Below are 57,671 nucleotides of genomic sequence, written 5' to 3' on the forward strand. Positions count from 1 at the left end.
AATGATGATTCCGGTCAGTTCATACCCGGAAATCGCTGACGGCGGCTGGATCACCATCTCATCGCCCGACGCAAAAGACAGGCTGGGTGTATCCGGCGCACCTGTTACGGTTCCTCCTGTAGAGGTATCCCGGTAGGCAAAGCTTACGGTATATCCGTTGCGCTTTAAAACCGTATTCCCGGAATTCTTAAAGACAGGGGATCCGAAATTGTCAAAGACATCGGATCCAATGGTGGCATAGATTCCGGCCCCGTTTCCTCTATCCTCATCCGCAAAAAAGTTGTCTGCAAATGGACAGGAAGAAAAGCTTCCTGAATAATCCTCAGAAGGAACGGCTATAACAACTTCCTGACTTGCGGCTGTTGACTCTCCCACAGAAGCATCTGGAATCTGTGCTGAAGTCACACCAATCCGGGAAGTGCCAAGGTCCCCCTCTACAGTAATGTACTTTCCGGCACCCAGATAAACATTTGCTTTCTCTCCTGCCGTACTTTCATTATCCGTAATATGGATATTATTCAGCACCGTGAACTTTCCCGTGCTATTAAAATTAACAGCACCTGAACCATTTGATATATTGTTGGAAACCGTACCTGAGTTTATAATCAGGCTGGCACTTCCTATTACATTCAAGGCACTGCCTGATAAAGGTGCTGTTATCTTATTACCTGTAAAAGTAGTTCCTGCATTAATATGCAGTTCCCCTGCATTTGCTTCTACAAATGGATGAGCGCTTTCAACGCCATTGCCATTTATGATGATATTATTAAATCTTAATATACTGTTATTGGAACTAATACGAAACATGGGACCGGTGGGGCTGGTTCCACGCTCCAGTTCCACAATGTCTGAGATTGTTTCACCATTATCATCGAAATTACTGCTTAATATTGTAATATCGGTTCCAGATCCGACAGGAACATCTATCGATCCATCAATAGGACCATAATCCATGATATAAATGTATCCCCTCTTACCATTCAACTTTGACATCGCAAAGTCAATTGTTGCAAATGGTTGTGAATAGGAACCGTCACGAGATGTGCTGTCAATACCGCTTGATGAAACATAATAAGAAGTGGGCCTAACCGTGTATGCCACACGTCTATGGGCAATCTCATATGGACGGACCTCTACTTTCCATGAGTAGGCAAAAGCTGAATCCAGGTATGTACCTGCATCGCCCAATGCATTTGTCTTAATATCTTTACTTGAATTGAAATTATCCTTATTTTCTTTGAATACATAATTACTATAAAAAGTATCTGTGTAAGAAGACTCAAAATCATCCGGTGCTGTAATTAAACTATTGCAATTGTGATGACTGTATGCGCCGATCCATCGCTTCACGCCCCACTCATCCCCATAGATCCTTAAGGCAGGATCATTGGTAATACATTCAAAAGTGGCCATTGCATCAGCACCGGATCTTCCATTCACCATGTAAAAGCCTTCTCTGGTTCCAAAGGTTCTGCTGAGATTTGCACCATCATCATCGCCTATTTGAACATCTGCGGTAGTCCCAATATACATCGTCTTTGAAGTAATATTTTTATTATAGATATAGTAATCCACAAAAACATACTGCCCATCCGGGCTGCTGTTGGTTTTCACTGACACTTCCATATTGGGAAACTTGGCATGGTTAGAAGCAAATTCCATTACGCCGCCATTGTATGTACCAGAATTGGGTTGATAGGTGATTTTTCCGCTACTCAGCGTAGAATTATTCATGTAGGTGTGATATCCCTGAAAACCAAAAACCGTTTGTAGAATCTCGGTGTTATTGGCTGGATAAGTATATACACCGCTTTTTTTAATACCAGCCAAATCAAATCTGGCTCCGTTGCTTAAACTGGCCCAAATTGTATTATCATTATGCCCATTGTCAATTCGAGAATTATCTATCTCCGGCAAAGCATATGCAGTGATCCCCCCTGTAACGGGAATCCCTCCAAGCACAATACAGATGGCCAGCAGCCCAGCTAACATTCGCTTAATTCTTATTTTTATTCTCACTCTGACTTTCCTCCTTGCATTTAGTATTTATGTGGAAAACAAACAGGCCTGATGCTGTTTTTCCACATTCTGTAAGTGGTTTTTTCAATAAATACTTATGCTCAAAAATTAAGTCTTTCCTCTGAAGGCAATTCATCTGTTGAAGGATCCGTATCATAGCCGCCAATCAGGCCTTCTTCATATGGATTCTCCTTGTTATTTTTGTCATAATGATAGAATCCGGTTCCGTCTGCTCCTGTTCTCCATCTGGGCTTCTCATCATCTCCCACCCAGGCTGCGAACCTGTCATTTATGATAAGGAGATATCCGCCATCTTTATCCTTTACTGCCTTTTTATCGCCCTTTACAATCTTTCCGTTGATGTCAACTACCTGATAATAAGTCTCATCGTTTTTACGGACCTCTACCACACCGTAGCCAAATCCTTCATCTGCTTCCAGCTTAAGTCCGTTGATGTAATACCGGTCGTCTTTTCTCTGAAGCTGGTTCCGGTTCCCATATGCCTTTCCGTTACCGGAAAATCCAAATGTAAAGATCCCGTCCTCCAGTTCCACTTTGATTTCCTTTCCAATCTGCATGGAACCGTCATTTAATTCATCCGGTGCGAACAGATACAGATCGGATTTTTCAATTCCATACAGAGAGCCATTTATAAAGTGTTCCGAGCTCCAGGCATCCACATCGTACTGGGCCACAAAATCCGATTTTCCGTCAAACAATACAAAGCCTGTCTTCATTCTTCCGATTCCGTCGAAAGCATAATTTTTTCCGCTGATATTACGGATCCGGTTTCTATAAACTTCGCCGTTTTCATCCGTATGCCACCAGCTGCATTCCTGATCATTATAATCCGTCTCATCCAGATTCTCCGACGGATACATCCAGAACCACATATTTTTTATAAGCCCGCCTCCATCATACGCGGAATAATATCTTGCGGAGGTGGAGGTGGAAGGATTGCTTTTATCCGCATTGCTGATGGTTGCCACTTTGTTCCACCAAGGAGCCATAATTCCATTTTCATCAAAACCATAAGTATTTCCGCCGATATTTTTTTGCTTTAAAACCTCTCCTTTACTGCAGATCTTTTTGGAGTTGTCATCAAAATAAAGCCACATTTTTTCGTAATCTGAATAATAGCGGTCTGTATTGGCACTAAGGAGCTCAGAGCCTCCCACCCCATTGCCGATCTCACCATAATCCAGCCATCTCTCCGTAAATATAATTCCATCTTCCCCGGAATAATAAATTCCTTCCACAAACGGATCATCAGAATCATTAACGGAATTACCATTTTCATCAAACCAACCGGTCAGCATCTGTCCATCCTCATTGAAAATATAGGTATTTCCATTGATCTTCTTTTTGAAACTGTTATTCTTTCTCTGATACGCCTTGCCGTCTGCTCCAAAATAGTACCAGCCTTCTTCAAAATTCCCTTCCGGATCCTTGGATTCATTGATCCAGATCCAGGTGTTTTGAACCATCTTTCCATCTTCATCAACAAAATAACTGGTATTCCCAATACTGAACATACAGTTCTTAAGAATCGTTCCAGCCGATGACAGATAATACCAATCATCCTTTGACTTTTTCCATACATTGGTCATCGGACGATCATCCGAATCAAGGTATGACCATTCATTGTTCTCGATTTTCCAGCCTTCAGCCGCAAAGACATCTTCGGAAAAAGAAGACATTAAAAATCCCATTGAAATCACAAAAACCGTTAACACATATAATTTCTTTTTCATTCCTCATTACTACCTTCCTTTCTCATTAGTTGCATCATGTAGATGTTTTCTGCCATAGGAATTAATGGCAGTCTCCAGATTTATCTCCCCGCAATATACAACAGAATTCCTCTTTTGTTGTAAAAAAAAAAAAACCGGTTCTGACTTCACGTCCCGGTTGATCATTTCTAAATATAGACACGCCAAAAAAGGCCGGTTTAACAAAAACAATACAAACCGGTCTGCTTATTGTGCGTAAATTTTGTAAATGGGAGAATTAAAAGAAAAATACTGGATTTTATCTCCATTATGTAGTAGAATATTTTAAGATACTGTTCTGCTTTTACAACAAAAGAGGAATTCTGTTGTCAACACCAATCAGCAATCTGAGTTTTTCCAACTGCCTGATATGGTTATAGCCGCTTTCCATCGTATAAATACGGGTTGTATCAACGCTGCTATGTCCCAATATATCGGCAAGCCTGGATAAATCCTTTTCTGAATCATAATAGGACCTGGCAAATAAGTGGCGCAAATTATGGGGATAAATCTTTTCCCGAGCAACTCCCGCCTCCAATCCCAAGGCCTTCATATCTCTCCAGATATTGCTTCTGTCTAATGCGGCTCCATTCTTTGTTATAAAAATCATACCGCTTTCTATATGTTTTTCCTTCGCATACCTTATTAACATCTGGGATAACTGTCTTGTAAGAAAAACCGTTCTCACCTTTCCCTTACAATCCACTTCCGCCTTTCCTTTTACCGCAGCCTCTACCGTAATAAAAGGCAGCTCTGAAACACGGATACCTGTTGAACAGATCGTCTGTATCAGTAAAGCCAATCTTATATTGCCTTTGTTCAAAGCCGTCCTTACCAATCTCGTATACTCAATCTTTGACAATTCCTTGTTTGCCGAACAAAAAATATTACGGCTGATTTTAAGGAACTTCACTTTACAATCCCCCCAATTGCAATAATTGAAAAAGCCATTAAGGGCAGCCAAAGCTCCATTAACAGTCACAGGAGCCATTTTTTCCCTCAATACACCCTTCCACATAATTACAATTTCCTTTTCAGCAGATCTTCCATTGAGATAGTTCATAAATAAACAAAGATGATGCCTATATCTTATTATCGTTTCTTTGCTTTTTTCACATCCATGCAGCCACGTACAATATTCATCAATCAGTGCATCTGAAACGATTTTTTCTTTTCGTTTACAGTCCTTTTCCATGTTGTCCTCCTATTATGCTATACCATATATTTTAAATACGAATCATTCCCAATTCAGGGGAAAAATATTCTACATTTTCGAAAAGTCAAATCAAAAAACAGAAACCTCCCTGAAAAACAAGAAAATTTCTGTCTGGTATTGAAAAGAAAACCTATCAACTCAATCCGCTTTCCGTGTCATCGTTTTTTAACGAAGTTTCACCTCATATGCAATCTGACAAAGAACTAATTTATGAGCATATTTGAACTACGTGATTCTTGTTATAGTATGATAATGTTGGACATAAAATTCAAAATTTTTCTTCTTATCTTCACCAATTACTTTACTTTAACACAAATCAAATAAGTCATAATACGTTCTAAATATGAGGTTAGTCGTATCGAATAATAACAGTTATTATTCCTTCACTTTAACATGGACTTACGCTTACACTAAAAACTGGCTCATGACGTAATTACTGATGTCGATCCCCCTGGAGGTCAGGCGGTAATAGCCATTGTCATATTCCATAAGACCATCTTTTCCCATGGAATCCAACACCGGACCGTAAACATTCCGGATATTGTGGCCGAAGCTGCTGACGAACCCCTGGGCTGAAATGCCCTGGGTCAGGCGCAGCCCCAAAAACATGTACTCTTCCATCTTTTCCTCTATGGTAAGCCGTTCAAGCTCCTGCCTCAGCACTTCCTGAAATACTTCCTCCTGGTCAAGACGGGCGCTGCAATACTCATTGTAAGCAGAGGTATTGTGAAAACGGCATCCATTCAAATAGGAAGACGCCCCAAGGCCTAAGCCCAGATACTCCATTCCTGTCCAATAACCGATGTTGTGCCTGCACTCGTAACCCTTTTTGGAGTAATTGGATATTTCATACCTTTCATACCCCTGCTCTTTTAGAAAATCCCTGGTCATATAATACATTTCCCGCTCCGCATCCTCATCTGGCAAATCCGGCAGGGACTTAAGACAATGGCGCTCTTCCTGTGTCAGGGAATAATTTTCCATTTTACCATGCTCCCCATACCGGTCAAAATAAGGGGTTCCCTCTTCCACGATCAGGCTGTAGGAAGATATGTGTTCCGGCTTCAGCATGGTCACTTTTTTTAAAGTATTCTTCCATGATTCCACTGTCTGTCCAGGAATTGCCGAGATCAAATCCACATTCACGTTGTCAAATCCAGCCATACGGACTCTCTGATAGCTTTTTAAGAATTCATCGTAGGTATGGATTCTGCCTAAATAGCCCAGTTCTTTGTCATCTGCGGACTGCAGCCCCATGCTGATCCGGTTTACCCCTGCCTCCCTGTAACAGACAAGGGATTCGGCCGTAACCGTACCGGGATTAACCTCCATGGTGATTTCTGCATCGGCCAGGATCTCAAACCCATTGGCAAGAGCATGAAGAACTGCTGTCATGTCCTCTATACTTAATATAGAAGGAGTGCCTCCCCCTATGAATACGCTGATCACCTGGTATTCTTTGACTTCGGCACTCTGGAATTTGATCTCTTCTACTAATTTTTCTGTATACTCCCGCTGCATCTGCCGGTTTCCGGGAAATGAAAGGAAATCGCAGTAAGCACATTTACGTGCGCAGAACGGGACATGCACGTAAATCTCCAGATTCTTTTTATTCATCATCTAATTTTAATACGCTCATAAATGCCTTTTGCGGTATCTCTACGTTACCGACCTGGCGCATGCGTTTTTTACCTTCCTTCTGCTTTTCAAGGAGTTTTTTCTTACGGGAAATATCACCGCCATAGCATTTGGCAAGTACATCTTTTCTCATGGCCTTTACTGTTTCTCTGGCAATGATCTTGCCTCCGATGGCTGCCTGGATGGGGATCTCAAAAAGCTGTCTTGGAATCTCATCCTTAAGCTTTTCGCACATTCTCCGTCCTCTGTCATAGGCGGATAAGGCATGAACAATAAAGGAAAGGGCATCCACTTCTTCCTTGTTCACCAGGATGTCCAGCTTTACAAGCTCTGACCGCTGGTAGCCCTTCAGTTCATAGTCAAAGGACGCATATCCCTTGGAACGGGATTTTAAGGCATCAAAGAAATCGTAAATGATCTCGTTTAAAGGAAGCTCATATTTTAAAAGTGCTCTGGTAGCTTCCATGTACTCCATTCCCAGATACACCCCCCGCCGTTCCTGGCACAGGGTCATGATGGCGCCTACAAATTCCGTGGTCACCATGATCTCCGCACTGACGATTGGCTCTTCCATATATTCAATTTCCATTGGATCAGGCAGATTGGAAGGGTTGGTCAGTTCCAGCTTCTCCCCGTTCTTTTTATAAACACGGTAAATAACTCCCGGGGCCGTTGTTACCAGATCCAGATTGTATTCCCGTTCCAGACGCTCCTGAATGACCTCCAGATGAAGAAGGCCCAAAAATCCGCAGCGGAAACCAAAGCCAAGGGCCAGAGAAGTCTCAGGCTCAAAGAACAGGGACGCATCGTTAAGCTGAAGCTTTTCTAAGGCATCCCGCAGATCATTGTAACGGGCTCCGTCCGCAGGATACAGGCCGCAGTAAACCATGGAGGTCACCTTCTTATAGCCTGGAAGGGGCGTCTTACAGGGACGGTTGGCAAGGGTAATGGTATCGCCCACCGCAGTGTCCTTTACATTCTTTATGCTGGCTGCCAGATATCCTACCATACCGGCGCTTAAGGCTTCGCAGGGAAGGAACTGGCCTGCGCCGAAATAACCTACTTCCACTACCTCTTCCACTGCTCCCGTAGCCATCATGAGCACCTTGTCGCCTTTTCTTACGGTTCCTTCCTTCACCCGGAAGAAAACGATGACGCCTTTATAGGAATCATAAAAAGAGTCAAAAATCAGGGCCTGAAGGGGTGCCTCAGGATCTCCCTCGGGAGCCGGGATCTTTTCTACAATGGCTTCTAAGACTTCCTCCACATTTTCTCCTGTCTTAGCGGATATCCTGGGAGCCTCCCGGGCTTCGATCCCTATGACATCCTCGATCTCCTCTACCACACGCTCCGGCTCCGCGCTTGGAAGATCGATTTTATTCAAAACCGGAAATACATCAAGGTTGTGATCAAGAGCCATGTATACATTGGCCAGTGTCTGAGCCTCGATCCCCTGGGAAGCATCCACCACCAGGATGGCTCCGTCGCAGGCTGCAAGGCTTCGGGAAACTTCATAGTTAAAGTCCACATGGCCCGGCGTATCAATCATGTTAAAAACGTACTCTTCGCCATTCTTTGCCTTGTAAACGGTCCTGACCGCCTGGGCCTTGATGGTAATTCCCCGTTCCCGTTCCAAATCCATATTATCAAGCACCTGAGACTGCATTTCCCTGCTGGTCAACAGCCCTGTTTTCTCTATAATCCTGTCCGCAAGGGTTGATTTTCCGTGGTCGATATGAGCGATAATGCAAAAATTACGTATCTTATTCTGCTGGGCAGCTGCCATATAATTAATTCCTCTTTTCTGATGTTTCTGGTGTTTTCCGGCAAGCACCCATCGAAAGGGCAAAATCCGCCAGATTACTATGATATCTTTAAAATATACCATTTTTTTAATTTCCTTGCAACACCATATCTAAAACTTCTGCCAGAGGTTCCATGGCGTTTAACGCTTCCTGGTATGTATTGGTCTGTGCACCCACTTCAATCAGGGCCGATCTTGCTCTTAAATGCTGGTTATACCGAAGTCCTTTTATGTATATTTTCCGGGTCAGATTAGGAAAATAGGCCGCTGCGTCAAGCTGCATCTGAAAGCTGAATGCAAGGTTCTGCTCCCTATAAGGGTTGGGAAGATATTCAATCGGCCCTTTTGGTGTCTGGCTGACTCCGTTAAAAAACATAATGGGAGCTGTGGGTTTTCCATTGACCTGGTTTACCATGTGCAGATGCTCATTTACTCCATCCCGGTGGACATCCAGTATCACCTCAATGGAGGGATTGTTCTGAAGGATGCCGGTAATGCCATCCAAGGCAAAAGTATATGCCTTGTTTCTGTCCAGTTTTCCGTTCTGTAAATCATAAACCGAGGTATCATGGATCACATTGTAACCCTTAGCAGTCAAAAGCTCCGTAAGATAGCTTCCGATTCCCACCACAGTCGCATTGGGATTATCCGGCCCGTGATCTGCAAATTCCTCCTGGGAATGGGTATGATAAATAAGGATCTGGGGTTTGTCATTGCCCTCTTCCAGGGTGAAATTCTGGGAAAGGAAGTCATCTGCCTTCATTAAATCCCTGCCAACCGTTGTGGAGGTATGGACGTTGTAAAAATGTTTTATGAGAAAATCGTAATCAGCCAACTGCTCCTTGCGGTATAGGTTCCCTGCTATAGGCCATACGCTGCTCACTGCGCAGGTCATGGCAGGGTCCTTATCCCTGGTCTGAGTATTTCCTTTTTCAGCCGATGCTGTCTGGTTGGTCTCTGCCGCCTGATTCTGCCCCGGTGCCGGGTTAGCTGCCGTATCCCCTCCAACCGATGGCTGCGCCTTATGGGTCCCGGCATTAACGCTTCCATCCTCTCCGCTTTCCTCTCCCCCGTCATATAAAAGGAAGCTGTGTTCCTCATAAAATTTTCCGCTTTCCAGATATCCTTCATAGGCCGGATCAATATCCCCATAATCTGTTTCTGTCTTTCCGCTGCTGCCGGCATACCGGTAAAGAGGGGACTGGCTGAAAAGGAAATCACAGAGAACATTTATAAAAGATTTTTCATTGCTCCCGGATAAAATGCCGTTCTGGCCATTCTCTTCCCATGCTGCGGCCGGATACTGGTGCCGCCAGATATAGGAAGCCCCAAGGCCGGCTCCTTCTTTGGCCCAATTTTCCGCCTTGCGAAAGTCCGCCTTTTTCCCGGCCTCTGAAACTTCCTTTACACTGAGAAGAACGGCCAGAACCAGGCTTACTGCAATCATCATTTTTCTTATAAACCAGTTAATTCCCTTGTTTCTCTGCTTCATGGCCGCCTTCCTGCATAGATTATTCATAATATCCTATGCAGAATGACTGTCATTTACTACGAATCTTCCTGTCCCAAAAATGCCAGATGGATTCCTTCTGAAATGGTAAAGCTCAGTTCCTTTACTGTTTCATCAATATCCGGAGGAGTCACATACATGGGTCCGAACTCCGGCTCCAGCAATTCCCGAATGAGATCATACTGTTCATCTGAGTTCAGATTTCCCATAAAGTCCCCCATTCCCTTTGTTTCCATGCTTTCTGAAAGTGCGCCTATCATGGCGGAAACCGTATCATGGACAATGGCCGCAGCCCCTACAACCGTAGGCACTCCAATGGCCATGACCGGAATTCCAAGGCTTTCCAGAGTAAGGCTGTGTCTGTGGTTGCCCACTCCTGATCCTGGATGGATTCCTGTATCCGTAAGCTGAATGGTTGTCCCAAGGCGCTTTACGCTTCTGGCCGCTAAAGCATCAATGGCAATAATAAGATCCGGCTGTGTTTCTTTTATGATTCCCTTTAAAATCTCGGCGCTTTCCATTCCTGTCTGGGCCATGACTCCCGGAACGATACCGCTGATAACAGGCATGCTTCTTCCCTTCCAGAAATCCTCACCGTACTGGACTTTTAAATGCCTTGTCACCTGCAGGTTGTTAAGGACCCTTGGTCCAAGGGAATCCGGGGTTACGGAAGAATTGCCAAGTCCTGCCACCAGCACATGAAAATCCGGTGTCCGATAATCTTTTCCTTCAAGGAGATGCTCGATCTGGCTTGCCAGCTCTTCTGAAACCTCCCTGTGATAATCCTCGTCTTTCAGGGAAAGTTCATCGGCTTCCAGGGTAATATAGGTTCCAATGGGTTTTCCCATGGCCTTTTCGCCTTTTTTGTCAAGAATCTTTACCTCGGTCATTTTTATATGGCTGTCTGCCCGATGCCACTCCCGCAAGGACACTCCTGATATTTCGCCGCCGTCGCCCGGGAAGCTTTCTCTTTCTTCTACTGCAAGGTCTGTACGAACTGTAAACGTGTTTTCCATTTTTTCCACCTTTCCTCTTTAATTGCCCATGCTTTTGGGGCATAAAGGTATGCCAGTAAAGCTTTCCAGCATTTCTAAGGTATTTTCTGCAAAAATACGGGAATTATGTATTGACATATGCGTCGAAATTCGTTAGAATACAAAGGTATGTTTACATTGAACTGTCCGTGTCCAGACTTTGATGCAAAACAAAAAAATTATTATATATCATTTTATTGGAGGTGTACCGATTGGCTAACATTAAATCTGCAAAAAAGAGAATTTTAGTAAACGAAACAAAAGCTGCTAGAAACAAAGCGATCAGATCCAAAGTGAAAACATCTATCAAGAAGGTAGAAACTGCTATCGTTGCCGGTGACAAGGCTGCTGCACAGGCAAATTTAGCAAACGCTATCGCAGAGATCGATAAGGCTACTACTAAGGGCGTATATCATAAGAATACCGCTTCCAGAAAAGTATCCAGAATCTCCAGAGCTGTAAACACATTGGCTTAATTTATAGAACAGAATTTTATCCCGTTCGGAATAACCCGCTGAATGGGATTTTTTGTATAGTTTTAAGGCTTTTGCAAAATAGGTTCGTACAGAACTACTTTGCAAAAGCCTTTTTAACTGCCCAGAAATATGATACTATTGATAAATCACCAATGCTTCATAAGGTTTCAGTTCTCCGCTTTTTCTCTCCTTGGCCTCATAATTGCTGATCAAAACCGTTCCTGATTCAAATTCTTTAGGTACGCTGTAGTTTACCGTCTGGCTGCAGAAGCTGCATACCACCAAAAGTTTCCGTTCTCCCAAGGTCCTCACGTAGGCGTAGATCTGGGGATCATCGGGAAGCAGCAGCTCATAACTGCCGTAAACCATGATCTCATGCTCATGGCGAAGAGCGATCAATTTTTTATAATAATGGAATACGGAAGTCTCCCGTCCCATCTGTTCTCTGGCATTGATCCTTTCATAATTGGGGTTTACCATGATCCATGGGGAGGCCTCTGAAAATCCGGCATAGGCGCTTGTATCCCACTGCATCGGTGTCCTGGCGTTGTCCCGGCTCTTGTACCTTATGTACTTCATCATTTTCTCTTGGGTGAAAATTCCTTTTCCAGTCAGCTCATAGTAGGCATTTATGCTGTCTAAATCCCTAAAATCATGGATGGTTTCAAAGGGGACATTGGTCATGCCCAGCTCCTCTCCCTGATACACATAAGGAGTTCCCTGCATCATGTGAAGGCAGGTGGCAAGCATTTTGGCGGAACGTTCCCTGTATTCCTCACTGTCACTGCCAAAACGGGAAACAACTCTGGGCTGGTCGTGATTTTCCCAGAACAGGCTGTTCCAGGCAATTCCCTCAAGCCCATTCTGCCATTTTGTCATAATCGCCTTAAGGTCCGGAAGATGCATCTTCTTATCCGTCCATTTGTTGTCAGGATCCCCATCCACATCCATATGCTCGAACTGGAATACCATGTTAAGCTCATTTCCGTCGGAAGAAGCGTATTTGGCAGCCTCCTCAACGGTCACTCCGGAACATTCTCCTACCGTCATAATATCGTAGCCGGATAAAACCTCCCGGTTCATTTCCTGTAAATATTCGTGGACCCTGGGACCGTTGGCTGAAACATTAAAGCTGGCATACCCATTGATCATGGCAGGACCGTCAGGAAGTCCTTCCTGTTTGGAGATCAGGCTGATCACATCCATGCGGAATCCGTCAATGCCCTTATCCAGCCACCATTTCATCATATCATATACCTCTGTCCGGACCGTCTCATTATCCCAGTTTAGGTCAGGCTGCTTTTCGGAAAAAAGGTGAAGGAAATACTGGCCTGCTTCCTCATCATATTTCCATGCCGGACCGGAAAAGCAGGATCCCCAGTTATTGGGCTCTTTTCCGTCTTTTCCATCTCTCCATATGTAATAATCACGGTAGGGATTATCCTTTGATTTTTTGCTTTCCACAAACCAGGAATGCTCATCTGAGGTATGGTTTACCACAAGATCCATGACCAGTCTGATTTCCCGTTTATGAAGCTCTTCCAGAAGCCGGTCAAACTCCTCCATGGTTCCAAATTCCTTCATGATTTTACGGTAATCACGGATATCGTAGCCATTGTCATCGTTTGGAGAATCATATACAGGAGACAGCCAGACCACATCAATTCCCAGTTCCTTTAAATAGTCCAGCTTGCTGATGATCCCTCCGATGTCACCGATCCCGTCTCCATTGCTGTCACAGAAGCTTCTGGGATAAATTTGATATACTACGGATTCTTTCCACCAATTTTTCATCGTCTTTCCCTCTCTAATCCATTAAATAATCGCGAAGCAAAATAAGAAACACACTGGCCGTCCAGGTAAAACCGTGATCCCGCAGGCCCCGCCCGTCAAGTGCACTGTAATTTTCATAAAATCCTTTTTCTGCGCAAAGCCTGGAGAATCGTTCCGCGTAAAAACGTGCCTCTTCCCCTCTGCCGCATTGTCTCAGTGCATCTACCAGAATCATGGTGACAGGAGGCCAGACCGCTCCCCGCCAGTAGCCGTCTTCCTCAAACAGCATACTGTCCAAAGGCTCTGACGCAAATCCCCAGGAACCGGCCAGATGGCCTTTCTTTAAAAGTCCTAAAATCAGACTTTCCCGAAGCTTCTCCGGCAGCCGCTTCCCAAGGATCAAAGGAAGATACAGAATCAGGGAATCAGAGGGCACCACTTCCATCTCAGGGATCTTCACCGCTTCAAAGCGGCCATCCCTTACAAAATAGGCCAGCAGCTTAGAGAGCAGATCCTCTCCCTGTTCCTTCCATTTTTCAGCTTCCTGAAGCCGCCCAAGGTCCCTTGCCGTATGTTCCAGAAACTCCATCTGCAAGACAAGCCAGGCCGACAGATCCGGTGACTGGACCGGCAGGCCCATCCGGAAAACGGTGGCATTGTCCCAGCCGGAATCATTGCCATGGTGGTAGGTAGGGATGCCGTTTTCCTCCATCCGGTAGTTCAGCCACCAGAGGGTAAAGGCATCGGTGGAACGGTACAGCTTCTCTTTCACCTCTCTGCCTGGATCGTGGATCTGAAACATTTTCTCCAGGATAAATCCCTGAACCGGAGGCTTTACAAAGGAACGTATGATCTTCCTTGCCTGGTAGGCATCGGGATATGCGCCATACTCATCCTGCTGGTCTGCCATGGCTAAAAACTGGCCGTATGCCAGGTCCGGATGGGATGAAACCAGAGCAAGGGCGTTAAAGGCATAATCCCAGCTCCATACCAGATTCATCCAGTTTTTTGTCATGACCATTACCGGTCTTTTGATGTACCCGGACGGATGGAGCACGGAATGCCATAAAATATAAGCAGCCTCCCTTCCGGCTTTTTCATAAGCCGGATCCGCCTTTTTTAAGCTTTTCATGATCTTTGCCTCAAACTCCTCATATTCCTCTTTTACCGCCTGACGGCACAGATCATAACTTTCATATTCCTTTTTTTGAGGACTTAAACCGATAAGGGCTACCTGGACCAACAGCTCTCCCTCCACCGGGCTTAGAAGAAGCCCGGTTCTGCTGCTTCCATAACCATTGTCCGGACAGGCCCATTGATTCCTTGCGTTTCCTTTTTGTACGGACACCTGCAGTGCCATATCATCTCCTGCAATTTCAAAGCTTCCATCCATGTGTTCCATCACTCTGTCATAGGATCCCGCTTTTGTCTTGGTAATCAAAACGGGACTATTTGCTTTCAGGAGAAACGTGTCCTCATCACCAAAACATATGGAGTATCCACCTGTTTTAGAAGTTACGTTCAATTCCCATGGCGACATGGAAACTGAAATTTTTTCTTCCGGTTTTCCCTCATTATCTATCAGTATAATGGGATAGGTCTCCTGCTGGGAAAATGCGCCGTAAAGTACCCGCACCCCAATGTGGCTGTCAAACTCCTTCGTGCCATCCTGAGGATAGGAAAATGCCAGATAAGAGCCGTATCTGCTGAAAGGTACGGAACGAATATCCAGTTCCATGCTGCATTCCTCCATCTACATACCTCCTATCCAACGATTTCCAGCAACTGGCTGAAAGCTGACAGTTTATAATCAGTCAATGAAGACTTCACCGCATCTCCCACTGCTGCACAATCCATGTTTCCTGATCTTGCGGCCTCAAGCCCTGCCTCGGCATCTTCTACTACAAGACAGCTTTCCGCCTTGCAGTTCAGCATGGAGGCAGCCTTTTGAAATACTTCCGGATGAGGCTTGGAATGGGTGATTGTATTTCCATCGGAAACCGCATCAAAGAAGTGTTCCAATCCCAACTGTTTTAAGATCATCCCCGCATTTTTGCTGGAAGAGCCAATGGCCAGCTTTATTCCCCGCTTTCTCAATTCAAGTAACGTATCCTTTGTTTCTTCTGACAAATCGGAAGAGGTCATGCTTTCCAGCAGCTTTTTATAGATCTCATTTTTTTTCGTAAGGTATATTTCCTTATCTTCTTCTCTCATGACCTTATCATATTGTTCCAGTATGATATCAAAGCTTTCCTTTCTGCTGACTCCACGCAGACGGTGATTGATGATTTCATCAAAATAAATCCCCAGCTCATCTGCCACCTCTTTCCATGCAAGATAGTGGTAATGATCCGTATGGCAGATCACTCCGTCCAAGTCAAAAATAACCGCTTCATAGGTCTTCTTTTCCACATATATGGAGGTACCGGGTTCCACCCTGCTGCTTCTGCCAAATGCCGAAAGAGACACAGGGATGCTTCCTTTGTTTTCGATTCTGACGCCTTTCTTTTCCGCTGTAACCGTCAGCTTCTGGCCCTTCCATACCAGGGGAAACCGAAGCTCCTCCCAGGCCTTTGGGAGCTTTGGATTAAGATCCAGGCTGCCATGGCGGATCCTCACCCCTCCAAAGCCCATGACACAGCTTAACCAGATTCCTCCGACGGAGGCACTGTGGATCCCTTCCTCTGATGATTTCATGTTAGGCCCCAGATCAATGGCGCATGCCCCCTGATGCATCTGGCAGGCCATGTCCTCCATCCCGTAATCATTGGCTAAAATCGAATGAACGCAACGGCTTAAGGATGAATCATGAAGGGTTTTATCTTCATAAAACACAAAATTTTTTCTTTTTGTTTCCAGAGAAAACAGATCCGGAAGCACAAAATCCAGCATAACCGTATCAGCCTGTTTGGAAACCATCAGCTTTCCCATCTGTTCCAAATTATAATCCTGGTGGATTCCCAGGACCTTTCCGGAGGTCTTATAGGGTTCCAGATCAATGGGCTCTAAGCTCATATACTGGTCTGTCTGAGGAACAATGCCGCCTTTGCCGGGCACCGGAAGATAGAGCTTTGCCCTCTTTTCCTTAAGCCTTTGTTTTAACTGGCTGAAATGGAACTTCTGGTCCAGCCGGTCCGAAACCGCCTTATTGTCCTTTGGTAAAGCCTCCATTACATGCTCTGCCAGCTCCATATTATAATCAGCCATGTAATTGGTATAGGCGTTATTGTCCACATGCTCCTTATACTCATCAGGACCGATCACATCAAGAATCTCGTAACAGCCCTTTTTCTCATTCCATTCCAGGCGGCTGGCCCAGAAAAGAGCCGTATCCAGTATGATCTCATATCCGTACCGGTCCATATAGTCCTGATCTCCGGAGGCCTGATAATACTGCCATACCGCATAAGCCACATCCGCGCTGATATGGTGCTCAATTAAGCCTGTCAGGCATTTTTGCACCTTGCCCGTTACCACATCAGCACCCAGGTAAAGGGGCGTCACCTCGCCGTCATCAATCCAGGCGCACTCCCACGGATACATGGCTCCTTCCCAGCCGTTTTCGGCTGCCTTATTACGGGCGCCATAGAGATTTCTGTAGCGGTATTCCAGAAGCGTTCTGGCAGTTTCCGGCTCCGTAAGGGTAAAATAGGGTAAGATAAACATTTCCGTATCCCAAAAGGAATGGCCCTTATAGCCTTCTCCTGTCAGGGCCTTTGCGCCGATCCCCACACGGTTGTCGTCCTTTTTCACCATAATATTCAAATGATACTGGGCAAACCGGATGGCAAGCTGATGGAAATCAGCATTTCCCCCTATGGTCACCTCATGGTTTTTCCAGAATTCTTCCCACACTGCTTCCGACTCCGCCAGCAGCCGTTCATACCCCTTTTCACATTCCATCCCCAGGCATTCCATGCCGTCTGCCTTCAGCCGCTTAAGAGTACCGGAAGGTTCTTCCCTTTCATAGGCCTGATCTCTGGAGGAATGAAAACAGGATACCTTTTCCAGACGGATCGTTTCACCGGCCCCTGCTGTTATGGACCACCGCAGATCCATATCTCTTCTTCCCATAACCGGAAGCGGCTTTTCCTCCCGGTTCAGCCGGCAGGCACTGTGGACCGCTGCCACCACCTGGGACTCCGTAGTTTCCGCCAGGAACTGCATGGTAACACCGTCATAAATCCTGCGCCTTAAATTCTCAAAATGCATGGCCCCATGGTTTGTCACCTCCCCGTGAATTCCCGTCTCAATGACCAACTGGGCGCTGCTGTCACAGGACAGCTCCAGACACTCCGCCGCAACATGTTCATTTTTCAGAGAAACAAACCGTTTAAACACAGCCGTTACCACAGTCTTAGAAGGGCATTCCCATACGACCGTTCTGGTGGTTTCTCCATTTTTTAAGTTCATGACTCTTGAATACGACCTGACCTGACCTGACTGCAGGTTCAGACGGTATCCGTCAACATAGATGTCCATTGCGGTTACATCCGGAATATTGGGAAGCTCTGTCACCTCTTCCTTCCCCGCTTTATTAAAGGTCCCGGTAATGAAGGTGTTTCTCACTTCTTCCACATACCGCTCCTCCAGGGCGTTCCGTATCCCTATGTAACCGTTTCCCTGGGCAAAAATCGCCTCGTATTTTCCCAAATTCCGGGCATCAAACTCTGTTTCCTCTATCAGCCAGTTTTTTAAATCTCCCTGACCCTTCAAAAAATTCATTGTGTTAAACATTCTGTCCTCCTATAATGTCAGCCTTTTACTCCTGATGCCGCAACACTGGCCTGTACCTGCTCCTGGGCCAATGCGTACAAAATGATGCCGGGAAGCACCACAAGGGTTAAAGCGGCAAACAGCTTTGTATAATCATAAGAAAATGATTCAGTGAAAAATTGCAGCGCCACCGGCAGAGTCCTGTTCTTATTGGAAGAGGTCAGCAGGGCAGCGTAAAAAAATTCATTCCAGTTATTTAAAAACATGAGAATCCCGGCCGTAGCCAGCCCGCCCTTTGCCAGAGGAAGGTTGATCTGGAAAAAGACCCGTAGAAAACCTGCTCCTTCCAGCCTGGCCGCCTCATCTAAGGATGATGGGATGGACATAAAGGTGGATTTTAAAATAAACATGGACATTGCCAGTCCCATGGAAAGGTAAACCACTGCCAGCCCCCAGATGTTGTCATAAAGCTTCATCTTCATGATCAGGGAAAAAATTGGCTGTGCCTTGGAATGGGATGGAACCAGCAACGTAATGGTAAACATGGCAAATAGCAGGGTCTTTCCGGGAAACCGGTACTTTCCGATCACATAAGCACCCATGGCAAAGAACAGCAGGGACAGGAGCGTTGAGGAAATACACACCAGAAAGGAATTGGCCGCGTACCGGAAAAAGTCGTATTTTTCAAATAAGTATACATACGGCTCAAAGCTTATGGCTGAAGGCAGTGTAAATGGATTCCCAAGGATCTGGGCATTTGTTTTAAAGGATGACATAATCACCCAGAGAATGGGAAATACCGATATGATCACAGTAAAGCCCATAGCAAGATACATTAAAAATACGGTGATTTTTTTCTTCATTTCAGCCCTCCTCCTAATATATACTGTCGTTCATGCGGAATATATAATTAACGACTGCCAGAATGATCAGTCCCAGAATAAACATGACCATACCGTTGGCATTGGCATACCCGTATTTCATATCGGATATGGAATTGACCAGGATCAGCGGAATATTCATGGTATCGTCTCCAGGTCCGCCTGCGGTGGTCAGCCTGATCTGCTCATACATGGCAATCCTGGAAGTGATAGAACAAATCACTCCGGTCCCGATGGCATTTCTGCAAAGGGGAACCATAATATGGCGGGTCAACTGCCACGGGGAAGCCCCGTCTACCCTTGCAGCTTCCACCACTTCCTCGGGGACTGCCATTAAATCATTTAATACGACCAGGGTTACAATTACCGCATAAAAAATCCAGGTACATGTAACCGCCCAAAATGCATATGGAGACTGGAAGAACCACTGGACATGAAAATCAGGATGAAACTTTCGGATTAAATTGTTTAAAATTCCCATATCGTCATTGAAAATGAATTTGTATATCATAGCCCATGCAGCCGCTGAGATCACGTTGGGCACCATAAAAATCACTCTGGTGAATTTCCATCCCTTAGGCTTTGCGTACAGGATAAATGCCATCAGCACCCCGAACCCCACATGGAGGGTAGCCGCAATCACGGACCAGGCAAGAAGGTTTTTCAAGGATATGAGAAAGGTTTTTGAGTGAAATAGATCGATGTAATTTTTAAATCCTATGAAAACCGGTTTGTTGAAGCCATCCCACTTGGTAAATGATGTGGCGATTACCGTAAGGATGGGTGATAAGTAAAACAACAAAAATATCAGGAGGGAGGGCAATAAAAATAAGTAGCACCACTTATAATTCCTTCTCTCCAATACAGTGGAATTGGATTTTCCTGCTTTCATTTTTTCCCCTCTTTCTAAAAAATACTGCTGCAATACACCTGTTTTCACAGGCTTTTTGCAACAGTATTTAACCGAATCAAGTAAGTCCCCCTCTTCAAATGCAAAAAGAACAGTGTGACCCAGTGTTCCCGCCCCTTATAAGCGGGAACGCGAGGTCATTAAGTGGAAATAGGGACTTGCTTGTGTCATGTGGAGTACAAACTCCACATGATAAGCAGCGAGAGCTGCTATTCGGTTATGCCCGGTGAAGCGGGGCACGCTGTGAGCAAGTAGCGAAGCGGATTGCGAATATCCGCTTGACTTCCCATGTTACTATGTTTAATTTTTTGCTTCCGCTGCCTTCTGGGTCAACTGGCTGCAAAATTCCTCCGGTGAAAGCGTTCCATCTGCCAGCTTGGGAAGCAGCTTTCCAAATTCCGTATCAGCAACAGAGGCAGGCATCACATCAAAAATTGAAGCAGTGTATCTGGTATTTCCATCCATGCTTTCGGCAAGCTGGGATAAAATGCGGTTTTCCGCCTGTTTCTTTAAGAATTCATCGCTGTAATCCAATTTGGGAGCCACTCCGCCTTCGGTCAGAACCAATTGCTCGATTTCTTCCTTGGAATCACGGAAGGCAAAGAAAGCTTCTGCCAGCTCCTTTTCCTCATCAGAAGCAGTATTGGCGATCCAGAATTCACCGTATACTCTTGGATTGGCAACGGCAAAATTTCCCGGATAAATATCTGAGGTCACTTCCTCACCGGTAAATCCGTTAGACCATTTGTCGGCCGCTTTCTCATCGAAATCAGAAGCCATCCAGGAGCCGTTGCATATAAGGCCAGCGCTTTTGCTCATAAATGCATTCGCTGCATCTGCGTAAGCTGCACCAATGGTATTGGCTGATGCATTTTTCTGGAGAAATTTCTGCAGAATGGTTGTTGCGGTAACGATTTTTTCATCGGTATAATCATACAGCTTATCATCCACAAACTGGGCCAGATACGTTTCTCCACCCTCCTGGTTGGCTATAAGGGCTGTGAGAAGAAGTCCTGTGGTCCAAGCATTTTCCGCTGTCTGGAAAGCGATCTTGTTGTCTCCGATGCTTTCTGTAAATTCGTCAAGGGTCATATCCTTAACGGCTTTTTCCGGCTGATACATGGTATTGTTATAATACATGCCCACAGGCTTTAATACAGAAAGGGGCTTGCAGATCAGCTTTCCGTCTACGGTGCAATATTCTATGGATTCATCGATCCAATTCTTCTTTATCTCCGGGTTGGACTCTGCAAACTTGGTCAGATCATATGCCATGCCATTGGCAAGAGCCACGCTCTTAAACCACTGAAGATCGATTCCTCCGGAACCGGGGGAGTGAACAATGGCCGGAAGCTTGTTCTGCTGGGCCAACTGCTTAATCTTTTCCGCATACTGGGCCTGGGGAACCTCTTCGATCACGATCTTATACTTGCCTGCATACTTCTGATTAAACCGTTCTACCTCAGGAAGGAAGAAAACCGCCCCTACATTTTCACCTGCCAGATAGGTTGGGAAAGTCATCTGAATTTCCTTGCCTGACCCATTTTCCGTCTTTCCTGTCCCTGATGCGGTTGTATTGCTGCTCCCGCCGGAGCATCCGCTGAGCACTGTTGCTGTTGCCATAACAGCCGCCATAAATCCCGCCAATTTTCTTTTCATAAAAATCCTCCTTAATATTCATTTACAATTGTTTCACACTCTTGCCATCCTCAAGAAAATATTTTGTCATATGAATCCTGGAATATTTTTCGTCATTTACCATCTTCATGAGAAGCTTTGCCGCATCATAACCTTTTTGCCACATGTTTTGGTTAATGCGGGTGATAAAAGGGTCAATGTATTTCATAAAGTAGTTGCCGTCGTAACCGGTGATGGAAAAGTCTTCCGGGCTCTCATATCCCAGCTCCTGTACCGCCCTTAGAACACCTATGGCCGTTAAGTCACTCATACAGACAAATGCGGTACCGGCCTCCCTCTTATATTCCATCAGCAGTTTTTTTGTTCCTTCATAAGCTTTCTGTTCCATAAAATCCGTATAGATTACTTTACAGCTTTTTGGATCAATGCCGTTCTTTTCAAGGGCATCTAAGTAACCTTGCTGACGTCTGATGGAAACATCAGACTTTTTCCGTCCATAGACAAGAATCAGCTTCTTATGCCCCCGGTCGATCACGTACTGGGTGATCCGCTCAAACGCTTTTCTGTCATCAGTCATGACAGCCGATGTGCATGTCCCGTCCAGTTGTATATCAATGGACACACAGGGCAGGGTCGAGTGAGGCAGTGTTTTTACCAAAGGATCGGTTATCCTCAGTCCCATGATCACGGCTCCTGACAATGAATATTCTCTGCAAAATGTATCAAAATCCTTTTTTTCCTGTTCTTCCTTCCCAATGGAATACATGGCCAGATTGATCTCATGCTTCATCATGTAAGAATAAGCTCCCTGGATCACATTCATCATGAACTCGTTTGACTGGGCCTCTTCCAAAAGTCCGCAAATGATCAATGCCACATTTTTTTTGTTCTTTGAAGACAGGTTTTTGGCACTGGTATTGGGAACATACCCAAGTCTTTCCGCCGCCTCCACCACGCGCGCCCTGGTTTTGGCCGACACATCGCTGTATCCGTTTAACGCTCTTGATACCGTACTTACCGATAATCCCGTTTCCTGTGCCACATCGTAAATTGATTTTGCCATTTTACACCTCATTTTCCAAAAACGTTTTTGGTTCTTAGTTTTTTTTAACACTTCCTTTTAGAAGTGTTGTACAAAAGACCCGTTTTCAAAAACGTTTTTGATAATATCAAAATAACACTTTCTTAGGTCTATGTCAATATATTTTATATTATTTATGATAAATATTGTGTTGTTACTATTAGTTTTATGCACTTTGTCCTCGGGGGTTTTGTTTTCGGGAGTCTGTCTTCGGAGGTTTGTCCCGGAGGCATTTGTTTCAGAATCATTTGTTTCAGATGATTTCTCTCGCTCCTCTGGATGCCGGCTGGAATTCTGTTTATGCTCTGTTTTCTGTTTTTACGCATATTTGCTTCGTTTATCTCGTATTCCTTTAGGGTTTTGCTGCAGGATGGCTATCACTTTTTTATGGATCAATTGCCGGAATTATCGGAATTGTTGAAATTATCGGTATTGTCGGAATTACAAATCGGACTTCAATGCAGGAACAATCAGGCGGTAGAACCGTTGAACCATTCTGCTACCGGTCATTTTGGAAGAGGGAAAGGATCAGCGATTCAGACGCCGGAAATTGAAATTAAACCAGCAGCAAGAAAATGACCGGCACCCGGCCCCGCCGGAAACCTCAGGAGCAGGATTTTCGTAAAGGGAGCAAAGGATTGTCCCGGATGGGATTCATTCCTTTTTTTTACGAAATATATAAAGGAAAAGCACAATGAAAAAAGAAAGAGTCTGGGCAATGGTGATGCGGACAGTCAGAAGTTCATCCACTCCGGAAGCAGTAACCACATGCAAAAGATTAACCGTGGTATTATTCATAAAATGAGCCGCCATTCCTGCCCACAGGGATCCTGTAAGCCGAAAAAGCATGCAGTACTGAACGCCCAGCAGAGTACTGGTGACCACCAGCACCAGGCCTGCCATGAATGCCCCTGTCATGGACTGACTGCCGTCTATGACATTTCTCAGGGGCTGCATAATATGCCAGATTCCAAAGAGAACGGAAGACAGCAGGCATGCGATAGGAAAGGAGTATTTTTCTTTTGACAACCGGACAAACAATCCGCGGAAAACTCCCTCTTCCATAACCACATTGATCATGTTTCCTGCTATGCAGATCAGAAGGAACAGGAGACCATTCTCCATCCCCCGGTTGCCTAAAACGGAATAGCTGGTCGCATAAAATTTAAGTCCTGAAAAATCACCTGCTGCCGACTGCATCAATATTTCGGTCCCATAGCCTGCTGTAAAAACAACAGCACCCAGCAAAGTTCCTAATAAAATATTGGAGATCACCTTTTTAGAGGAAAAACCGATTTCTGCCCATGAGTACCGGAAAAACGGCAGAGCCACCGCCAGCAGAAGGATTCCGGCAAGTTTATGTATAAATGCTTCTCCGATTACCGACTGGTCGGTGCGGAATAGGAAATATTCTATCACCCGGAATGCAAAGCAAATGGTATAAAATATCAAAATGATGGGGATTGGATTTCGTTTATAATTGGGCATGGGTGTCCCTCACTGACTGTTTTTTATGAAATCGGAAAAATTCCGCTGCTACTGAGCCATGGGATCATCTTCTGATGAATGACCTGAGATACACAGTAATCCGTTATATAGGTCATTTTAGCACAGGACGGGAATTATTTCCAGCATTTTGGGATTGCTTCCATTATTTAAGACGGGGCCGGATCACCGGACTCCCGTCTATTGTTCATACCGCGTGCAGGGCGCCTTTTTCATCTGTATCCAGATGCATTTTTCCTTCGAACATGCTGCCGTCTTCCGTAGCCCGGTATAATTCTCCTTTCCAGGTAACCCACTGGTTTTTTGCCATAGCACCATTGTCATTTAAATAATACCATTTGCTGTCTGATCCGGTTTTCCATGTATCTTTTACCATAAAGCCGGCACCATCGAACCAATACCAGTTTTCCCCATCATTATACCAGTCGTTTTTCACATAGTTTCCTGTATCTCCCAGGTAGAACCTCCAACCGCCGTCCTCTTCTACCCACCCGGATTTAAGTTGAGGCATTGTTATCAGAGATGCTTTAAAATCGTTCCAGGTATGCTGGGTATGATTGTATACGTAAGGATTGGGGCAAATTTTACCCGTTACATCGTAGTGGCGGATCACATGATCTGCCGGGACATTATATCGCTTCATCAGTTCTTTTGTCAGTTGAATGGCTGCCTTTACAGTTGCATTTTCAAAAAACCAGTCTCTGCTTGTATCTGACTGGCTTCCCTTGTTCCTGACACAAAGTTCGATTCCCAGGCTGTTGCTGTTACGGCATTCCGTATGGGTATATGTTTTCCCCCCGCAATGCCATGCAATGTCTTTGTCCTCAACGGACTGCCATATTTCTCCACTGAATCCAACAAAATAATGGGCGCTGGCTCCAATGTATTGGGAGGCGTAATATTTGCAGTTTGCTTCGGCTCCTCCTAAAGCCCCTACATAGTGGATCACGATATATTTAATTCGGTCTATCTGACCGTTGCTGTAGTTGTATGGTGTCAATAGTTTGTGAACTTCCATATTAAATCCCTTCCCTTTCGCCCACAAAGCCCATCTCGTTTGCATCAAAGGATTCCCGGAAACGTTCAATTTCCGTATAATCGGAGTTCTTTAGATTTTCCTGTATTCCCAACAATTCCATGTTTGACATTTCTTTTGTTGCTTCGCTTTTGACCATAAAGTCACCTTGTCCTTTTTGTATTATCATATGATGGAAGGGCAGGGGATGTACCTGGGGTGTACCGAGCTGGGCTTTTCACTGTTATTGTGATGGCTGTGATTTTTTGTTTAAAATGTCTATGGCTTTAACCAGGGCTGCCGGGAGAGGCAGACCCATTAGGCCAGCGTTTTCTACAATGGATATTAGCTCGTTTGCCATAAATCCGATGATGACCGTGTCGCGTATGTAAAAGGTGCCTAGGGATAGGTCCAGGCGGTAGGCCACCAGTACAAACAGGAGCGTCATGCACTTCCTGCATAAGCCTTTAAAGCCCGCCTTTGATTCCAATGTTCCGGATTCTGTTTTTACACTTTTATGGAATACTCCAGCTACTGCAAGGCCTGAAAGAAAATCAACAGCCATGAAAAGTATTAAAGTTCCGATACCGGTATCCCACCCTCCAATTAAAGACACTATGAAACTGCCTGCAGCTCCTGTAGCTGTACATAATATATTTTTTATTCTCATTCTCCTCACGCTTTCTTATATAAATTTATAATGCGGCCGTTCCTCTCTGAACAGCCAGTCATCATGGACGATCCCGGCCAGACATACCGGCAGCCAGATCAAACAAAATAAGGAGTATATCTGCCCTATGACATTCCCCGGAAGATCGCTGTAATCCCCGATTCCCCAGCCAAGCCATATATTTACTATCGAGCCGGTGATAAATTCAAGGGCTGTCACGATCATGTCTCCGATCAGTACCTGCTGATACAAGGGCATCTCCCATGGAATTACCTGATTGATCAGGCCCAGGATCACAAAGCAGATGCCACCTAAAAAAACATGGTCCAATGGGAACGGCCACGAAACACCAGTTCCATACCTATGTAAATGATTCCGCCTACAAACCAAAGGAACACATATTTAAACGCCTGATTCATCGTTTCTCCCCATCCTCCCCGGCCATAGCTTCTATTTGTGCCAGATATGTTTTTAGGACTTCTGATTGATACTCTCCGGGAACAGCAGCACCAAAAAAGATCTCTTGCAGTTTTTTCCGTTTTTACGCTGTCAATCCAAGTTTTTAAGCTGTTTCCATAGGTGACATGGTAAGACACGCGGAACATGGCTTTTCCACAAGGACAGCTATGTCAGCCGTAGGATAGAACCGGCATAGCTGTCCATCTGCATGATATACAATCTCCTTCGCTCCGGAAGCAAGCTGTACCTGCAAGCCGAACAAATTAAGCTAATCGCTCTGTGTCAGAATGTTATGCTCATAGTCGGTGGAGAACTCCACGGTTATCCCATTGCAAACAGTCTGGCCGCAGGCAGTGTTAATCTATGACTTTTTCGCTTCCTTTAATTCTTCCATGATCTGGCCATAAGCGCTTGTTTCCACTCCTATTCTGGATATCGTGACAAGGTGGGAGATCTGCGCATCAAAAGTCTGTGTCTACTTCTGGATACTAAATGCTATCGGTTTTTTTGATTATTCATTATGGTACATCAACGTTCCTTCCCTTTTTTAGGTTCCTTGATTAATACATTTATTGCTCAAAAGATCCCTTTTTATAAAAGATTTATAACCCTATAGGAATTGGTATTTAAACCACGTTAATATCCAAAAATGTAATAATAGCAAGTTTCACTTCGTGACGAACATGGCAGCATTACAGAAGATGATGTCCACGTCCAAGTCGACGTAGATATTGAGCCATAATAACCACTTGCACCATTATTAGTGCTTTCGTAATTGGCGCTTGTACCATTTACCCGCCAAAGAATACTACCACAAATAACAACAGCAAATACGGGATTAAAACCTGGATTAACCGTAAGATAATACCAATAGGTACCATTTCCAAGCGACAAAGATGATGTCCCCGAAGTTCCTTGTCCATTTATGTACTTCAGTACGTTATTGCTCCCTGCAACATTAAATATATTTTTGCCCCGGAGAATATTACCCGCCACAAGATCTCCATCACCCGCAACTACCACATTCCCAGTCATGTATTTGCCAGAACTGGAAACCGTCTGCTGGGAAGCTCCCGGGGTAATGGTCTGCCCTGCCAAAGAAGCAATATTTCCTGTAATCTTCCCCCCATTCACCCAAGCCGTTTGCCCGCTTAAAATTTGTGCCGCCGTAGCCGTTGCGCTGGTCTGACTTGCCAAACTGTTAGTCGTAACTTTACCTCCCCCATTGTGAAAACCAGCAGGAACCGTATATGAAGCACCAGCATTCAAACTCAGGGCTACCGCACCATGGTTTACCATAGAACCTGTTCTCTTAATCTTTGGATTCGAATTATAATATGTTTTTCCTTCCAGTACCTGACTATCTGATGCGTCACCAGTAAGTTCTAATGTCCCCTCTGCCACTTCATCAGTGGAATCTGATGTAATTGCTTTATATCCCTTTAAAACTTCTGCCTTTGAAGCTGTACACTCATCAGAACCTGCTTCAGATCCGCCAGATCCGGCAATAATTACTTTACCCATTATCACTTACCCCCCTCAAATACACGCTAAAATCTCCGGTCGGCTTCTTTTCTACACAGTAAAACGTTACGTATCCATCTTCTGTTTCACCGTCAGTAATCATTCCAACCATTTTTCTTCTAAGTTTTACCTCTGCCGGAGATAATTCCTTTGGAGTACATGGACTAACTATCGGATTATCTGATGCTTTTATCCCATTTACCGCGATTTTCTGGCTGTATGGAATCATATTGTTCCAGCCAGAGGCAGGAATAATGACCTCTATGGGCCGCTCATGCTGCTCCTGAATCATCTTATTATAGAAAGTATTATTGAAAAGCTTTTCTATTTCAAAAGCCATTTCCTGACCATCCGCCAGAGTCTCTCTATCCCACTTTCTGATTTCCATAGTATATTCATGTGGGGTTTTTACATTGCAAAATATCATAATTTAACCTCCTTAAAAGATTTCATCCATATCATAAATCTGAGGGATGTCTGCATCTTTTCCTTTACGCATAAATGTCCGATAGGCTACTAAATCGCCATCCGAATCAAACAACCCCATTTCTGATATTTCTCTTCCTGTAAGCTCTTCCATATCCAGAGTAGCAGTAAAACGGCATGTCGATTCCATATCATTTACATATGCATGTGTTTCTATCTCTTTCATCAACAGCTCATTATAAAGCCCAATTTCATCGCCTGTTGTTGCCTTAGGCTGTCCGTTTTCATCCACTCCTCCGTCTCCCCATGCCATATGCGTGATAGTTGGAAGTGTTATATCCCCGGCATGAGCCTTGCAGAACTTCTTCCTGCCTGTTGTTGTTATTACTCCATTTGATGTTTTTGTCATTTTTCTCTTCCTCTCTTATAAAATTGATAAGCCACCATTTAACTTTCGCCTGCTATCTAATTTCCAAGTACTATTCACCATATTTATGTTCATAACACGGATGGTACCTGCTGTTGCCTGTTCCTCTGTTTCAGATAATAAAGCTGCTTTCATTTTGCATTGTATATCTCTCCTTAAATCAGTTCTAAATCTCAATATATTATTACCTGTGTTACTTTGCTCCACAATTACCGTGGGTACTTTTATTCGTTCCGCGGCATTAACAAATTCTGAAACATTCGCCTCCAGTCTGGACCTTATCGGGTAAAAGTCGATAAACTCTCTACTGTTATACCCATTCAGCCTACAGCTGCCGTTTAACGGCCAGAGATTATCCAAATATAAGTACGACAGATTGTAGCGAGGATAAAAACCTATCCGGTAGCGGATTGAATTTTTACAAGAAGTCTGAAAATTATAGTTTCCGAAATATTTACTAAAAAAAACTGTTTCCAAATTAGCTGGTATCATTTCTTGAATCATTCCTTGAATACTTTTCAAGACTGTTATTGATCTCTCCTTCACTACAAGCTTCAATTTATAAATATGATGAAAAATATATAACTCGTAGTCTTCACCTAACAAAGCCGTTAGCTGCTCTCTTAATTTACTCCTGGAGTAAGGAAGTTGGTAATTCCAATTTGCCAAAACTGCTGATCTTCTCTCATCAAGAGTAAATTGAGGATCTGGTTTTAAATCCAAAAACTGCTCCCATTTCTTTATTCCCTGATAGTCTGTCGTCAAAATGAATCCAGCTTCCCAAATATACTGGCAGCTATCATAAAGATTTTTGAGTTCTTCCGCCTCTAGTTTAGCGATAGTGTTAAACTCAGCAATTTCCTTAACGTACTCTGGGAAATAAGATTTTAAATCATTTTCCCTCCGATCATACATGAATCTCACCTCTCACAGCTATTCTCTCCGATGGAATAACATAATTTTCACTTTTCCCATTGATGTATGTATCAAACACATCAAGAATTCCTTCCACATCGAGCAGTTTGCTTTCAATTCTGGAAATCCTCACTACGTTTTCACTAAACTCCTGCCAGGATTTGTTTAGTTCCGTCAGGTAACCATCAATTGTATTACTGATATCACCAAAGCACCGGCTAGCATCATACCCTGTCTGATATGTAATATTAGTTACAATGGATATTTTCTCCCCCTCTGCGCCAACTACAGTTACCTCATGGCCAATGGGTGCCAGTCCATAACCTTTCCCTTGATTCGGCTCCGGGTCAATTTGATCCTGTACCGTTTGAATCAAATCATCAGTAGGAATACTGTAAGATGAGTCAATAATAACCAGCTTCACAGTTCCACCACCGGCCCATGCAGGAAAGACTTTTGCCCCTCCCACTCCAGAAATTGCAGATACCTTTTCTTTATAATCTGCTATATTTCCACCATACGCCTGTGATTTTAAACTATTAAAATATCGCTTTCGAAATCGCTCTGTTTCTTCCTCATCTTCTCCAGGTATTAATAATTCTGTCAATTCTGCCTTTGTCAGCCCTTTTATATATTCAATAGGGATTAATCTGCCAAAGTTGCTGTTACCAGCTGCTCCTATCGTCTCACATCGCATTCTGTATTCACCGATACCCAATTGCTCTACAGCTGTATAGTTAAAAACATCTGATGAAAAACGACTGCCTATAGATATTTCTACATTGAATTCTCCTTTTAATTCTGCATAGGTAGCAGCTTTTGGTATTACTCCACGCTCTGCTGCCCTACGAATTAAAAATTCTCGACTTGCTGAATCAGCAAACATTTCCTTTAAAACATGATCCAACTCAATATATGTAATTGCGATTTCCGCTGCTGATGGAGCTAAAGCCGTGTAAATGACAGATCCTTCCCTTCTATCCAGATCTTTTGGAACTCTATCCAGCATCCGTTTCAAAATAACTTCATACGTCATATCCTCATACATTAAATGTTCACCTCCTTCTCAACTACGATTTCACCCAAAATGGTATGAACCATAAACCTTACATGAATCGACTGCCCAATGCTTTCAAAAGAAAACATATCAACACTTTGAATCCTGTCATCCTGCTGCAACGCTTCTTTAATTCTCTTTTTGAGCTTTGCCTTTACCAGCCCTGTTGATTTTCCAAATAAGTTTTTAAACTCCACACCATAATTCCAGCTGTAAATCAGCCAATCGAACCGTTCTGTATTAAGAATACAGAACACAGTTTGCTTTATTGCCTCCAAACCATCCACGGTTCCGACCACACGCTTCGTTTCCGTATCCAGACGAAAGGTTTTTGACGGCATCTGAACCACCTTAAAATCCTGCTCTAAAATATCACCTGTCACCGGAAGCATGGCAACACCTCCTTTCCTACCACGTACCCATTACCACATACTGTTGTCCGCCTCTCTTCTGAAGCAGAAGAACCTTTTGACCCTCTTTTATCTCATCTTTTACAGTCACAGACACCTGTCCGATTCCCGGAATATTCATTTCCTCCGTATGCTCCGTAAATTGTTTTAGCAGAATGATCTGTGATTCGGACAGGATTGTCTTCTGATCAATTTGTATTTCCATGGGATTTACTTTAATTACAGTTCCTGGTATCACGTCACATGGATCTCCCGCTTCGATTGCCTGAATTACGATCCGTTTTATATTTTCGATCCATTCCACATCAGCCACTGACCTTCGCCCCCCTTAATGTCAAATCCATGGTATGTACACCCTCATCAATTTTATGGGTCACAGACTCAATCACCAGATAATTTTTTAACTCCATGTCCTTTATATCAAGGAATACCGGAATCAGACAGCCCGCCCGCACCCGGATATCTCCAAAAGCATCCTTTACAGTCAAAGTCCTGGAAGGACGGTTATACAAAGTCAAATATGTTTCCGCTATGGCCTGGCCGTTAACCCCTTTATCAATGGACTCATCTTTCTGAAGAATTCCCCATTTGTTGATATTTTCAGTATGTTTTGTCATATAGATTTCTCTTTGCTTTGTATCATTGTTGTCACAATACAGTTTGATCTGGTTGTAAGTATTGCTGTCAATGCTGACCTTATAGTCATAATCCTGTGCCGCCTTGCCATCAATCATGATGTCCAGCTTCATGCTATTCATATTTTTCAAAGTCAGCTTTCCTGCATCGTCATAAAATGTAAACAAGTTCTTCGTATGTATCATAGCAAGATCCAGATTGTTTAAGATAATATCAAACAAGGTTTTATCCTTTTCTTTTCTGGAGATTCGGTCCCCTGTATCCTCTAATTCTCCTGTGTTTAGATTGTAATCCCTGGCTATCATCTGGATCACCTCTCCGGCAGTTAAATCCGTGTAATTATAAGTCTCTTTATTTTTTAAATATCTAAGCTGGTCATACGCGGTGACCTTCATTTCTCCATCACTGCTCCAGTTACGCTCAAAAATAAATCCAAAGAAAACGGGTTTACCATCCACATCCAGACGGAGGGCATTGCCCTCCTCGATCTGGAGGCGTTTGTCCGGAATTAAGGTAAAAGAACATTTTCCGGGCTGTCCTCTGCGCTGAGTCTCCCAGGTAATAACTCCTTTTACCACCGGCTCATATACTGTCTGACCGTTCTGGATATATAAATGTACTTCCATTTCCTACCTCCTACGGCATAGTGAGAACCTGCCCCGGATAAATGACATTGGGATTCGTTATTTTGTCCCGGTTCAGATTATGGATTTCCTGCCACCGGCTTCCATTGCCAAGCTGTTTTTTCGCTATGGACCATAGGCAGTCCCCCTTGGCAACTGTATAACTCTTCACCGGATGCGGTTCTCCCTGGCGTTCCCCTTCCGGCTGTACAGACTCCAGTTCCTGCTTATCCTCAACAATGGTAAAATTCATGATTTTAGTTCCGTAACTTCTATATTCCTTCATTGTAAGGGATACCATGAGATCAAGTCCCTCACTCACATCATCTGTAACCTTATAATCTTCCAGAGTGACATCCATGCTGGTATCAAAAAGATTGTTTCCCCCCATTCCCTGCCGGACAACTGTAAATTCAAAAGAACCTTGGCCATTCTTTAACTCCTGGAGTCTCTCCAGAAAATCTTCTGCACTGTCAATGCTCCCATCCCAAATCGCAGAAGGGTAATCCATTTGAGGTATTATTACATCAATGCTTATTTCGGCGAGGCCAAAGGGGTTGACCAAATTGATTTCTTCTCCGTTTATCAGGTTTGCCGTCTTATTCTGCCCGCTATACTTGATAGGGATCTTTTCCGGAGGTAGCGGGAGAAGCATATCGTCAATATAAACTTCATATGCCATTAAAAATTCACTCCTTCCGCAGCCGAAGCAAGAATTTCGCTGGTAGCATCACCAAGCCTTCGATTCAGTTCATCATAATCAGTCATGTTCTTTATGGTGTTGTTGTTATTTACATCTACCTTCAGTTCCGCCAGCGTAAAACGGTTAATGATTTCCTGCTCTGCGGCATCCCGCATATATTTTAGTTCCTCATCCACTATATCCATTGAGTCTGCCATGGCCGCCGTATTCATAGCAGTATTTCCGGTACTCTGGGCAATACTGTCTGCTGCTCCGGGTAAGCCGTTTTCCGAATTCTGTTTTTCTAAAAAACCTTTTATCCCATCAAGTTTACTCTTTGCACCACCTTCTATTCCTCTTCCAAAAGTATCCCCTTTCTGGAAGCTATCACCGTAATTCAACCGTTCCTGTGGCCAGCCAATGTCAGCCAATACCTGATTTATGTCCAGTTTATCTGCTTTGACCTCATAAGATCCATTTCCATACTTATCAGCTAACTCATTGGCAAGATTAGATAAATTATCCCGCCAGCCTTTCACAGTATCTGCCATATGCGTACCAAATATAAAGTCCAGGCCCTCTGCTATCTTTTGTATCACTCCAAGAATCGTATCACCTAAATCTGCAAATAAATGAATCACGGAAGCGACCGGATCATTAAATAGATTTCCGAAAAAGTTTGCAAAAGCTACCCAACCATTATAAAGGTACTCAATGATTCCAAATCCAATTTCCAGAATCCCCATTAGTGCATTGGCAATGAAGGCAACGGCTACTCCAATTGCACCGCATATCATTCCGGTTGCGCTGTAAGAGGTTCCGGCGAATTTATTAACTGCGGCTACACCTGCATAAAAAAGCGCTATTAAAATGATTATTAACATAATTATCCAGTTAATAGGGCAGGCGGCTAATGCTGCATTTAATCCGTCCTGGGCAGCTATCAATGCAATTATCGCTGCAGTCTCTGCCCAATCACAGATCGTTTTCCACGCTTGGCCAGCCGCATTTTTTATTGTCGTGAGCCACCCCTTCTCCATAGTTGCATTGTAAACAATCAAAGCCGCAATTATCCCCCACAAAACAGGCTCTATCACAGGCCATACTTCTGAAAAAGCCCTCCCCACGACTCCTGCCACAAATCCAATGGCACCAAAAATCCCGCTTATTTCATCGACATTTCCTTTAAGTCCGGTTGTGAAGCTGCTGATGGCCTTAGTCACATTGTCAACCATATTGCCTATGGGACCGGCAAGCCCCATATTGACCGTTTTAGCCAAAGTGCTTAGTGCGCTGGCTGCATCATTGTATTTTACATTATTTAATTCTTCCAGGTGTTCCGTTGACAGTTCTACAGAACCATCCAAGTTGGACAATGCCATAATTCCTTCACTGCCAAGCGCTCCCCAGGCGCTGCCAAACAGCTTCATTCCTGCTATATTTCTTTTGACAGGATCTTCCATACTGCTTAAAGCGGCTATGGTCTGTTGGAATGCCTGCTTTGCCGTATCGCCCCCGCTTCCCAACGCTTCTGTCATCTTAGCAGCGTCAAGCCCCAAAGCAGAAAAACCTTCCTGCGCATCCTTTCCTCCGCCAACAGCCCTTGATGAAAATTCCTTTACAGCCTCACCTAATGTACTGACTGAAATCTCTCCATTCTGAGCTCCATTGACCAGCATATTAAACATGTCAGCCCCGCCAAGACCTAAATTTTCAAACTGGGAGGAGTATTTATTGATTGTATCCAGAAGCTCCCCGTTTTTATCAAGTCCGGCCTGAGTTGCCTGTACGATTAAGTCCAATGACTGAGCACCGGTAACTCCAAACTGTTCTTGCAGCACTCCGGCAGTACGGATACTGTCTGCCAGACTGTAACCAAAGGTGTCCTCAAGGAGTAATCCGGCTCTTGTAAGCTGTTCCAAGCTGTCCCCTGTCTGACCGGTCATCTGATGAACCGAAGACAGGCTCTTCGCAGCATCACCCAGACTGCCGCTTACGTTATCCACATATAGATTTTTTGCACCTTGCTTGGCCATATCCAGATCCTGCCCCTGCATCCCTGTCCGGGTCTGAATGATATTTCCCGCAGATTTTATATCATTTGCCTGGTTAAATATTTCCATAGGGCTATTGTTAATTCCCATTTTTCCAACCCCTGACAAAACCTTGCCCCAGAGATCCTTCATTGCCTGAATCTTTTTCTTACCATCGTCTATCTTTTTATTCAATTTTTCCTGCTGTTCCTTGGCCTGTACGATTACCTCCGTAACCTGTTCAAACTGAATTCCCATGCTGTGAATATCTGTTACGGCAGCCTGCAGTCCTGGCAAGCCGGTAAAATTACCTGAGGCTATCTGGAATCTTCGAAAGGACTCACTTGTAATATTAATTGAATGATTGATTCTCGTTAATACGGAGGATGCACCATCCTGAAGCTGTATTGAGTTTTGTATTGTTGCCATACACTTTCCCTCCTTTCCAGAAGAACACCCCGAAAGGTGTCCTTCCATTCTTCTATCTTTTCCCTGCAGACTTCGCCTTTTGTGCTTCTTTCTTATCATTTTCCAGCTTAAGCTGTACCGCTGCCATTACAAACGCCCGTTCATACCTGTCCAGGCTAAGAAACTCATGAGGCCATTTGTGGAGCTTGTGGAGGCAATAGTAGGCAATATTGGCTTCCATATCGCCTACTTCTATTAGTTTTTTGCTTCTTCAACCTGCTCTTCCAGAGTGATATCAAACCCATTTACCTGCTGAATGCGCTCCAGATAACCTGCGTATTCACCGGCAGTCAGCATGGCCTTTAAAAGCCCGTCTGCCCCCATAACATGATAGGAATCCTGCAGTTCCTTATCATTTAAGTTAGGATAAACCGTGCATTCTGCCGCCAGCTTTCCAAGATAAAGGTTATAATCCGTCTCCTGGGTATACTGACCCTTTTTTCCGGTTACTGAAACCCGTTTGGTGCTCTCTTTTCTCAGGGCTTCATCTTCCTTAGAAGTAATCGCTTTAATCTCCCATTCCACCGGCTTTTTGTCCGGACCTAAGAAACGTTTGGAAGCAACAAACTTTTCATGCTCCGCTTTAACTGCGTTCTGACTCAAAAAACAACTTAAATCTCCCATTTCTTTTTATCCCCTTCTTCTTTTACTGCATTCCCGCAAGGTTGCTGAATCTTTCCGGCATTTCCCAGCTTTCAAATGTGAATTCAAATTCATCTTCCAGATATTCCCCTGTTGCATCAAATTTGGTGATAATGCCTCCATTTAAGTTGCAATCTTTTAAAATCACAGTCTGGCGGCCTACTCTGGAAGCAGGATCTTCATTGGTTACCTGGATATCAAAATAAATATCCTTTCCTGTCTGCTGGAACTTGTATAAGATATCCCGGAAAATGCTTGTATTATAATGGAAAGTAGCAGATCCGCTTCCCTTCATTCCCACAGTCTTATTTCCCTTCATAGCCCGTCCCAGAATCGGGATCTCTGATTTCACCTTTTCGATCTTTGCCTCCAGGTTCAATGCCTGCATAAAATTGTACCGCTCATTTTCAATTGTGATAAAACACTCTGCTTTTGTGGCGCTGATTGCGTCCCATGCGTCCATTGTAATATTGCTCATATTTCCTTACCCCTTTCTTATGATACAACCACTGTCATGTATAAAATGCTCATGGAATTAATTGGTTTCACCGGAAAATTCACTACAACGGATCTTTTGCCCTGTCCCTTTTCCACGGTAACTTCCTCTGAATTTACGGCTTCTATGGCCCTTAACACGGTCAACTGTTTTCCATATGTAACGATATCATTCCAAAGGCTTACACGCCCTGCGTCATCGTTTGAGATTTTACCCAGATAACGTGTATGGAAAAGAGAAGCGATGTCATTTCCAATCTGATCCAGAACACGGACCGTCTGGTTGTTAGAGAAATCTTCTCCCTTTTCCTCTGTATAAGTAACCAATGTGTTACTGTCAGTCAGAACCCGGATTTCACTTCCTACCTTGTGAACCATGAGCTTGCCTGCCTTGATTGCATCAGCAAGCTGGGCCTGGGTATAGGAAGTCTTAACCGTATATTCGCCGTCGTAAACCTTATTTTCCATGGTCTTGTTGACAGCACAAGCCGATTCTGCACCGGCAACCCAATAAACAAGCCCTGTAACTGATTCCTCTGCTTCATTTTCCACGGAAATGACACCCTCGTAATCGGCCTTGGAATACTGGTGTAATACTGTCTGAAACTTGACGCCGGCCTCATCTCTCATGCGTTTTGTAAATGCTGTAAACAAAGCTTTTACCTTATCGTCTGTGGAAGGGCAGCATAGAATCTGGAAGGAGGCACTTTCCATCTTCTCCAGAAATTCTGCGTAATCTTCTCCTGCAACATCAGCGCCATTGGTGCCTCCTGTAAATGGCAGCCCTGCTGTCTCTGCCAGAGCAGCATCCTTTTTGAATGTCACATAGCTGTTGTCTCTCAGCTCTCCTGCCTCTGTGACAGTCTGGCAATCAACTTCTTTTCCGGCAAACAGTGTTTTCACATCAAATCTTAAAGTGTTATCCACACTTTTTGAAATAACGGTCATCAGGCTGTTTCCCCGCACGCCGGAGTACCTTGCCGTACCGTAATCATTGGCTCCATGTACCCCTGTATTCAAGCGGTAAAAAATGCCTTTCGTCATATTTCCGAAAAGCTCTCTCACCGGAAGCATCACTGCATCATCCATTGCATAGCCAAAAATTTCTTTACACTTTTTTGGAAAATCCTCCGCCGTAACCTCAAACACTTCCTTCTCCGGTCCCCATTCAAGGACCATGGGGATTGCCGCTACTCCCCGGCTTCCCATAGACGCACCAGCCGAAGCAGTACTGACAAAATTAATATATGCACCAGGAAATACCTTGTTTTGAACTGTAAAATTTCCTCCACCTAACATACTTTCACCCTTCCTTTCATAAATTGATTCATAATTTCTTCTGCTTCTGTTACAGAGTATTCTTTTCTATCGTCAAGCAAAGCGCTTAGTAAGTCCCTCTGATTGCGATACCTTTCCGAGCGGATCAACTGATCCTTTGTATAGCGTACAGCGGCAGTCCCGCCCGTTTCTTTTACGTCTTTTTTTGCCACAATAACACCTCTTTTACTTTAATTTCATATCTTCCATGGATTCTTCTGACTCCCCGTCTTTTAAAATATAAATCTGGTAATCCACCAGGAAGTTTAAAGCATCTCTCTCATATTTTCCCCTTCTGCTTATGCCTCTTATCAGGGAGCCATCTTCCAGAGTAATGTCTTCCAGCCTGTCCATAAGAACATCCAGTACAAAATTTCTGTCCTTTAGCTGCTGTTCCGAATCCTGGCAGTAATATTTCACATACATGCTCACACTGCGGAAATAACGCCGGCCGTTTACAGGCTTTTCCAATGTTTCTAAAAGTCCGACCTCAAAATATGGTTCAGAAATCCCCTCCCCCAGGGGAATTGTACCGATCCTGGCTTCCGGAAAAAGCTCTTTCAGCCTTCCCATAACTCCACTCACGATCTCGTTGTACATTTAATCCCTCCTTTCATTTGGCTGCCCTCTCTTTTCAGCACCAGCCTTTTCCCATGCCGGGTGCATTCCTTCTGTGTGGGACTCCTCACCTTCCCCATATCCTTCATTTCCATCAATCGCTCCTTTCCCCACTGCCGCATTGTAGTCATTTAGTCTACATCATCAGCAAAAAAAATTTCATCTCTCTTCTTCAGCGATGTAACTTTCAGCAGCTTGCACAGCGCCTTGATCTCCCCTGCCTTAAACTGATTTTCATTGTTTATTTTCCTCCAAAAACCATAAGCGGACAGACCCAGTTCTGCTGCAATCCACCCCTTTTTCAGTCCGGATCTTTTGATTTCATCATTCAGCCGAACCGTATCTGTCATACCTTTCTCCCCCTTTTTAGTAGTCATATTGTCTACATTCGTTATCATACTCCAATGTATCATATTTGTCAACATCATTTCGATTTTTTGTTGAATATTTTTCTACACCGTGGTATAATGCGGTTATGGAGGTGATCCTGTGGAAATAGGACAGATTATTAAAAGAAGGCGGGAAGAACTGGGAATCTCCCAGGAAGAACTGGCTTTAAAGGCAGGCTATAAATCCCGTTCTTCCATTAATAAGATCGAGGTAGATGGAAGAGGACTTCCCCAGTCAAAGATCCTAGCCATTGCCAATGCATTGAAAACAACGCCGGCTTATCTCATGGGCTGGGAGAGCGATACCGCTTCTGCTTTTAGCTATGTAAGCGGCTGTTTTGGGGAATATGCGGGAGAAATGCTTGAAAATTTTCACCATTTAAATGAAAAAGGCCAGAAGGAAGCTTTAAAACGTGTCAGAGAGATGGTCCACATCCCAGAATACAGCAAAGACCACAACATTGTAAAAATTTCAAATGGGAATGACAGGATTTACTTAGAGCCGGTTGCAGCTCATGAAAGAACTGACATCAAGGTGACCGAAGAAATGAAACAGCATGATGATGCCTTTTTTGATGAATAAAAGATAACTCATTGAGGTGATTTATTTGAACTATGAATCTTTATTAGAAGAAGCGGATTCCTATGGAATCATCATAAAAGAACGGCCGTTAATAGCCAATGACGGCAGGATCAGAGGAACACAGATACTGATCCGCCAGGATATGCCGGACTGCCAGAAGGCCTGTGTCCTGGCGGAAGAGCTGGGGCATTACTATACCACCACCGGCAACATTCTGGACCAGTCCGATGTATCCAACTTAAAGCAGGAACGCACCGCCCGTCTCTGGGCCTACAATAAAATGATAACCTTAGAAAAGCTGGTGGCGGCAAAGGAAGCCGGCTGCCGGAATGGATATGAGATCGCGGAACACTTAAATGTGACGGAAGAGTTTTTACAGGATGCCATTCACTGCTATCAGGCCAAATATGGAAAAGGGTTGCAAAAAGACAATTATCTGATACTTTTTGAACCTTTTAACATTTATAAGCTAGTGTAAGATTTTTCTGTCTTGTCGCCTCCCTGCCACATATACTATTCAGAGGTGATATATTTATGCAATCCTGTGAACTTGTAATGCTTGTATCTTCCCTGGCTTGCTGCATTGCAGAAGGCCGGTCTTCCGATGAAATCGCTCTATTAAGTACCATATTTTCACAGCTTGGTGACACACTGGGTACCATTTCGGCCCATCAGGATCTCTGTTGTGAATGCGACGATGAAAAAGACACCAGTTGTTGGAAATAACTGCCATAAAAAGGGGATTCAATAAAATCCGATCCATAAAGAAAGGAGTATTGCCAAATAGATGAATAATCATCTAAGAAAGCAATGCTCCTTTCTTACGTTTCAAACAGAAACACAGGTTCCGAAGAACCTGCCATCCTTAGCATAATTAATTGTACAAAAGCCAATGATACGATATAAAGATTACACCGAATATGAGGCAAACCCTTATTCGCTGTTATCGGATGAGACCTCCGGAGCAGTACCCTCAATGATTATCAATGGACCTGCACAGGCTTCCCGAACCTTTCTTTCTCTGACCGTTATGAAATCCCCGGCAATGACCTTTAATATATGAACCACAGGCACTGCTAAAACCATTCCCCATATCCCGGCAACTGCACCGCCCAAGGTAATTCCTATGACGATCAAAGCCGGACTTAAGGAAAATGAGTTTCCCATAAGCTTTGGCTGTATCACATTTCCGTCCACCTGCTGGGTAATCAGTAAAACCAGGGCGGCAATGGCCCCTGTATTGATTCCGCTTGTACATGCAATGATGATTACAACGCCAATGGAGCCAAAAATCGAGCCAAAGTAAGGAATAATATTGCAGACAGCCAACAAAATTCCAAGAGCCACCGAATACCGGGAACCAAGTATGGTAAATTCAACAGTGGTAATCGTACATAAAATCAAAGAATCTAAAAGCTGGCAGACGATAAACTTTTTAAAACTGTCATTGATTATGGTTCCGTACCTAAAAACTGCTTTTCTAACCTTTTCGTGAAGAAACAAATTCATGAGCCTCTTCATCTGAAAGTTAAAATTATGAGCCTCCAGAAGGAAATAAACGGAAGTCACAATCGTAATAAATCCGCTTAAAATATGGGAAGTAACACCCAGAACAGCACTTAATGAGCCCAATACTTCTTTCATGCCGATTTTCTCCAGCATGTTCTTCCAAGCGGTCTGGGGCGGCATAATATTTTCCACCTTTTCCCATAAGCCCAGCTTTTCCAGGGGCAGATGCTCGATGGCCATTATGGCATTATTATAATAAGTATTAAAGTTTGATATAAAATCCAATATACTTTTCTGAAGCAGGGGAATCACTTTGTTTATGATCAGAACAACAATAGCAATAAACAGGGCATAAATAATAAAAACGCTGATCCCTCTGGAACCTTTTCGGAAAAAACTGAATCTGAGCCTTTTTAAGCACCGTTCCAGTGCAGAACACGGAATATTCAACAGATATGCTATGACAAATCCATAAAAAAAGGGAAGCAGTACCTTTGTAAATGACTTGACCCAAATCACCACATCGGAAAAATTCATAACAACTTTATAAAATATAATAACCAGCATAGCAAGCAGCAGCCTTGATAAAAACAATCTTATCTGCTCTCTTTTCAATAAGTCTCCCATCCTGACCTCCTTTCCAAATAAAATAACCAGATTTTACCGGTTTAATCGTTAAAGCCTAATATTTTTGTGTCAGCAGCAATTCTACCGCCATCCTGTCATTCAGCCGTCCGGTCTTTACGGCTTCTTCTGCTTCCACGCAAAGGGTTACATAAGACAGGATCTGTTCCCTGGAAAAGGTCCTTGCCTGAGGCATGATCTTTCCTGCCGCAAAGGGAGGGATCTTAAGCTTGGAGGCAATGCCGCCCTTATCCATTCCCTTTCCCATCAGCTCCTTTGCCTGTAAAAGCTGGTTGAACTGCCTGGCAATCAGAAACAGGATCCTCATAGGAGGTTCCTTTAAGGTGAGCAGGTCCTCATAAAGGTCCATGGCCTTCTTTGTCTGCCGGTTTACGATGGCTGCCACCATGTCAAAGATTTTATTGGTGGTTCGGACCGTACAAATGGTCTCCACGTCTTCATCCGTAATGACCTCTCTTCCCAGAGTATAGCTTATGAGCTTTTCCAGTTCCATGCGGATATTTTCCATATCATCTCCGGCCATGTGAAGAAACAGCTCCATGGTATGTCCTGTGATCTTCTTTCCCTCTCTGGAAAGCAAAGTTCCCGCCCATCTGGAAAGATGGGACAAGTCCTGGCGCTCCATTTCAGCCGCATACCCCAGTTCCTTCACCTTCTTAAACATTTTGCTTCTCTTATCCACCTCTGATTCCACAAAAATCAGGCAGGTGGTATCTGGGATCTGGGACAGATAAGATGTCATTTCATCGGAAGCTGATTTAAAAAAACCGCTGTTTTCCACCAGGATCAGGCGTTTTTCCGCAAAAAAAGGCATGGTATCCCCAAGGCTGATGATCTCCCGCACATCGATGCCTTTTCCTTCAAACTGGTTGAAGTTCATGGTATCGCCTGCTGTAATTGCCGCCTTCATTTGATTTTTATAGCTGTTCTTTAAAAACGCTTCTTCTCCATATAGAAGATAGACCGGCTTGAAGCTGTGATTTTTAATATCAAGGGTCAGCGTCTGCATGGCGTCCTTCCTCTCATTTCTCTATTCTGGTGAGCTGCAGGAAACACACTTCACGAGTTTTCTGCAGCTATCGCAGCATTGGCCAAATAAATTCCTTCGGCTCATTGCTAGCGCAAATCAGGCGGATATACTTGCATATCCGGCCCATTGGCTAATTCATGGTTGAAAGATAAACCTCCTTCAACCTTACTTCCTCTTATTATACCGGGAGAATCCATCTCAGTCAATAAAACTTGTGAACCGGACCATCTCCCCATCCGTCCACATCCTGATTGCCCCTCTCTCCCCGGTTTTTAAAACCTCTGCCTTCTGGTTTTCCAAACGGTCCAATACCTCCTCATGGGGATGGCCGTAAGAATTGCCCTCACCGTAGGATATAACAGCCCACCGGGGCTTTATTGCCTCAAGAAATACCTGGCTGGAAGAATACCTGGAGCCGTGATGTGCGGTTTTCAGTACATTGACCTCCTCTAACAGCCTGTTTTCCACGGGCCGTCCAAGAAGCCGCTCCTCTTCCTTCTCTCCCATATCGCCGGTAAACAGCATATGGCAGTTTCCATAATCCATTTTAAGCACCTCTGATTCCTCATTGGTATTCTCCGGCACATCCGACTCATTTGGGTAAAGGCAGGCGATTCCAAGCCTTCCGACCTGTATCCTGTCTCCCCCAGTCAGGTACCGCACCTTTGTCCCCCGCTTCCCTGCAAGCTCTGCCAGCCTGATTATAGACTTGTCCTCTCTCCCCTGGTAGGGAAGCATGAGGTTTTCTATCCTTATGTCATCACAGGATTCTAAAAGATATTCTACCCCGCTTAAATGGTCCTGATCCCCGTGGCTGATAAATGCGTAATGGATCACGGAAACTCCCAGGCTCTTTAAGCACGGTTCAAGGGTATATTCTCCCAAAGACTTTTTCGAAGAACTTCCCCCATCCACCAGCACCGCAAACCTCTCCGTCCGCAGCAGAATGCCGTCCCCCTGCCCTACATCAAGGAACAGGGCCTCCAGCCCATTTACCGGTCCCGGCCGAAAGACCAGGATGCAAAGGCAATACATCACGAAAAGAATAATCAACTTTCCCGGATATGAAATCCCCTTTGCTTTTTCCTTTGCTTTTTCCTTTTCCTTTCCCTCTCCTGTCTCCCTCCAGCCTTTTCCTTCCATTGCCAGATACGAAAGTCCTGCCAGCAGCAGCAATCCATATGCAGCCATCCGTTCTGCTCCCGGCCTTCCAAGAGTCAGGCTATAGCCGGGCAGTGCGGACATCTTCCTGCAAAGGAGCTCATACAAGGCCAGAATGTAATGTCCCGTCCCTGCCGCAAAAATCCCCAGCACAGGGCTTAAATTCCCAAGGAAGATCACCCCGAACCCGGAGCAGAGTACACCTCCCATCAGGGGAATCACAAGAAGATTGAGAAAGATGCTGTAAAGGGGAATCTGGTAAAAATGATAGAGCAGGATGGGCATTGTGACCACCTGAATGGCAAATGCAGCGGAAACAGCGCCGGCCAGAGGCTTTTCCTTTCCCAGCCAGTTTATTATCACAGGCGTCACCCCTCCTATGGCAAAAACGGCTCCAAAGGATAACTGGACCCCTCCCTGGGTAATAAGAAGAGGCGATTGAACGGCCAAAAGAAGAAGTGCCAGAGAGGCGGAGGATAATAAATCATAGGTTCTCCCAAGATAGGAGGCAAAAAATCCCGTACTCATCATGATGACCGCTCTCATGACCGAAGGGCCTCCCCCTGTTAAAATCCCGTAGAGAAAGATAAGAACCGTCCCGGCCAGTCCGGAGCCGCCGTATCCAAGGCCTGCTTTTCTCAGGATCCGGTAAAGGAAGATCCCTGCAAAAGACATGTGAAGGCCGCTGATGGCCAGAAGGTGAGCGATCCCGTTTTTCTGATACAGGGTCTTTATCTCCTTGGAAATGCCCCGTTTATCCCCCAATACTGCAGCCGTAAGGATTCCGGCGTCTTCCTCTTCCCCGTATCGGTAAAGAATCTCTTTTCCCCATTCCCTTATGAGGCGCAGTCCCTGGGCAACAGGAGCCGGATTGGCATCAACCATCTCCAGCTCCTCCCCGGAAAGCCTGCAGTCCAGTCCCTGAGCCTGATAATAGGCTTTGGAATCAAACTCCCCCGGATTTCTGGCCTGGGAAAAGGGCTGGGCCTCTCCTCTGATCCTTACGGTCTGCCCCAGACATAAATTCAGCTCTTTCATCCGGAAGGAAGGCTTCATGGTCACAAGAATGCCGGGAAGGGGAAACCGGGAGGCCTCATCCCTTCCCTCTTTCCCGTATTCCCATACCTGATTCCCATTTAAGGTGATCCTCAAAGTTCCATTCTCTTCTTCCAGAGCTGCCACCTTTCCCTGGGCCTCCACATAGTTCCCTAAAATGTGTTCCGTCTTTGCCTCCCGTTCCCTCCATCGTCCTTTGTCATATCCGGCCCAGGCTGCGCCCAGGTACAAAAAAAGAAGAGGCAAAAGAACCCAAAGCCAGTTTCTGCCTCTCCAATAACCATAAAGAACAATCCCGGCAGCAAAAAAAGCCGGAATCAAAAGCCAGGATGTCATAACCAGCAAAGCGGCAGCCTCTCCAAGTACAAATCCCCCTGCGATCAGACATAATGGGCGTTTTATTGTTCTGTTCCTCCTATATCATTTGGTACTTCTTCATTCTCCGCATTGTAATCTAAGTTGCGTTCAAAAAGCTGGTTTAAGGAAATGGAATCCCTAAACATGACTTCCTGAGAACCGTTTACCGTGATCTGCACCTTGTTGATGGAGGAGGCCGCAGCCAGGGAATTCACGATAGAATAAATCGGGATATATTCCTTTACCTCCAGGGTATTGTTAAGAAATGCGGAATCAAAATTAATATAACAGATATTTTCATTGACCGACACATTCAGAAGCTTTGTATCCTTGGGCAGGGTCGGATTCATCCCCGGCCTTCCAGGACCGGCGATCAACTGCTCAATGACCAGCTTTTCCAGAGATGTGTTTACGTTATGCACCACTTCCCTTGTTTCCTTGACCAGCTTCTCTCCCGTATCATCAGCGAAATACAAAGGCAGCTCCGTCTTCTCATAGGAGTTGACATTGCTGATGTTATCAATAAAGTCAGAGTTGGCCATAGGGCCTACCGGACTTCCTGAGCTGTCCATAAGGGGTTGTTCCGCCGTATACACGGCAACATAATCCACCCCTTTTATCTGGGTCAAAGTTCTTACCAGGGAAGCCCTGCATAAGATTTCTCTGGTCCCATTCATCATAGCGTAATTGTTATCAAAATACAGATAAAGAACCGTGTCCTCCAGCTTATAGCGCTCAAAGCCCACCTTATCCGGAACTGCGGCCTGCCGGTCCAAGTCCTTTGGTACGGTCCGAAGCTGTTCCATGAGATTCCGGATTCTCCAGTCCGTCAACTCTTCTGAGTCCCCTTCCGGTTTCCTGGGCATTTGATACTCCTGTGGTTCCATCTTTGTCATGGCAGAATTCAGGTAATAAATCTGATAAACTTCATCGACGGCTTCCGTTCCCTTTCCTTCCTTTTTTCCACAGCCGGCCAGGCATAGAACACACATCAGGAGGAGAACAGCCATCAGCCGTTTCAATATGACTGCCCGTATTATGGGACAGAATCCGCCCCGGTTTCCCGGGCGTAAAGCCATGCCGTCCGTAGAGCTTTTCCTCATTGCTGCCCATTGTTCTGGATATAAAGGGTTGCTTAAAAGGAGTTTCATCTAATAGCCTCCTGTTTCTAAGAAATATAAGTGAGAGGAATTCGTACGGTAAATGTGGCTCCCTCTCCCTCCTTGCTTTGCAGCTTCAATGCTCCCTGGTGCATCAGCACAATCTTTTTCGTAATGGAAAGGCCAAGGCCTGTGCCTCCTGTTTCCCTGGATCTGGCTTTATCCACCCGGTAAAACCGCTCAAATACATGCTCCTGAAACTCTTCCGAGATCCCGATTCCCGAATCAGCCACTTTTACGTAAAAAAACTTATGATCCGCATCAAGAGTCACCCGGACCCAGCCGCCTTCCACATTGTACTTGATTGCATTCTCCACCAGATTGCTTAAAGCCAGGGACAGTTTCATCTCATCCACATCGGCAGTGACCTCCCGGATGCTTTCAAAGGTCAGCTCCACATTCCGCTTTCCGGCAATGGGGCGCAGCCTCTTTAAAATCAGCTCCATCAGTCCGTTGATGTTCACCTGGGCAATGTTTAGGTTCCCTCCGGAAGTCTTGTCCATGCGGACCAGGGACAGCAGGTCGTCAATGATCTTGCTTTCCCGCTCGATTTCATCGGATATATCGCTTAAAAATTCCCGGTAAAGCTCTGCAGGAACGTCTTCCAGCCCCATGAGGGAATCGGCCAGCACCCGGATGGATGTGATGGGAGTTTTTAACTCATGGGACACGTTTGACACGAATTCCTCCCTGGACTGGTCCACAGCCTTTAACTTCTTTAAAGTCATGTTAATGGTTTCCGTAATCTGCATGGTTTCCTTATAAGCATAGGTGCTGATGTCCTCATCCATATCTCCTTCCGCCGCCCTGTTCAGCATACGCTGCAGCTCCCGGAAGGGCTTCATCAGAAGCTTCACAAGGAGGACCACAAATATGGCCAGAACGGAAAAGATCATAAGCTGAAGAAATGCTCCTTTTTCCGACACAATGGAAATCCGGTTCAGCAGATCCTCCGTAGATGCCGTTACGATCATGACGCCGGCAATCTCCTTTTCCTGGCTGTTGGAATAAATAGGGATGGTCAGAGCCGAATAATGCTTCTCAAAATTATACTTGCTGCTGTTTTCTCCATCAAAGCACCGGATGACCTCATCAGATACATTGAGCTTGCCCACAGAAAGCGAAAAGGTATCGCTGATGATCCTGAAATTCCGGTTCACCACCACGATCCGTCCATTGAACATATCCGCCTTTACGGACATTTCATTGTCCAAAAGCGAGTCCTTGGGCTCCATGGTCAAATATCCGATCCTTGTCATCTTGTTGCTTAGGATCCAGCACTGGTTTTGAATTTCCTGCATTCTGGTATCAATGAGGTTCTGCCGGTAAGCTCCAAGCATCACCGAATTCTGGATCAGTATCGGAATGCAGCCCACCACAAGAAGGACAATGATCAGAGTTACCCGCAGGCTCATGGCATGTTTCTGATTAAAAATCTTTATCTGGAACATGACCGCCCACCTCCAACTTCATTTCTGTCATACCTCCAACCTTTTGGTACATGCAATTGCCAGCGCCCCCGGCCCGATATGGCAGGATACGCTTAAAGAAAGGTTGTCCACATAGATTTCTCCTGTCTTTGGAAAAATCTCTTCCAGCTCCTTCTTAAATTCCATGGCAGCCGCTTCATTGTTGGTATGGGCAACGGCAATACCCGTATGGATCCCTTCCGGATCACCGAAACGCTCTTCCATATCCTTTTTCGCAGCCGTGATCATCATGGCTTTGGCCTGCTTCATGGTTCTTGCCTTAGCAAAGGCATCCAGCTTCTCTCCCTGAATGGTAAGAACCGGCTTAATCCTCAAAAATGTCCCTAAAAGAGCCGCCGCCGGAGTGATCCTTCCGCCCTTTTTTAAGTATTCCAGGGTATCCAGGGTAATGTAAATGGTAGAATTCATCTTTGCCTCTTCCAGCTTCTTCTTAATGGCAGCGGCAGTCATTCCGAAATCCGCCATTTTCCTGGCTTCCATAACCGACTGCCTTTGAGTCACTGAAATCCTCTGGTTATTGACCACAAACACCTTTCCCTCATAATCGTCTGCCAGCACAAGGGCCGTCTGACAGGCGCTGCTCAACCCGCTGGACATGGGAATGTGCACAATTTCCTCATATTCTTCCAAAAGCTTGTTCCAAAGATCCATAAGATCGGCAGGAGACGGCTGAGAGGTGGAAATATCCACTCCCCCCTCCAGCTTTTCATAGAAATCCTTCTGTGTCAGGCTGATATCCTCATAAAAGGGTTCCCCAGCCATCATAAAAGGCATAGGTATTACGAAAATCCCGGCTTCCTCTCCCTGTCTCTGGGTGATTCCGCTGTTGCTGTCTGTTACTATCGCTACTTTCATTTCCATTCTCCTCTATTTCTGTAGGCAATGAGCCAGGCCCAGAAATGCTTGTACTCCTGCATCTGGCGGATGCTGCAAGGGTCAAATAGTTCACAGCTTGCTGAGGGCTATTTAACTTCCTAAAGCGATGAGCCTAGGCGCAGGAATATTTGTATTCCTTCATCTGGCGAATGCTGCAAGGGCAAAACAGCTCACAGCTTGCTGAGGGCTATTTGACTTCCTAAAGCAATGAGCCAGGCGCAGGAATACTTACGTTCCTGCATCTGGCAAATTCTGTAAGGATCAAATACCCTGCAGCCGCTGAGGGCTTATGACTACACTGTCAGGGCAGCCTGCTCTTCCTCACCTGCAGACGTATAAAGCTGATAATACATTCCCCGCTTTAAAAGCAGTTCCTCATGATTTCCCTCTTCCACAATATTGTTGTCAGACAGCACCAGTATCCGGTCTGCGTTCTGAATGGTCGTCAGGCGGTGGGCAATGGTCAGTGTGGTGCGGCCTACTGCCAAACGGTCCAGGGACTGGGAAACCAGATGCTCGCTCTCATTATCAAGGGCAGAGGTGGCTTCATCAAGGATCAGCACCTGGGGATTTTTAAGAAATACCCTGGCAATGCTGATGCGCTGCTTTTGTCCTCCTGAAAGCTTTACCCCACGCTCACCCACATAGGTGTCATAACCATCCTTAAGCCCTGTGATGAACTCATGGGCCCCGGCCAGCTTTGCCGCCTGGACCACTTCATCCCTGGAAGCACCTGGATGCCCGTATTCAATGTTTTCAAACACCGTTCCTGAAAACAGGTACACATCCTGCTGCACTACGCCTACAGTGCTTCTTAAGCTATCCAGAGTCACATTTTTAATGTCCTGGCCGTCTATAAGGATCTCTCCCTCAGTGGGATCGTAGAAACGGGGGATCAGGTTGCATAAGGTGGTCTTTCCGCCTCCGGAAGGACCTACAAGAGCCACCCTTTCTCCCTGTTTGATATCAAGGTCAATATTAGCCAGCACCGGATTATGGTCATCCGGGTATTCAAAGGACACCTGGTGAAAGGTGATGTTACCTTTTACATCATGAAGCGGCTTTGCCCCCTCTTCGTCAAAGATATCCACGTTGGCATCCATTAACTCTGTAAAACGTTCGATTCCTGTCATTCCCCTCTGGAACTGCTCCGCAAATTCGATGATCCTGCGGATAGTGGCAAGCAAAGTGGTCACATACAGGGTATAAGCCACCAGATCCCCTGGCTCAATCAGTCCCTTGATCATGAATATGCCGCCTGCAACAATGACCACCACATACATCAGACCGTCAAACATCCGGATAGTATTCTGGAAAGCGGCCATGTATTTATATGTTTTTCGTTTGATCTCCAAAAACTCCAGATTATCCCGGTTGAATTTTTCGATCTCGATCTTTTCGTTGGCAAAGGCCCGGACAACCCGGTTTCCAAGGAGACTGTCCTCGATCCTGGCATTCAGCTCTCCAATGTGGTTTCTCTGGTGCTTAAAAGCCCTTCTCACCTGTAAGTTAAAGTAGGTACAGGATATCGCCATAACCGGAATCAGCAGGAAAATAGTAAGGGTCAGAGGGAGGCTGATCCCTGCCAGTATCAAAAAGGACACCACTGTCTTTAAGAAGGCAATGAAGAATTCCTCCGGGCAGTGGTGGGCAAATTCCGTCACGTCAAATAAGTCACTGGTGATCCGGGACATGATCTGCCCAACCTTTGTATTGTTAAAATAATTATCTGACAGCTTCTGCAAATGTGCAAATGCATCCTGTCTCATATCAGTCTCAATGGCAGCTCCCATGACATGGCCTGTATAAGCCATGTAAAAGCTGGCCATTCCGTCTATGATCCTGAGACCAAAATAAAGGGCGCCGATCCCGATGATCATCCGAACCGTAAGGGATGTTATATCCTTAAGTCCCTGATTGGTGATATAACGCAGGATCAAAGGCAGTACCATTTCACAAATGGTGGTAAGCGACGCACAGAATAAATCCATGGCCATGACTTTCGTATATTTCTTATAGTAGGGCACAAAGCGTTTTAACAATGTGCTCGTTTTCATCTCTTTCTGTTCCATACAATCCTCTACTCTGTTATCTTAATATTCTTAATGAGCCCTAAGGCCCAATCTCTTTCCCCCGGCTTTCTGCTGACAATATTAATGTTCATGCGCTGTTCCTTATACAGAATCTGCGCAGACATCCCATAAAGAATTTCCCCTTCCCGTTCCTCCGGCTCATAAAAAGCCGCCCGGGCATTGGCCTTTCCTATGTCAAAATCCATGATTTCAGGCCCTTTTCCCTGCTCAAACCACTGCTTCTTAAACTCGGCCTTACGCCCGTCAAAAACCGCAGCGTAAACGTAATAATCATGGGCCCCATATTCCTTACCGTCATAGTAGTGGTCCATGCTGCCGTTATGTGATTCATCGTAAAGAAAATTCCCCGGGATCCCAAAGCTCATGTTGCCGATTTTCCGGTAAACCAGATGTTTTCTGCAGCCGATGAAAACCTCCTCCGGCAGGGAAAACACACCTTCTAAGTCCACAGGAAAATGGCCGTCAAGGCTGCACACTTCCAAATACTCTTTCTTTGGAAAGGGAAGTTTCCGGTCCATGGAAAGCGCCCGTTCAAGGAGCTGGATAATCTCCCTGTTCACCTGCTCATCCTGCCTGCTGCGGACTGAGGGCATGAAATAGCAGAACTGGTGAAGGAGGACCATAGCGCTGTTTCTGTAAAAACAGGCGTCCTTTTCCAGCTCATTCCATACAAAAAAATCCCTGGCAAATGCAACACCTATACCAGAATGTACCATCCCTTTAATCTCTTTAAAAGAAAATGACCGAATATGGGTGATCAGTTTTCCCTCCTGACGGTCCGGTACATAATAAACCGAAGGCCAGCAAAACATGTATTCCCCATCTCCGCCCCAGCCGGACAACAGCTTCATAAGATCAGAAAACCACTGGTAAAAGTACTTCTGTCTCATGGCAAGAAAATCCCTTTTTATATAATATCCGGTCCTGTCCTCGACCCTGAGCCTTAGCTTCTCTTCTTTTGCAAGCCGCTCCAGAAAACTGATGGCCGCCGCATGGAAACCGGGGCCGGCTATGTTGGTCTGACTCTCCCCCTGAAGCTTGCCCCTGCTCCACTTAAGCCAGATATAGCCTTCCTGGCATAACTGTACAAGCAAAAAACCCTCTACCCGGAAACAATGGTACCCCATTTCCTTTGCCAGCTTTTTTGCCATACTCTCCGCTGACTGGCAATTCCAGCTAATCCCTGAAAAAAATTTTTTCTTTGGCTCCAAAGAAAACCTGATTCGAATACTCATCTGAAACCCTTCCTAAGATATCTTTCTCTATTCTATCGTATTTTCATAAGAAATGGAAGCATAAAACGAATATGGACGAATTTAATTTTTCAGTTTACATAAATTTTTCATGTCTTTTGTCCAGAGACACAAAAAAATAAGGGCCATCCAGTGCTGCCACTGAAAAGCCCTTATTTTTCTTTAGAAGAATCAAACTTCTTTGAATTTATTTCACAAGTAAAGATTTTCCTGTCATATCTTCTGGCTGTTTTAATCCCATGAGTTCGATCAGAGTAGGAGCGATATCGGCCAGACAGCCGCCTTCTCTCAGCTTATAGGATGGGTCTGCATTTACCAGGATAAACGGAACCGGGTTGGTGGTATGGGCAGTAAATGGTTCTCCTGTCTCATAATCCAGAAGCTGCTCCGCATTTCCATGATCAGCGCAGATGAACAGAATTCCATCCGTTTCCCTGATGGCCTCTACGGTTCTTCCCACACATCCATCTACTGTCTCAATCGCCTTGATGGCTGCTGTCTCAATTCCTGTATGACCCACCATATCCGGATTTGCAAAGTTGATAATGATCACATCATATTTTCCTGATTTGATCGCCTCCACCAGCTTATCACAAACAATGGGAGCACTCATCTCAGGCTGAAGGTCATAAGTGGCAACCTTTGGAGACGGAACCAGGATCCTGTCCTCTCCCTTATTAGGCTCTTCCACGCCGCCGTTAAAGAAAAAGGTCACATGGGCATATTTTTCAGTTTCTGCAATCCTGGCCTGGGTCATGTTGTTCTGAGCCAGGAATTCGCCGAAGGTGTTTGCAATGCCTTCCTTTTTAAAGGCAACCAGCTTGTTATGGATGGTTTCATCGTAATTCGTAAAGCATACATAGGTCAGATCCAGACGCTTATCTCTTGCAAATCCCTTAAATTCATCGTCGCAGAAGGCTCTTGTAATTTCTCTTGCCCGGTCAGGACGGAAGTTAAAGAAGATTACGGAATCACCGTCTTTTACGGTAGCAACCGGTTTTCCATCCTCCATCACAACAAAAGGCTCTACAAACTCATCGTAAACCGCTTTGTCATAGGAAGCCTGGATTCCGGCTGCAGCCGACTCCTCATGGTTTCCTTCTCCCTTTGTCAGGGCGTTATATGCCCGTTCCACACGGTCCCAGCGGTTATCCCGGTCCATAGCATAATAACGTCCCATGACAGACGCCACTTTCCCGGTGCCGATCTCTTTCATCTTTTTTTCCATCGCTTCCACGAAGCCCTTTCCGGAAGCCGGAGGCGTATCACGTCCGTCCAGGAAGCAATGAACATAAACGTTGTCCAGGCCGTTTCTCTTTGCCAGTTCTAAAAGACCGTAAATATGGGTATTGTGGCTGTGCACCCCGCCGTCGGATACCAGTCCCCACATATGAAGGTCTGACCCGGACTTTTTGCAGTTTTCCACTGCCTGTAAAAATTCCGCCACTTCAAAAAAGTCGCCGTCTTCTATGGACTTTGTAATTCTGGTAAGCTCCTGATATACGATGCGCCCTGCGCCCATATTCAAATGCCCGACCTCTGAGTTGCCCATCTGTCCGTCAGGAAGACCTACTGCCAGTCCGCTGGCGTTGCCCTTAACAAAAGGACACTGGCTCATAAGCTGATCCATGATTGGGGTCTTGCCTTCACAAACAGCGTTATGGTCGCAGTTATCATTTAATCCGTAACCATCAAGTATCATTAATACAACCGGTTTTCTGCTCATAACTAGTTCTCCTTTTTCTCTTCTTCATTCTATTGTAATGGCAGCATTCTGCAAAGATATCAGCATGCTCCAACGTGTGGGAAATCTTATGGGAGTCATTGTCTCACAAATCATATTTTACATGATTTGCACATTTCTTGCAACCGGTGAATGATGAAATAAAAACAGGACTTCTGCACACGTTTTCTTCCCAGCGGAAAAAGCTGCCGCCCCCCACCGGTTAAGAAAAGGAGGCTGCAGCTTTCATCTGCTTATTTGTTGTAATTTACGATATTTCCAAACTCAGGCTTTAAGGATGCCCCGCCTACCAGGCCGCCGTCAATATCAGGCTGTGCAAACAGCTCCGGAGCGCTTGCAGCAGATACGGAACCGCCGTACTGGATACGGATGGCTTCGGCTGTGGCTTCGTCATAGATTTCAGCGATGCATCTACGGATAGCGCAGCAAACTTCCTGGGCCTGTTCCGTTGTCGCAACCTTTCCGGTACCAATGGCCCAGATAGGCTCATAAGCGATGACCGCTTTTGCCGCATTCTCTGACGGTACGCCCAGGAAAGCGATCTTAATCTGCTGGCGGATCCAGTCAAGGGTGATTCCCTGTTCTCTCTGAGTCAGGGATTCTCCGCAGCAAACAATGGGAGTAATGCCGTATTCAAATGCCTTAAGAACCTTTTTGTTCACGGTCACATCTGCTTCAGCAAAATATTCCCTTCTCTCGGAATGGCCGATCACCACGTATTTCACGCCTGCATCCTTTAACATGGCAGGAGAAATCTCTCCGGTATAAGCGCCCTTATCCTCATAGTACATGTTTTCAGCGCCGATGTGGATATTAGTTCCCTTTGCAGCCTCCATGGCCGGTATGATATCAATAGCCGGAACACAGAAAACAACGTCTACATCATCATTTGCCACCAGAGGCTTTAACGTATTTACCAGCTCCACCGCCTCGGTGGGAGTCATATTCATCTTCCAGTTACCTGCTATAATTTTCTTTCTGGACATAGTATCAACCTTCCTTTATGTTCGTCATTTTAAAGACCGGAATCTCCTGTCTTTCAAGGCCCGGACAGTTTTCTTTTGTCCGGGCCGGTATCTTCTCAGGCATCATTTACTTCATGAAGACTTCTTTTTACTTATTGTCTGCAGCAGCCACGCCTGGCAGCTCCTTGCCTTCCAGGAACTCAAGAGAAGCGCCTCCGCCTGTGGAGATATGGGTCATCTTGTCAGCAAAGCCAAGTCTCTTAACCGCATTTACAGAGTCACCGCCTCCGATCACCGTAGTGGCGTCAGAAAGCTCTGCAACTGCACGGCATACCTCTAAAGTGCCTTCTGCAAAATTGGAAAATTCAAATACGCCCATAGGTCCGTTCCATACAACAGTCTTGGCGCCCTTTAAAGCATCCTTGAAAAGCTCAATGGTTTTCGGTCCGATATCAAATCCTGACCAGCCTGCGTCAATGATCTCAACGATTTTTCTTTCCGTATCATTGGAAAACTCCAGGCCTTCCACGTTATCGATTGGAAGCAGAAGCTTTACGCCCTTGTCTTCCGCTTTCTTGATCATCTCCAAAGCATAATCAAGCTTATCCCCTTCACATAAGGAATTTCCGATCTCTTTCCCCTGAGCCTTTGCAAAGGTGTAAGCCATACCACCGCCGATGATTAAGGTGTCAACCTTATCAAGCAGGTTATTGATCACGTTGATCTTATCGGAAACCTTTGCTCCGCCCAGGATTGCCACGAAAGGACGTACCGGATTCTCAACTGCCTGGCCCAGGAATTTGATTTCCTTTTCCATCAGATAACCAACCACATTGGTGGCTGTGTATTTGGTAACACCTACATTGGAGCAGTGAGCTCTGTGTGCGGTGCCGAATGCATCATTTACGAAAATACCGTCACTAAGGGAAGCCAGCTCTTTTGCATATTCTTCTGCATTTTCATCCTTGCCGTACTTTGTCTCTTCAGCTCTGTACCGGGTATTCTGAAGCAGCAGAACTTCTCCATCCTTTAATTCCTCAGCAACCTTCCTGGTCTCAGGACCTGTTACCTTAGGATCGTTTACAAATTTTACCTCTACTCCAAGTCTTTCGCTTAAAGCGGGAGCAACTGGCTCTAAAGACATCTCCGGAAGAGGCTCGCCCTTTGGCTTGCCAAGGTGGGAGCAAAGAATCACTTTTGCACCCTGGTCCAATAATTTCTTGATCGTAGGAACGGCTCCGTCGATACGGTTAAAGTTCTGAATCACTCCATCCTTTAACGGTATGTTGAAATCACATCTTACTAAAACTTTCTTTCCCTGTAATCCGGATAAATCATCAACTGTTTTCTTATTAAGCATGTTTCAATGCTCCTTTCAGGTTTACTGTTCTTTCATGTATTTATAGAGATAAAGGGCCCGGTCCTTTACGACCGGACCCTTTGTGGATCATTAGCCTAACTCAGCAAAGTACTTAATTGTACGAACCATCTGGCTTGTATAGGAATTCTCGTTGTCATACCATGCAACAACCTGAACCTGATATAAATCATCGCCAATCTTGGAAACCATAGTCTGGGTAGAATCAAACAAGGAACCGAATCTCATACCAACAACGTCAGAAGAAACGATCTCATCTGTATTGTATCCAAAGGATTCGCTTGCTGCTGCCTTCATGGCTGCGTTAATGCCTTCCTTGGTTACGTCTGCACCCTTAACAACTGCGGTTAAGATGGTTGTGGAGCCTGTAGGAACCGGAACACGCTGTGCGGAACCGATTAACTTGCCGTTTAATTCCGGAATAACCAAGCCGATTGCCTTTGCAGCACCGGTGGAGTTTGGAACGATGTTGGCAGCGCCTGCTCTTGCTCTTCTTAAGTCGCCTTTTCTGTGAGGTCCGTCAAGGATCATCTGATCGCCTGTGTAAGCATGGATCGTGCTCATGATACCGGACTGGATCGGTGCGTAATCGTTAAGAGTCTTAGCCATAGGAGCCAGGCAGTTTGTTGTACAGGAAGCAGCGGAGATGATCTTGTCATCTGCTGTTAAAACATCCTCGTTTACGCTGTAAACCACGGTAGGAAGATCATCTCCAGCCGGAGCGGAGATAACAACCTTCTTGGCGCCTGCATCAATGTGAGCCTGAGCCTTGTCCTTGGAGCAATAGAATCCTGTACACTCAAGAACTACATCAACTCCGATCTCTCCCCATGGAAGCTCAGCAGCCTTTGCCTGAGCATAAATTTTAATAGTCTTTCCATCTACAGTAATGGAGTCATCGGAAGCCTCTACGGTGTGAATACCCTCACCATAGTATCCAGCGTATCCGCCCTGTGCAGTATCGTATTTTAATAAATGTGCTAACATCTTTGGATCTGTTAAATCGTTAATAGCTACTATTTCGTAGCCCTCTGCGCCGAACATCTGTCTGAATGCAAGACGGCCAATACGGCCGAAACCATTAATCGCCACTTTTACTGCCATAATTCAATTCCTCCTAAGAATAAAATTAATTTGATTGTTAAATATTAATCAACTAACCTTTATTTTACCTAATAATCCAGTAAATAGCAAGTCCTTTTTTTATTTTATAAAATCCAGACTTCCCTTAGATCTCATTCTTCACATAGCTGGCCAGATTATAGGAATGGTCGGAAATTCGTTCCAGATTGCTTATAAGCTCCAGGAACACAACCCCTGATGAAGTATTGCATTCCCCTGTGGAAAGCCGTTCGATATGCTTTTCTCTCAGCTCCTCTTCCAGAAGATCCACCTCATCCTCGCACTGGCTCACCTTCCGTACCTCCTCCATGTCCCCCTTTCTCCTGGCTTCTATGGAATGGAAAAAGGATTGGTACGCAGCCTCACAGATGATTTTTAAATCAGAAGCACCTGTATCGGAAAAGCTGATTTCATGCTGGATCAAATATTCCGCCTGTTCAGCAAGGTTTTCCCCATGGTCTCCCACCCG

The 57,671-nt window shown here is 45.0% G+C and carries 54 protein-coding genes (2 of these 54 cut by a window edge); 5 read left to right on the forward strand and 49 right to left on the reverse strand.

Going from position 1 to position 57,671, the window contains the following annotated elements; all coding sequences use genetic code 11:
- The 7 genes from ACYVD3_RS11610 to gpr all read right to left on the reverse strand — a co-directional run.
- On the reverse strand, positions 1-2,019 hold the 5' end (the start) of the coding sequence (locus tag ACYVD3_RS11610; protein WP_460642677.1) for a hypothetical protein. 4,323 nt of this gene lie to the left of the window's left edge; 2,019 of the gene's 6,342 nt are visible here — the first part of the coding sequence; it begins with the start codon at positions 2,017-2,019; its stop codon lies beyond the left edge, outside the window.
- A gap of 101 nt (positions 2,020-2,120) precedes the next feature.
- Entirely contained in the window at positions 2,121-3,773 is a 1,653-nt protein-coding gene (locus ACYVD3_RS11615; protein ID WP_460642678.1) for a cell surface protein, read from the reverse strand.
- A 322-nt stretch (positions 3,774-4,095) separates the two neighbouring features.
- Complete coding sequence (locus tag ACYVD3_RS11620; protein WP_460642679.1) at positions 4,096-4,986, reverse strand: tyrosine-type recombinase/integrase; 891 nt, start codon at positions 4,984-4,986, stop codon at positions 4,096-4,098.
- Between the two features lie 426 nt (positions 4,987-5,412).
- Entirely contained in the window at positions 5,413-6,627 is a 1,215-nt protein-coding gene (gene hemW / locus ACYVD3_RS11625) for a radical SAM family heme chaperone HemW (protein ID WP_460642680.1), read from the reverse strand.
- Positions 6,617-8,431: a translation elongation factor 4 gene (lepA, locus tag ACYVD3_RS11630; protein ID WP_460642734.1), complete on the reverse strand. Its 1,815-nt coding sequence runs from the start codon at positions 8,429-8,431 to the stop codon at positions 6,617-6,619. Before lepA ends, hemW begins: the two co-directional genes overlap by 11 nt.
- Before the next feature lie 106 nt (positions 8,432-8,537).
- Positions 8,538-9,941 carry a stage II sporulation protein P gene (locus ACYVD3_RS11635; protein WP_460642681.1) on the reverse strand — a complete coding sequence of 468 codons (1,404 nt, stop codon included), beginning with the start codon at positions 9,939-9,941 and terminating at the stop codon, positions 8,538-8,540.
- A gap of 56 nt (positions 9,942-9,997) precedes the next feature.
- Positions 9,998-10,975: a GPR endopeptidase gene (gpr, locus tag ACYVD3_RS11640; protein WP_460642682.1), complete on the reverse strand. Its 978-nt coding sequence runs from the start codon at positions 10,973-10,975 to the stop codon at positions 9,998-10,000.
- 230 nt (positions 10,976-11,205) lie between these two features.
- On the opposite strand from gpr, the gene rpsT reads away from it, so the two are divergent.
- On the forward strand, positions 11,206-11,469 hold the full coding sequence (rpsT, locus tag ACYVD3_RS11645) for a 30S ribosomal protein S20 (RefSeq protein WP_460642683.1): 264 nt from the start codon (positions 11,206-11,208) through the stop codon (positions 11,467-11,469).
- A gap of 135 nt (positions 11,470-11,604) precedes the next feature.
- Here rpsT and ACYVD3_RS11650 read toward each other — a convergent pair whose 3' ends face one another.
- The 7 genes from ACYVD3_RS11650 to ACYVD3_RS11680 all read right to left on the reverse strand — a co-directional run bounded on the left by ACYVD3_RS11650 (position 11,605) and on the right by ACYVD3_RS11680 (position 22,450).
- Positions 11,605-13,263, reverse strand: a complete 1,659-nt coding sequence (locus ACYVD3_RS11650; RefSeq protein WP_460642684.1) for a glycoside hydrolase family 13 protein — start codon at positions 13,261-13,263, stop codon at positions 11,605-11,607.
- Positions 13,264-13,276: 13 nt separating this feature from the next.
- Complete coding sequence (locus ACYVD3_RS11655; RefSeq protein WP_460642685.1) at positions 13,277-14,995, reverse strand: amylo-alpha-1,6-glucosidase; 1,719 nt, start codon at positions 14,993-14,995, stop codon at positions 13,277-13,279.
- Between the two features lie 11 nt (positions 14,996-15,006).
- Positions 15,007-17,979, reverse strand: a complete 2,973-nt coding sequence (pgmB, locus tag ACYVD3_RS11660) for a beta-phosphoglucomutase (RefSeq protein WP_460642686.1) — start codon at positions 17,977-17,979, stop codon at positions 15,007-15,009.
- 17 nt (positions 17,980-17,996) lie between these two features.
- Entirely contained in the window at positions 17,997-18,821 is an 825-nt protein-coding gene (locus ACYVD3_RS11665) for a carbohydrate ABC transporter permease (RefSeq protein ID WP_460642687.1), read from the reverse strand.
- A 13-nt stretch (positions 18,822-18,834) separates the two neighbouring features.
- Positions 18,835-19,731 (reverse strand): carbohydrate ABC transporter permease, encoded by an 897-nt coding sequence (locus ACYVD3_RS11670; RefSeq protein ID WP_460642688.1) that lies wholly within the window; start codon positions 19,729-19,731, stop codon positions 18,835-18,837.
- A gap of 318 nt (positions 19,732-20,049) precedes the next feature.
- Positions 20,050-21,408 carry an ABC transporter substrate-binding protein gene (locus ACYVD3_RS11675; RefSeq protein ID WP_460642689.1) on the reverse strand — a complete coding sequence of 453 codons (1,359 nt, stop codon included), beginning with the start codon at positions 21,406-21,408 and terminating at the stop codon, positions 20,050-20,052.
- Between the two features lie 22 nt (positions 21,409-21,430).
- Positions 21,431-22,450: a LacI family DNA-binding transcriptional regulator gene (locus tag ACYVD3_RS11680; RefSeq protein ID WP_460642690.1), complete on the reverse strand. Its 1,020-nt coding sequence runs from the start codon at positions 22,448-22,450 to the stop codon at positions 21,431-21,433.
- 405 nt (positions 22,451-22,855) lie between these two features.
- On the opposite strand from ACYVD3_RS11680, the gene ACYVD3_RS11685 reads away from it, so the two are divergent.
- The gene (locus tag ACYVD3_RS11685; protein WP_460642691.1) at positions 22,856-23,047 is read left to right on the forward strand and encodes a hypothetical protein; all 192 of its coding nucleotides are present in this window, start codon (positions 22,856-22,858) and stop codon (positions 23,045-23,047) included.
- Positions 23,048-23,122: 75 nt separating this feature from the next.
- Here ACYVD3_RS11685 and ACYVD3_RS11690 read toward each other — a convergent pair whose 3' ends face one another.
- The 22 genes from ACYVD3_RS11690 to ACYVD3_RS11795 form a co-directional block, all read right to left on the reverse strand.
- Positions 23,123-23,956, reverse strand: coding sequence for a CPBP family intramembrane glutamic endopeptidase (locus tag ACYVD3_RS11690; protein ID WP_460642692.1), 834 nt, complete (start codon positions 23,954-23,956; stop codon positions 23,123-23,125).
- Between the two features lie 205 nt (positions 23,957-24,161).
- Positions 24,162-24,992 carry a peptidoglycan recognition protein family protein gene (locus ACYVD3_RS11695; protein WP_460642693.1) on the reverse strand — a complete coding sequence of 277 codons (831 nt, stop codon included), beginning with the start codon at positions 24,990-24,992 and terminating at the stop codon, positions 24,162-24,164.
- 1 nt (position 24,993) lies between these two features.
- Positions 24,994-25,149 (reverse strand): hypothetical protein, encoded by a 156-nt coding sequence (locus tag ACYVD3_RS11700; protein ID WP_460642694.1) that lies wholly within the window; start codon positions 25,147-25,149, stop codon positions 24,994-24,996.
- Between the two features lie 84 nt (positions 25,150-25,233).
- Positions 25,234-25,653: a phage holin family protein gene (locus ACYVD3_RS11705; protein WP_460642735.1), complete on the reverse strand. Its 420-nt coding sequence runs from the start codon at positions 25,651-25,653 to the stop codon at positions 25,234-25,236.
- A gap of 21 nt (positions 25,654-25,674) precedes the next feature.
- Positions 25,675-25,956 (reverse strand): putative ABC transporter permease, encoded by a 282-nt coding sequence (locus ACYVD3_RS11710; RefSeq protein ID WP_460642695.1) that lies wholly within the window; start codon positions 25,954-25,956, stop codon positions 25,675-25,677.
- A 798-nt stretch (positions 25,957-26,754) separates the two neighbouring features.
- Entirely contained in the window at positions 26,755-27,642 is an 888-nt protein-coding gene (locus ACYVD3_RS11715) for a hypothetical protein (protein ID WP_460642696.1), read from the reverse strand.
- Positions 27,635-28,069 carry a hypothetical protein gene (locus tag ACYVD3_RS11720; RefSeq protein WP_460642697.1) on the reverse strand — a complete coding sequence of 145 codons (435 nt, stop codon included), beginning with the start codon at positions 28,067-28,069 and terminating at the stop codon, positions 27,635-27,637. The genes ACYVD3_RS11715 and ACYVD3_RS11720 overlap by 8 nt, the downstream gene beginning before the upstream one ends.
- Before the next feature lie 12 nt (positions 28,070-28,081).
- Positions 28,082-28,477: a phage tail-collar fiber domain-containing protein gene (locus ACYVD3_RS11725; RefSeq protein ID WP_460642698.1), complete on the reverse strand. Its 396-nt coding sequence runs from the start codon at positions 28,475-28,477 to the stop codon at positions 28,082-28,084.
- Positions 28,478-28,492: 15 nt separating this feature from the next.
- A complete protein-coding gene (locus tag ACYVD3_RS11730; RefSeq protein ID WP_460642699.1) occupies positions 28,493-29,410 on the reverse strand; it encodes a putative phage tail protein in 918 nt (305 codons plus the stop codon).
- Entirely contained in the window at positions 29,403-30,458 is a 1,056-nt protein-coding gene (locus ACYVD3_RS11735) for a baseplate J/gp47 family protein (protein ID WP_460642700.1), read from the reverse strand. Before ACYVD3_RS11735 ends, ACYVD3_RS11730 begins: the two co-directional genes overlap by 8 nt.
- Complete coding sequence (locus ACYVD3_RS11740) at positions 30,458-30,859, reverse strand: DUF2634 domain-containing protein (RefSeq protein ID WP_460642701.1); 402 nt, start codon at positions 30,857-30,859, stop codon at positions 30,458-30,460. The genes ACYVD3_RS11735 and ACYVD3_RS11740 overlap by 1 nt, the downstream gene beginning before the upstream one ends.
- Positions 30,860-30,875: 16 nt before the next feature.
- Positions 30,876-31,190 (reverse strand): DUF2577 domain-containing protein, encoded by a 315-nt coding sequence (locus ACYVD3_RS11745; RefSeq protein ID WP_460642702.1) that lies wholly within the window; start codon positions 31,188-31,190, stop codon positions 30,876-30,878.
- Positions 31,183-32,139 (reverse strand): XkdQ/YqbQ family protein, encoded by a 957-nt coding sequence (locus ACYVD3_RS11750; protein WP_460642703.1) that lies wholly within the window; start codon positions 32,137-32,139, stop codon positions 31,183-31,185. The genes ACYVD3_RS11745 and ACYVD3_RS11750 overlap by 8 nt, the downstream gene beginning before the upstream one ends.
- 10 nt (positions 32,140-32,149) lie before the next feature.
- Positions 32,150-32,818, reverse strand: coding sequence for a LysM peptidoglycan-binding domain-containing protein (locus ACYVD3_RS11755; protein ID WP_460642704.1), 669 nt, complete (start codon positions 32,816-32,818; stop codon positions 32,150-32,152).
- On the reverse strand, positions 32,818-35,280 hold the full coding sequence (locus ACYVD3_RS11760; RefSeq protein ID WP_460642705.1) for a phage tail tape measure protein: 2,463 nt from the start codon (positions 35,278-35,280) through the stop codon (positions 32,818-32,820). Before ACYVD3_RS11760 ends, ACYVD3_RS11755 begins: the two co-directional genes overlap by 1 nt.
- Before the next feature lie 52 nt (positions 35,281-35,332).
- Positions 35,333-35,500, reverse strand: a complete 168-nt coding sequence (locus tag ACYVD3_RS11765; RefSeq protein WP_460642706.1) for a hypothetical protein — start codon at positions 35,498-35,500, stop codon at positions 35,333-35,335.
- A gap of 14 nt (positions 35,501-35,514) precedes the next feature.
- Positions 35,515-35,943 (reverse strand): phage tail assembly chaperone, encoded by a 429-nt coding sequence (locus ACYVD3_RS11770; RefSeq protein ID WP_460642707.1) that lies wholly within the window; start codon positions 35,941-35,943, stop codon positions 35,515-35,517.
- A gap of 22 nt (positions 35,944-35,965) precedes the next feature.
- A complete protein-coding gene (locus ACYVD3_RS11775) occupies positions 35,966-36,439 on the reverse strand; it encodes a phage tail tube protein (protein WP_024291640.1) in 474 nt (157 codons plus the stop codon).
- 17 nt (positions 36,440-36,456) lie between these two features.
- Positions 36,457-37,755 carry a phage tail sheath family protein gene (locus ACYVD3_RS11780; protein WP_460642708.1) on the reverse strand — a complete coding sequence of 433 codons (1,299 nt, stop codon included), beginning with the start codon at positions 37,753-37,755 and terminating at the stop codon, positions 36,457-36,459.
- Complete coding sequence (locus tag ACYVD3_RS11785) at positions 37,749-37,946, reverse strand: hypothetical protein (protein ID WP_460642709.1); 198 nt, start codon at positions 37,944-37,946, stop codon at positions 37,749-37,751. The genes ACYVD3_RS11780 and ACYVD3_RS11785 overlap by 7 nt, the downstream gene beginning before the upstream one ends.
- A gap of 13 nt (positions 37,947-37,959) precedes the next feature.
- On the reverse strand, positions 37,960-38,373 hold the full coding sequence (locus tag ACYVD3_RS11790; protein ID WP_460642710.1) for a phage tail terminator family protein: 414 nt from the start codon (positions 38,371-38,373) through the stop codon (positions 37,960-37,962).
- Between the two features lie 149 nt (positions 38,374-38,522).
- Positions 38,523-38,741 (reverse strand): hypothetical protein, encoded by a 219-nt coding sequence (locus ACYVD3_RS11795; protein ID WP_460642711.1) that lies wholly within the window; start codon positions 38,739-38,741, stop codon positions 38,523-38,525.
- 139 nt (positions 38,742-38,880) lie between these two features.
- On the opposite strand from ACYVD3_RS11795, the gene ACYVD3_RS11800 reads away from it, so the two are divergent.
- From ACYVD3_RS11800 to ACYVD3_RS11810, 3 genes are read left to right on the forward strand one after another with little or no spacing between them, the layout of a single operon-like run.
- The gene (locus ACYVD3_RS11800) at positions 38,881-39,363 is read left to right on the forward strand and encodes a helix-turn-helix domain-containing protein (protein ID WP_460642712.1); all 483 of its coding nucleotides are present in this window, start codon (positions 38,881-38,883) and stop codon (positions 39,361-39,363) included.
- Positions 39,364-39,379: 16 nt separating this feature from the next.
- Positions 39,380-39,841 (forward strand): ImmA/IrrE family metallo-endopeptidase, encoded by a 462-nt coding sequence (locus ACYVD3_RS11805; RefSeq protein ID WP_460642713.1) that lies wholly within the window; start codon positions 39,380-39,382, stop codon positions 39,839-39,841.
- 56 nt (positions 39,842-39,897) lie between these two features.
- Positions 39,898-40,089, forward strand: coding sequence for a DUF6774 domain-containing protein (locus ACYVD3_RS11810; protein ID WP_460642714.1), 192 nt, complete (start codon positions 39,898-39,900; stop codon positions 40,087-40,089).
- Positions 40,090-40,296: 207 nt separating this feature from the next.
- Here ACYVD3_RS11810 and ACYVD3_RS11815 read toward each other — a convergent pair whose 3' ends face one another.
- The 13 genes from ACYVD3_RS11815 to ACYVD3_RS11875 all read right to left on the reverse strand — a co-directional run.
- Entirely contained in the window at positions 40,297-41,499 is a 1,203-nt protein-coding gene (locus ACYVD3_RS11815) for an AI-2E family transporter (RefSeq protein WP_460642715.1), read from the reverse strand.
- Between the two features lie 55 nt (positions 41,500-41,554).
- On the reverse strand, positions 41,555-42,526 hold the full coding sequence (gene holA, locus ACYVD3_RS11820; RefSeq protein ID WP_460642716.1) for a DNA polymerase III subunit delta: 972 nt from the start codon (positions 42,524-42,526) through the stop codon (positions 41,555-41,557).
- 219 nt (positions 42,527-42,745) lie between these two features.
- Complete coding sequence (locus tag ACYVD3_RS11825; protein WP_460642736.1) at positions 42,746-45,100, reverse strand: ComEC/Rec2 family competence protein; 2,355 nt, start codon at positions 45,098-45,100, stop codon at positions 42,746-42,748.
- A 62-nt stretch (positions 45,101-45,162) separates the two neighbouring features.
- On the reverse strand, positions 45,163-46,131 hold the full coding sequence (locus ACYVD3_RS11830; protein WP_460642737.1) for a GerMN domain-containing protein: 969 nt from the start codon (positions 46,129-46,131) through the stop codon (positions 45,163-45,165).
- A 158-nt stretch (positions 46,132-46,289) separates the two neighbouring features.
- A complete protein-coding gene (locus ACYVD3_RS11835; RefSeq protein ID WP_460642717.1) occupies positions 46,290-47,732 on the reverse strand; it encodes a sensor histidine kinase in 1,443 nt (480 codons plus the stop codon).
- A 27-nt stretch (positions 47,733-47,759) separates the two neighbouring features.
- On the reverse strand, positions 47,760-48,626 hold the full coding sequence (locus tag ACYVD3_RS11840) for a DegV family protein (RefSeq protein ID WP_460642718.1): 867 nt from the start codon (positions 48,624-48,626) through the stop codon (positions 47,760-47,762).
- A 314-nt stretch (positions 48,627-48,940) separates the two neighbouring features.
- Positions 48,941-50,719 (reverse strand): ABC transporter ATP-binding protein, encoded by a 1,779-nt coding sequence (locus ACYVD3_RS11845; RefSeq protein WP_460642719.1) that lies wholly within the window; start codon positions 50,717-50,719, stop codon positions 48,941-48,943.
- An 8-nt stretch (positions 50,720-50,727) separates the two neighbouring features.
- Entirely contained in the window at positions 50,728-51,975 is a 1,248-nt protein-coding gene (locus ACYVD3_RS11850; protein ID WP_460642720.1) for a hypothetical protein, read from the reverse strand.
- Between the two features lie 205 nt (positions 51,976-52,180).
- Positions 52,181-53,719: a 2,3-bisphosphoglycerate-independent phosphoglycerate mutase gene (gene gpmI, locus ACYVD3_RS11855; protein ID WP_460642721.1), complete on the reverse strand. Its 1,539-nt coding sequence runs from the start codon at positions 53,717-53,719 to the stop codon at positions 52,181-52,183.
- Positions 53,720-53,970: 251 nt separating this feature from the next.
- On the reverse strand, positions 53,971-54,723 hold the full coding sequence (tpiA, locus tag ACYVD3_RS11860; protein WP_460642722.1) for a triose-phosphate isomerase: 753 nt from the start codon (positions 54,721-54,723) through the stop codon (positions 53,971-53,973).
- A 127-nt stretch (positions 54,724-54,850) separates the two neighbouring features.
- Complete coding sequence (locus ACYVD3_RS11865; RefSeq protein WP_460642723.1) at positions 54,851-56,062, reverse strand: phosphoglycerate kinase; 1,212 nt, start codon at positions 56,060-56,062, stop codon at positions 54,851-54,853.
- A gap of 90 nt (positions 56,063-56,152) precedes the next feature.
- Positions 56,153-57,184: a type I glyceraldehyde-3-phosphate dehydrogenase gene (gap, locus tag ACYVD3_RS11870; RefSeq protein ID WP_460642724.1), complete on the reverse strand. Its 1,032-nt coding sequence runs from the start codon at positions 57,182-57,184 to the stop codon at positions 56,153-56,155.
- 124 nt (positions 57,185-57,308) lie between these two features.
- Positions 57,309-57,671, reverse strand: the 3' end of a protein-coding gene (locus tag ACYVD3_RS11875; RefSeq protein ID WP_460642725.1) for a Na/Pi cotransporter family protein. It continues 1,308 nt past the right edge of the window; only the last 363 of its 1,671 coding nucleotides appear in the window; its start codon lies beyond the right edge, outside the window — the gene reads right to left on this strand; it ends in the stop codon at positions 57,309-57,311.

It is taken from the genome of Lacrimispora brassicae, from assembly GCF_054772055.1.

What these genes read in the sequence shown, in the direction of transcription:
- ACYVD3_RS11670 (WP_460642688.1), bottom strand. Translation starts at nt 19,731, where the DNA reads ATGAAAGCAGGAAAATCCAATTCCACTGTATTGGAGAGAAGGAATTAT.
- ACYVD3_RS11765 (WP_460642706.1), bottom strand. Translation starts at nt 35,500, where the DNA reads ATGGAAGCCAATATTGCCTACTATTGCCTCCACAAGCTCCACAAATGG.
- hemW (WP_460642680.1), bottom strand. Translation starts at nt 6,627, where the DNA reads ATGATGAATAAAAAGAATCTGGAGATTTACGTGCATGTCCCGTTCTGC.
- ACYVD3_RS11740 (WP_460642701.1), bottom strand. Translation starts at nt 30,859, where the DNA reads ATGCTTCCGGTGACAGGTGATATTTTAGAGCAGGATTTTAAGGTGGTT.
- ACYVD3_RS11790 (WP_460642710.1), bottom strand. Translation starts at nt 38,373, where the DNA reads ATGTACAACGAGATCGTGAGTGGAGTTATGGGAAGGCTGAAAGAGCTT.
- gpmI (WP_460642721.1), bottom strand. Translation starts at nt 53,719, where the DNA reads ATGAGCAGAAAACCGGTTGTATTAATGATACTTGATGGTTACGGATTA.
- ACYVD3_RS11815 (WP_460642715.1), bottom strand. Translation starts at nt 41,499, where the DNA reads ATGGGAGACTTATTGAAAAGAGAGCAGATAAGATTGTTTTTATCAAGG.
- tpiA (WP_460642722.1), bottom strand. Translation starts at nt 54,723, where the DNA reads ATGTCCAGAAAGAAAATTATAGCAGGTAACTGGAAGATGAATATGACT.
- ACYVD3_RS11795 (WP_460642711.1), bottom strand. Translation starts at nt 38,741, where the DNA reads ATGACAGATACGGTTCGGCTGAATGATGAAATCAAAAGATCCGGACTG.
- ACYVD3_RS11830 (WP_460642737.1), bottom strand. Translation starts at nt 46,131, where the DNA reads ATGGCTGTTCTCCTCCTGATGTGTGTTCTATGCCTGGCCGGCTGTGGA.
- gap (WP_460642724.1), bottom strand. Translation starts at nt 57,184, where the DNA reads ATGGCAGTAAAAGTGGCGATTAATGGTTTCGGCCGTATTGGCCGTCTT.
- ACYVD3_RS11635 (WP_460642681.1), bottom strand. Translation starts at nt 9,941, where the DNA reads ATGAAGCAGAGAAACAAGGGAATTAACTGGTTTATAAGAAAAATGATG.
- ACYVD3_RS11725 (WP_460642698.1), bottom strand. Translation starts at nt 28,477, where the DNA reads ATGACAAAAACATCAAATGGAGTAATAACAACAACAGGCAGGAAGAAG.
- ACYVD3_RS11840 (WP_460642718.1), bottom strand. Translation starts at nt 48,626, where the DNA reads ATGAAAGTAGCGATAGTAACAGACAGCAACAGCGGAATCACCCAGAGA.
- ACYVD3_RS11695 (WP_460642693.1), bottom strand. Translation starts at nt 24,992, where the DNA reads ATGGAAGTTCACAAACTATTGACACCATACAACTACAGCAACGGTCAG.
- ACYVD3_RS11665 (WP_460642687.1), bottom strand. Translation starts at nt 18,821, where the DNA reads ATGAAGAAAAAAATCACCGTATTTTTAATGTATCTTGCTATGGGCTTT.
- ACYVD3_RS11810 (WP_460642714.1), top strand. Translation starts at nt 39,898, where the DNA reads ATGCAATCCTGTGAACTTGTAATGCTTGTATCTTCCCTGGCTTGCTGC.
- ACYVD3_RS11850 (WP_460642720.1), bottom strand. Translation starts at nt 51,975, where the DNA reads ATGAGTATTCGAATCAGGTTTTCTTTGGAGCCAAAGAAAAAATTTTTT.
- ACYVD3_RS11775 (WP_024291640.1), bottom strand. Translation starts at nt 36,439, where the DNA reads ATGAGCAATATTACAATGGACGCATGGGACGCAATCAGCGCCACAAAA.
- ACYVD3_RS11730 (WP_460642699.1), bottom strand. Translation starts at nt 29,410, where the DNA reads ATGTATGATCGGAGGGAAAATGATTTAAAATCTTATTTCCCAGAGTAC.
- ACYVD3_RS11675 (WP_460642689.1), bottom strand. Translation starts at nt 21,408, where the DNA reads ATGAAAAGAAAATTGGCGGGATTTATGGCGGCTGTTATGGCAACAGCA.
- ACYVD3_RS11615 (WP_460642678.1), bottom strand. Translation starts at nt 3,773, where the DNA reads ATGAAAAAGAAATTATATGTGTTAACGGTTTTTGTGATTTCAATGGGA.
- ACYVD3_RS11720 (WP_460642697.1), bottom strand. Translation starts at nt 28,069, where the DNA reads ATGATATTTTGCAATGTAAAAACCCCACATGAATATACTATGGAAATC.
- ACYVD3_RS11655 (WP_460642685.1), bottom strand. Translation starts at nt 14,995, where the DNA reads ATGGAGGAATGCAGCATGGAACTGGATATTCGTTCCGTACCTTTCAGC.
- ACYVD3_RS11690 (WP_460642692.1), bottom strand. Translation starts at nt 23,956, where the DNA reads ATGCCCAATTATAAACGAAATCCAATCCCCATCATTTTGATATTTTAT.
- ACYVD3_RS11715 (WP_460642696.1), bottom strand. Translation starts at nt 27,642, where the DNA reads ATGGGTAAAGTAATTATTGCCGGATCTGGCGGATCTGAAGCAGGTTCT.
- gpr (WP_460642682.1), bottom strand. Translation starts at nt 10,975, where the DNA reads ATGGAAAACACGTTTACAGTTCGTACAGACCTTGCAGTAGAAGAAAGA.
- holA (WP_460642716.1), bottom strand. Translation starts at nt 42,526, where the DNA reads ATGCAGACGCTGACCCTTGATATTAAAAATCACAGCTTCAAGCCGGTC.
- ACYVD3_RS11770 (WP_460642707.1), bottom strand. Translation starts at nt 35,943, where the DNA reads ATGGGAGATTTAAGTTGTTTTTTGAGTCAGAACGCAGTTAAAGCGGAG.
- ACYVD3_RS11750 (WP_460642703.1), bottom strand. Translation starts at nt 32,139, where the DNA reads ATGGAAGTACATTTATATATCCAGAACGGTCAGACAGTATATGAGCCG.
- ACYVD3_RS11755 (WP_460642704.1), bottom strand. Translation starts at nt 32,818, where the DNA reads ATGGCATATGAAGTTTATATTGACGATATGCTTCTCCCGCTACCTCCG.
- ACYVD3_RS11650 (WP_460642684.1), bottom strand. Translation starts at nt 13,263, where the DNA reads ATGAAAAATTGGTGGAAAGAATCCGTAGTATATCAAATTTATCCCAGA.
- ACYVD3_RS11780 (WP_460642708.1), bottom strand. Translation starts at nt 37,755, where the DNA reads ATGTTAGGTGGAGGAAATTTTACAGTTCAAAACAAGGTATTTCCTGGT.
- ACYVD3_RS11735 (WP_460642700.1), bottom strand. Translation starts at nt 30,458, where the DNA reads ATGTATGAGGATATGACGTATGAAGTTATTTTGAAACGGATGCTGGAT.
- ACYVD3_RS11865 (WP_460642723.1), bottom strand. Translation starts at nt 56,062, where the DNA reads ATGCTTAATAAGAAAACAGTTGATGATTTATCCGGATTACAGGGAAAG.
- ACYVD3_RS11835 (WP_460642717.1), bottom strand. Translation starts at nt 47,732, where the DNA reads ATGTTCCAGATAAAGATTTTTAATCAGAAACATGCCATGAGCCTGCGG.
- ACYVD3_RS11760 (WP_460642705.1), bottom strand. Translation starts at nt 35,280, where the DNA reads ATGGCAACAATACAAAACTCAATACAGCTTCAGGATGGTGCATCCTCC.
- ACYVD3_RS11700 (WP_460642694.1), bottom strand. Translation starts at nt 25,149, where the DNA reads ATGGTCAAAAGCGAAGCAACAAAAGAAATGTCAAACATGGAATTGTTG.
- lepA (WP_460642734.1), bottom strand. Translation starts at nt 8,431, where the DNA reads ATGGCAGCTGCCCAGCAGAATAAGATACGTAATTTTTGCATTATCGCT.
- pgmB (WP_460642686.1), bottom strand. Translation starts at nt 17,979, where the DNA reads ATGTTTAACACAATGAATTTTTTGAAGGGTCAGGGAGATTTAAAAAAC.
- ACYVD3_RS11825 (WP_460642736.1), bottom strand. Translation starts at nt 45,100, where the DNA reads ATGACATCCTGGCTTTTGATTCCGGCTTTTTTTGCTGCCGGGATTGTT.
- ACYVD3_RS11680 (WP_460642690.1), bottom strand. Translation starts at nt 22,450, where the DNA reads ATGGCAAAATCAATTTACGATGTGGCACAGGAAACGGGATTATCGGTA.
- ACYVD3_RS11620 (WP_460642679.1), bottom strand. Translation starts at nt 4,986, where the DNA reads ATGGAAAAGGACTGTAAACGAAAAGAAAAAATCGTTTCAGATGCACTG.
- ACYVD3_RS11685 (WP_460642691.1), top strand. Translation starts at nt 22,856, where the DNA reads ATGGATCAATTGCCGGAATTATCGGAATTGTTGAAATTATCGGTATTG.
- ACYVD3_RS11845 (WP_460642719.1), bottom strand. Translation starts at nt 50,719, where the DNA reads ATGGAACAGAAAGAGATGAAAACGAGCACATTGTTAAAACGCTTTGTG.